Here is a 56,443-nt window from a genome sequence, read left to right as displayed (position 1 = left end):
CACGACCTTACGAAGGCGCTGGTCGGATGAGTGTCTGTTCCGCCAGATGATGTAGCGGCGGATCATGCTGCCCTGTTCCTTGTGGCTGGCGTGGCCGGTGCCGTTCAGGGCGAAGTAGCGCAGGGCGGTGAACTGGGCCTCGATGCGGTTGAGCCAGGAACTGTTGGTTGGGGTGTACGCGAGCTCGATGTTGTTCACCGCGGCCCATTCGCCGACCCGGTTGTCCTTCTTCGTGGTCAGGTGCGGGGAGAAGTTGTCGAGCACGATCGCGGTGCGCATCTCGGGCGGGTAGAGGCTGCGCGCAGGTAGCGGCAGAACTCCAAGAACCTCGGCCGGTTCTTCTTCGGCTTGACGTGGCCGTAGAGCTTGTCCTTGCCCAAGTCGTAGGCGGCGAACAGGTGCCGTACCCCGTGTGGGCGGGTGGAGGTCGCCCGGCGGCGGGGCCGGGGCTCCCCGTCCGGGTCTTTGTGCCGTCCGCTGCGTTCGGTGGTCGCCCGCCAGCAGCTCCCGGCCGATCGCCGCCATCAGCTGCTGCTGTTCGGCCTACTGCCGGCCGGGGCGGGGCTGGTTGAGTGAGCCGAACTCGTCCAGGCAGAAGACGACTTTGGGCTCACCGTCCTCGGGTATGACCTCGCCGTCGGCGAGCGCGTAGAGGTGCTCCACGCGGGCTTTCTCTGGCGCGTCGACGGCACCGCGGCAATTGTGCGGCTTTGGGACAACGCCTGGGCCGAGTTCGTGCCCTTCCTGCAGTTCGACGCCGAGATCCGCCGCGTCGTCTGCACCACCCACGTGGTCGAGTGGGTCAACGCCCGCATTCGAAAAGCCGTCAGGGCCCGCAGGTACCTCCCGAACGAGGCCGCAGCCCTGAAACGCGTTTACATGGCCGTCATGAGCCTTGACCCCGCGGGCCGCGGACGTATCCGCTGGACCATGCGTTGGAAGCCCGCCCCGCAGGCTTTCGACATCCCGTTCGACGGCGGACTCTCCATCGGCCGCCGCTAACTCACATCACCCGAGTTGCACCGTGGCCGGACAGACCCTCACTCCGCTCTGGACGACCGAGGCCGAAGTTCCGCCATTGGAGCCTGTCACGGGGTATCCGCAGAGCCTGCTGGTGGAGGACGATCCTGACCCTGAGTGCCACACGTACTGCCATCTCCTTGCCGCCCGCCAGCCCTGGCAGCGCGGCTGCATTGACGACTTGCTCCGAGATGCCGCTGACGACAAGGTGACGGCAATCCTCGTCACCGACACCCGCATGCAGCGCATCCACCACCCCTACGACGGTGGCGCCGACGTCTTTCTCGCCACGTCCGAGGAACGGGACCGGATGCGCGATCGGCATGGCGACTGGGTTTCCAGTCATCCCTCGAGTCTCTGACCGGCTTGGATCGCCGACCCGCCCAGGATGGTCTCCACTGCGAATACCGGGTTGAGAGGCTCCACGAGTTCGTTGGTGGCGATGGCCACGAGGCGCGCGGGCGTATCACCGTTCAGCAACGCGCTCATGTATTCGATGGCCTCCGCAGGCGAGAGCACAGGCAGCCTCTGGCGCAGTGTCCGCACCGCGTGCATGCGTCCGCGCGTAGCGGCGACTCCGCACAGCGCATCGTGTAGATCGTCTACCGCGGTGCGAGCCGGCAGCCCGCGTATCCGGGCTCGGTAGTCGTCCTCCCACTTTCCGGTTTTTGCGGAGACGACGCCGATCTGGTGGAGTCCTCCGTCGACGCGGTCGACCAGGTACGGTCCATTGCCGATCAGCATGCACTTCGAGTTCCGAGTGCGTACGAACTCCTCGGAATTCCAGGAGACGATCCACACCAGCTCGTGCTCCTGAACACGGACCACAGCCATCGTCACCGCGTCTGCGCTCACAGCCCGCCACTGCTGATAGTCGCGCTCCAACTGCTCTTCGACAGCCCGAACGGCGGCCTCTCGCTCGATCACACGTGAAGCATCCCGTACAGGCCCGGTTTCGACCAGCGAATTCCCGCGGCTCAGGGCCACGCAGAAGGGGCCAACGAACCTTCTCGACTAAGCGCTGTCCTGTAATCCCACGAGGCTGAGGGTCACGCCGTGTCCGGGTCGGCGCCGATGGCACCGGCCGAGCGAAGCGACCGCCCGAGGTCTCCGGTGAGGACGCGGGGGTGGCGCCGCCACCACCACAGGTCGTGGCCAGGCAGCCTGTGGTACTGATCGAGTGCTTGGCCGTCGTCGTCGATGGTCGCGGCCTTGTACCGCGCGTCCAAGGCTTTGATCTGCGGGGTCCAGAGCTGGCCGACGTGTTCGTCCAGCAGGAGCCACGCCTCGTGCAGCCAGTTTCGGCAGCAGAGGTCGTTGGTGAATTCGTAGATGTCGTCGCAGTAGCCGCGCTCGATGGCGCTCACCAGGGCAGCCCACGCGTTCACCCTTTCAGCGACCGTGAACGCCGTCCTCCAGCCGCGCTGTTGCAACAGCTCTCCCACCTCGGTTTCAGTAGCCACGGGCGTGAGGCTCTCATGCCGAATCCGTCCGGGCGACCGAGATGTGTCCCGTCAGAGGCTGGCGGCCCCGCACCATGATCAAGATGAGACGATCTCGCCGTGCTGGTGTGACCACGGCCTCGGAGCCGTCCCAATCCGGTGGCAGTGACAGCCCTGAGAGACGTACGCCCGGGCTGTTCGATCAGCGGGGGGATGGCCGCGATGGCAGTCACGTGAGTGTCGGGGTGACGCCTTAAGCCGTCCGGGGACTTGATCCTTATATCCAGAGCAATGGTGCCTGACGCTCTCGTGACCGCCACCACCGTTAATACTCTCCACTTGATCGTTCGTTGGCGTCTGTGGTACGAGCCCGCTGCATGGTGATCCCTCGCGACGCCCGGGCCGCTTCAGCTCCAACGCTGGCACGCCGCCGCCCAGAGGAACTTCCTCAACCGCATGATCGGACAGCTCTACCACTGCCTCCAGCACGGACAGCACCTCGACGAGGCCGTGGCCTTCCCCGAGGCTAACGTCGTCCCACAGGAGGCAGCAGCCTGATCTGTCGGACCCGCTATCGGACGACAGAGATGTCTGGCAGCGGCGAAGCTTTCACGCCTTCACGGGCGAGAACCTGCTGAGCCAGCACGCGGGCACGGATCCACCCCACATCGCTGGTCAGAGCCGCAGCTGTCCACCGATCCGTGGACTCGTCGCAGCTCATCCCCTCGAAGATCGAGTCGATCAGCCGGAGCTCGGGCAGGGCATCACGGCTGAGGAATCCTTCCTCCACCAGACCCTCAGCCATGCGGAATGCGTGATCGAAGTCGAGGGCGATCTCGTCCGTCACGACGCCATGCTTCTCAAGCCATGCTGTCTGGACCCGCGCAGGTGCCGCCACTACCATCAGCGCCTCGTTCAGCAGACGACGTTGGAACGAAGGATCAGGAGTTTCCACACTCAGATCATCCCACTCCCGGACCCGAGCACCTGCCCCATCTGTTCGCCCGCCCATGGCAACGGACTTGACGCGCTAACCGCCTGAGGTGTCTGGATAGCCCTGTCAGCAGGCTGAGCCCGAGGCAGTTCGGAAAGCGTGATCAGATACGACACGGCGTCAGCCTTCCAGGCCGTCGAGAAATTCCGCGAGTGCGGCCACGACAGCGGGGGCGTCCCCCGCGAAGTCGAGGTCCTCGCGCCCGGGAACGCGAAATGTGTAGCGTCCAGGCCGGTCCACGGTCACCGAGGCCAAGATGTCGTGGGTGAAGGCGTGCGGCAGCACGGTGAAGCCGTGGCCGAGCCCCGGAAAAAACTGGCGGATCGTCGGATGCCCGGCGGCCAGTTCGACGACCTCGCGATACGCCCGCATGTCACTGCGGCCGACGATCCGCCACTGCGTCTCCCGTTCGTCGCCGCGCTCGTAGGCCAGCTGCAGTTCCGAGAACTCCACGAAGGGATGCCGCTCCGCCATCTCCGCCAGCCCCGTCCCCTCCAGCCAGGCCCCCGCGGCCTGGGCGAGCATGCGCGTGTCCTGGGTGGCTCCGTGCGCCCACGCCCACTTGTCCCGGAGGAACGTGACGGCATAAGCGGTGTCACCGGTGAGGACGGTGATCCGCGACCGGTCACTGGCGAGAACGATGGGCCCCCGCGTGCGCGCCGTGGTGGGGGCGAACCGGTGGGGGAAGCCCAGGTCGAGTTCGGAATTGAGCGCATCAGCCAGTTCGGCGCCGGCCGCGGCGCCGGGGAAATCGGTCATGGTGTGTATTCCGTTGCAATGGCTAACATAACGGCGTGGGCCAGCCTGATGGTGTCCGCCGGGAGAACAATACTGATACGCTACCTGGGGCCATCGTGTCGGGGTACGGCCTGCCGTTCGCGGGCAATGCCGCATCCGGCTGATCTACACGTCTCTGCTTGTTGAATCCTCGGTACTTCAAGGAGCGGGATGCACAGTGGGGCAGCCTGGTGGCCTGGTCGATCTCAGGGGCGTATTTTTCGTTTGTCTGCGGACGTGCGGCCTGATCATCCAGGTGCAGAGCTTTTTGGGACTATCGCCGGGCCTTGCCGTGTTCCTCCTGGGCGGCGGAGGGACGCTGTTCGTCGCCGGGATCGTGATGATCTTCTTGGTGTGCGGCTGGTGAGAGCAGGGTGCCTCGGCGGGACCGCGGGCCGACAGGTGACCGGTATGTGCACCACTCGTCTCGGCCCGGTGAACTCCCCCTGAGCGCCTCCACTCTGGAACTGCAGCGTCAGTGAGCCGAGTTTCCGGTATGTGATCAGGCAGCAGGCGAGCGAGTTTGAGGAACGCTTCGTGCATGTCGGCCCGCCGTGCCCAGCGGATCCGGAGACGTCGAAAGCCGCGCAGCCACGGGAGACTCCGGCTCGTGCACCCAGGGATAGGTGCCCAGCCTGGTGCCGCGCCGGGTGCTCCGGCGGGCGGCTGCCGGCACGGTGCAAAGGTCGTAGACCTGGTCGCGGTAGATGTCGTGAATCGTCAAAGGCCACGGCTGACGTCGTGACGGATCTTCCACAAGGCCCAATGCTTCCCAACCATCATCAGTCCCCGCAGGCCATCCTCACCACGGAGCGGCAACGCTGAAAGCTCCGTGCCCGCCCAGCTCCGGAAGGCAGATGCCGTCGGCGGTGCAACCGAGGACCTCTGCATCAACCCGACCAGTACCAATCGAGCACCCATGCGAGGATCTCGACGTGAACGATCTGCGCTTCCGCCTCGCCGAGGAGACCGACCTTGCCACTCTCGTCCGAGTGCGCGACGACGCCGCCCGCTGGATGCTCGCCCAAGGCATAACCGGCCAGTGGCAGCCCGGTCAGCTCGACGAGGACCACTTCCGCAAGGCCATGGCCCGTGGTGAGGTCTGGCTCGCCGAGGCTGATGGTCGCGTGGCCGGGGCATGGGAGCTGTGGTGGGAGGATGAGGACGCCTGGGGACCACAGCCACCGGTGGCCGGCTACGTGCATCGGCTGATGGTCGACCGCAGCAACGCCCAGCCGGGGACGGGACGATTCCTGCTGCGTGCCGCAGAGCGCCGCACTGCCGCGACGGGGCGGGCGTTCGTGCGTCTGGACTGCTTGGCCGGCAATGCGCGCCTGACCTCCTACTACCTGGATGCCGGGTACCAGGTCGTCGGCCACAAGACAGGCAAACCGCAGCCTGGCGGTGCACCCAAGTCGTTCACCCTCCTGGAGAAGACCTGCAGACCGGCCGCAGGGGCCCAGCGACTGCAGTCGGGAGCCGAGGAGGAACGGAACAGCAAACCGATGTTGCTGTCAGAATTTTTGACAGACAGCGTATGAGCTCGGCCCCCGGGCAGTGAGGTCGTGCATCGGCGACGGCTGATGCACGCCTGCCCTGCCCGGGCCCCGCCGCGAATAACTTCTGCAGCGGGGCCTGTTGCGCGGCTCTGATCCCATGTCGACCTGCATCCGCACCACCAGCGAGGCCAAGAACATGCCCCTCGATGAGCTCGCCCAGTTCGTTGAGGGACGCTCGTAAGGTGGGTGTCTTCGGCGACTTGCACGTGCGCGCCGAGGTGTCGTACAGCAGGAAGACCGCCAGGCTGAGAGCAGCAGGCGTGAGGAGCCGGAAGGCTGCCCGCAACTTCCGCCGCCTCACCGCGCCTGCGAAACCATGGCTGAGTTGGCACTACTGGCATTGAACCTAAGACGCCTGGGCGCTGATGCGTCTTCAATTCATCGGTTCAACTTGCAGCCCTGTTTCGTTTCCCCCGCGGACGTCCCTGATGGGGAGTCCACACGATGCACACTGTGAACAGGCACGTGTGAGGGCGAACGATGACGGCGAGAGCATTGAGCCGGGCTCGAGGGCCCGTCGGTCGGGTTGCCCTCGGATGGCACAGATTCCGCTTGGCTCAGGCTGTTGGTGGCAGACAGGTCGCTTCCGGAACTGCCCGAGGCCGTCCGCACTTCGGGAGATTCCGCGGTTCTTGCCGAGCTGGCGTAGGAACTGCGAGGGCTGTGCGGGGGTTGGCGGTGTGGGTGGTGGGGGAGTAGTCAGCTCTTCCGGGGGGACGGGCTCGTGGCGGCTACGGAGGCCCCGGCTGATTCTATCGGCCGGGGCTTCCGTGCCTCAGGAGGCGGAGATTATCGCTCATGCCACGCACGAGACGCTGCGAGGAAGGCGCGCGTGCCCCTTCCGTGAGTTCGGCCTCCGTGACGTCGCCGGGGTCTCGGTCCGGCGCATGCGCCACGAAGTCCTCGACGACGTAGAAGAGCTCGTTCGCCACGGCGAACTCGGCATCGGAGATGTCGCGCAGTTCACGGAACTCGGCCCAAAACTTCGATTCGAACTCCAGGGCATCGATCTGCCCGGAGACGAAGCGCTCGCAGAGGGCCGCGTAGGGCGCGAGTGCCCCGCAAGTTCCCGGCTCGCGCCCCATCACACACTCCCTCGTGACGACGATGACTGCCCGCTTCCGGTTCAATCTGCTCATGAACTTCCCGCTGCGGTCCGTCATGACGTTCAGGCGATTGGTGGCGTTCGTAGTAGTGATAGGCGAGGTCGCCTCGCTATTTCCCCGTGCCCTTGAACGTATCAGGGTCATCGTTGTGCAGGCGCATCACGGTCTCCCATTCCTTGTCTCGCTTAAAGGAGTAGCCCCCGGCCTTGGCACCGAAGTCCTTGAGCTGCCCCCCGAGCCGTGCAGGACCAGGACAGCAAAGCCCCCGGTGTCGAATCGCTTTACATGCCGGTATCCGTCGGTGAGGCAGGCGAGTTCATCCTCGTCCAGGGCGATGCTGCGCTGCTGGGCCGGCGTGTGGTTCGCATGGGGTGTGATGACGATGAGGACTCCGCCGGTGCGCAGCCGTACGGTCAGCCGGCGCAGGACACGGGCGCGGTCGCGGATGAAGGCGATGGACAGCCGCATGGTGATCAGGTCGTAGCCGTCTGCGGCGAGGGGGGCCAGGTCGTCGTGTTCCACGTCCAGGCACAGCCAGCGCACTCCCTCCACGGCGGCGTGTTCTGCGCGGGCCCGGGTGAGGGCGCCTTCGGCGAAGTCGGTGCCGTCCACGGTGTAGCCGAGTGAGGCCAGGAAGGCGGCCAGTTCGCCGGTGCCGCAGCCGACGTCGAGCGCGCGACCGCCCTCGGGAGCCAGAGCGTGCTGGACAAGCAGGCGTTTCTCCTCGGCGGAGAGCCGGCTGAAGCTGTGGCCGTCGTTGTAGTGCTTCGACCAGTTGGCCCGGGTGTATGCCACAGACAACTCCTCCTGTGCAGTGAACGGGTGGCGAAGTGGGTCATACCTGGTCCGGGGCGGTGGGCGTGGCAGGGTTGGGGATGGCCGGGGTGGGGGCGTACTGGGCGGCTTGTGCGTCGAACATGGCGGCGTACCGGCCGTGGGCGGCGACGAGTTGACTGTGGGTACCGTGTTCGGTGAGGCGTCCTTGGCTGAGGAGGTAGATGTGGTCGGCGTGGCGGACGCCGGACATGCGGTGAGTGACCAGGACAACGGCCCGGTTCGGGGCCGCGAGGCGGCGGATGCGGTCGAAGGCTTCGATCTCGGCTTCAGGGTCGAGCGCGGAGGTGGGTTCGTCGACGATGAGGACGGTGTCTGCTTGTGATGTTGAGCTGCGCCAGTGGGTGCGGGCCAGTCCGATTTTCTGCCACTCGCCGCCGGAGAGTTCGATGGCTCCGCGGAACATGCGCCCGAGCATGCTGTCGAGGCCGTTGGGGAGTTTTGCGGTGGCGGGGCCGGCTCCGGCGTAGTCGACGGATGTCTGCAGGTCGCGAGTTGAGGCCTTGTGGCTGGGGCGTCCGATGCGGATGTTCATGGCGGCGGTGACGGGCCACCGCTGGAAGTCCTGGGTGAGGAGACAGACGCGGTCGAAGACGTGGCTGCGCTCCAGTTCGGAGATGTCGGATTCACCCCAAATCACGGATCCAGTGTGAGGCAGGATCAGACCGGAAAGGATCTTCATCAGGGTGGTTTTGCCGGAGCCGTTCTCGCCCACCACTGCGGTGACCGCGCCCATGGGGAAAGTGAGCGTCACGTCGTCCAGGGCCGGTGTTTCACGGTCGGGATATCGGTAGCTGACGTGTTCCAGGGAGACCTGCCTCACCTGGGCAGGGACGGGATCGCCGGTTTGGGGGATGGCGCGTTTAGCGGCCTCGATCAGGAACTGGCCGTGGTCGCGGACGTACAGGGACTCCTCGTGAAGCTGGTTGATGTTCATCACCAGAGCGCCCAGGCTTGCCGATCCGGTGCGTACCGCGATCACGGCGGTGCCGGCGACGGCAAGGCTCATGTGGCCGGCCAGGATTAGCCAGATCATGGCGCCGTAGGTGGCCGCCATCGCCAGGCCGGACAGTGCGGAGGCAGCCCATTCGGTGACGGCCTTGCTGGAGGCCAGCCGTTCTTGTTCCGTTTCGGCGCTTGCGGCCATGCGCCGGTAGCGGTCGAGGAGGAATGGGCCGACGGCGTGGATTCGTACTTCCTGGGCGGCGGTTCGCTCGGTGAGAAGGTTCCCGATGAGACGGCTGGCCCGCAGGTGTTCGATCCAGCTCATCACCGACACATAGCGTTCCTGCGCGACCCGCATGGCGCCCCAGCCGCGAGGGGCGGCGATGATCAGCAGCATGGGCAGCAGCGCCGGGTGTAGGACGGTGAGGACTCCGGCCGTGGCGATCAGTGAGATGGTGCTGTTCATTGCGGAGACGCATGCGCCGATCATGCGGCGTGCGGAGGCGGGTCCGTACTGTGCGATGTCGAGCAGGCGTCGGAAATCCGGATCGTCGATGGCTTCCAGTTCGACGGTGGTGGCAGCGGCCAGGTACTGCGTGGTTGCGATCCGTTCGACCTTCGGCTCCAGGCGGCCGGCCCGGGAGGTCGACCATCCGGCAAGGGCGGAGTTCACTACGGCGACGCCTGCGGCGGCGAGCAGCCCGGGCATCAGGGCGTGCAGCCGTTCGGCTGCGTCTCCTGTACCCAGGAGGGCGTGCATGACCGCGTTGATGGCCAGCAGGCCGATCGCGGCGGCGATGCCCTGGCCGAGTTCGCTGATCGCCACGGTCGCCAGCGCCCGGCGGTCTGCGCTCCATGCCATCCGCAGGGTGGCGCTGACGAGTCGCGGCATCTGGCGGAGCGCTGATCGCATGGTCAAGTCCAGTCGGGCGCGCTCGTGTTGGGACCAGCCCATGTTGTAGCGCAATGGTCCGCCGAAGAGTTCTCGCTCCGCTTCAGAGACCTTTGGTTCCGCAATGCGGACCTTGCCGAAGAATCGCTTCACTCGTTGTCTCCCTGCGTCGGCCAGTTCGGAACCCGGTAGGACGGGTCGTGGGTGAGCATGTGGAAGATGGTGGCGGTGCAAGGGTGGCCGTCCCGTGGGGTTTGTCCATCGGTACCCAGAACAGCCCCTCGTGCTTGTACGGTTCGGCGTTGTACGGCCCGCGTGTCCAAATCAGCGCGACGAACGCGGCGATCATCCGGTCCAGGCCGTCACCAGGCCTGTGGTGGTGGATGACGGCCGTTGAACTGCTGTTGCTCGGCACTGACCTCAACCTCCGCTTCATTCTTCGCTCGGAGCGGCGCGGCCGACGGTGAAGTGGAGGCGGGCGCTCTGGGAAACAGGGGTGTTTTCGAACAAAGGATGAATGAGCACAGGGCGGCGTACGGACTACACGGGGCCCCCGGGGCGAGGCGCTCCCCGACCTTCATCTGGATCTCTCCCAGCCGCCGGAGCCGGCATGCGGTGGTGAGCCAGACGTCGGAGGGCCCGTGCCGGATCCTGGCCGCCGCCGGTCCGGTCCGGTAGGGCTGCGACGGAGGAGGGGCTCCGCGTACGTGGTCAAGCTGCGCCAGCCCTTCCGCTCGGCTGGGTCCTGCTGCTCGTCGTCGTTCAGGAGAGCCGCGGGCTCGGTCCGCTCGACGGGCAGAAGCCGCGGGGAAAGTTCCGTCGGCTCCGTGCTCCGGGTGGTGACGGGGCCGGTGGCGAGGGGGCGTCGCATGGTGCTGACCGCAGGAGCCTCCCAGGCGGGGGAAGTTCGCTTGCCGCCACCAGTTCACCTACTGGCCGAGCACGCCGAGTATCTCGCCCGCCCGAAGTCGCGCACAGCAGCCGCGCCGGCGGAGACGGCGCTATGCTGGTGGCATTGCCTGGGATGTCGGGGGGACCATGAACAGGCTTCTGGCGTCCGCGTCGACGGGCGTCGCACTGCTCGCGGCGGCAGCTTGTACCAGCGGCGGCCAGGCGTCCCGGGAGAGGACATCTGGCCCGGCCGCGTCCACTGCTGTGGCCCGCACAGCTTCACCGCAGGGCACAACCGCTGCCCGGGACACGGTGATTGATAGGTCGAGGTCCGCCCTGCTGGCCACGATGTCCACCAAAGACCTTCCTGGCCCCGCGGGGACGGCCACCGCCAGTGTCGGTCCGCGCAGTGCGTTGTTCGTCTGGGCGACCGCCGACGGCCGTTTCTGCTCGGGCACAGCTGTGGCGAGCGGCGGGTCCGCCGTGTCGACCTGCACCTCGTCCCCCGGCGATATGGCGTTCTCTTCGCACCCCAAGGTTGTTCCCCTCGTCACCATGGGAGCGATCGGCACGAGTCAGAACCTCGTGATCGGCGCGGACCGGGAAACCGTCGGGTCGGTGACGTGCAATGGCACGCCCGTGACATTCCGGCGGCTCGACGGTGTGCTCGACCGCAGGCGTGCGCTCTACGCTTTCGACCTTCCCGGCCAGACCGGCGGATCCGTCACCGTGACCGTCATCCGCGCTCACACCACTGCCACGGAACACGTCAACCTGCTCTGGAAACGGCGCGGCGGTGACCCGGCCTGCCGCTGACGGAGAGTTGGGGCCTGCCGGGAGCCGCTCGGACCCGGTGGACGGAATGCATAGACAGGCTCGACGAGTTCGTGCAGGTTCGTCCTCGCCAGTTCGATCGTGCGGTGCTCGTCGCGGTGGTCGCGGGCTCGGCGGCGGCCTTCATGTGGTGGAGGTTGCCGACATCGCCCACTGGTGCAGAGGCGGTATTCGGAGCGTGCGCGATTCTGTGATGAACGCCGCCGTTGTCCGCCGCCCCACCGTAACGGAGCTCAGTGAGATGGCGGGTCAGGATCACTACGGGCCTGCTGCTTGAAGGCGGCCGGAGCTGACCCTCGTCGGCACAGTTCCGGGCTCTGCCCCGTGAGATTCTGAAGCCGCTATTGTGAAGTTTTTGCTTCACATCTACGGTTAGCGCATGCGACCGAAGCGCGAACCTGAGCAGATCACCGATCTGTCGCGGCTGAAAGTGTTCATGAACCCGCTGCGGATGCAGCTATGTCGACTGCTGCTGGCTGCGGGCTCTGCGACCGCCTCTCAGCTCGCGGAGTACGTCGACGAGACTCCGTCGCTGGTCAGTTATCACCTGCGCAAGCTGGCCGAGCACGGCTTCGTGGCGGAGGTGAGCGGCCAGGGTGCCGACGGGCGGGAGCGGTGGTGGCAGGCAGTATCCGAAGGCTGGGGCTTCCGCGAGTCGGACTTCGCGGGCACGCCCGAGGGAGCCGCCGCAGTCGGTGCGGTAACTCGTGGCATCTTCGATACCCGCATCACCCAATACCGGGCCTACCTCGATCAGAAGTCCGCTTGGGGTAATGAGTGGACTGACGCGTCCTTCAGCTCGGAATGGCTGCTCGACCTGACCCCGGCGGAACTCGCGGAAATGAGCGACGAACTTGAGGAGCTGACCCGGCGGTGGCGAGAGCGGGGCAAAGCAGCCAAGGCAGCTGGCGACACCGAGGGCCGTGAACACGTGTCCGTGCACCTCTACGGCTTCCCGTTCCGGCCCTGACACGACCGGAACCTGAGACTTCTTGGAGCTTTCCATGGCCAACGCAGAGAAAATTCTGTCCGCACGCGCCACTACCCCGGCGTACCGTGACGGCAATGTGCTGCGCTGGCTGGCCGCGTACACGGCATCCCTCGTCGGCGACAGCGTGTACTTCGTCGCCCTCGGCTGGTCTGCGCAGGAGGTCGCCGGTCCCACCGAAGTTGGTCTCGTCATGGCTGCCGGGGCGTTGCCGCGGGCGTTACTCATGCTCGGTGGGGGCGTGGTTGCCGACCGGTTCGACCCCCGCCGGGTGATTCTCGGCAGTGACGCGCTGCGCTGTTTCCTGATCTTGACGGTGTCCGCCGGCATCGCCCTGACGGCGCCGACACTGTGGATCCTTGCCATAGTGGCGGTCCTCTTCGGCATCGTAGACGCGCTATTCGTCCCCGCTGTCGGGGCCCTCCCGCCGCGAATCACCAGCCCCGACCAGCTGGCCCGGGTCACCGGCATGCGCACACTCTCGATGCGCCTCGGCCAGATCGCAGGCCCGCCGATTGGCGGCCTGGCCATGGGCCTTGGAGGCACGGCGGCATCGTTCACTGTCGCCGGCCTGCTTTTCGCGCTTTCCCTGCCACTCCTGTTGACGGTACGGATACGGTCTCTCGGGGAGCGCGATCCGGCGCTGCCGGAGCCGGGCACAGTAGGCACGGACTTGCTCGACGGGCTGCGCTACATCCGCGGGCACCGGCTCATCAGTCCGCTCGTCGCCGTCGGCGCCATCTGCGAACTCGGCCTCCTTGGCACCCTCAATGTCGGCATGGTGCTTCTCAACGCCGAGCGCGGCTGGGGCCCTTCCGGATACGGCTGGATCGTCAGCAGTTTCGGTGCGGGTGCAGCGGCCAGCGCCGCACTGCTTGCCATTGCTGGCTGGCTGCCTCGTGCCGGCCTGATGCTCGCCGGGACGCTGTTCGCGGCCTGCGCGGGAGCAGGCGCCATCGCGCTCGTGCCGACCCTTTGGATCGCCTCCGTGCTAGCCGCGGTGATCGGGCTGAACGCGGGTGTCCTCGGCAGCCTGGTCAACACACTCATACAGACTGCAGCGGACCCGGCCTATCTCGGCCGGGTCACCTCCGTCGTCATGCTCACCATGGTCGGTTTTGCACCCCTCAGCTATCCGATGGTCGGCGCTGCCATCGGATTCTGGGGCGCCGCCCCGGTATTCGTCGCCTGCGGCATGTTCGCCAGCTTGGGTGTGGTCATCGCCCTGGCTTCCAGCGCGGTACGGCGCGCGGAACTGCCCCGGCGCAGTTGCGGGTAGTGCGCGCTGCACACGACGGCGAACGTGGGGAGCGCGGTGGTCTACCGGTCGTTGTCGTCGGTGGCGGCACCGGGGGAGTTGCCGAGCAGGTCGTCCAAGGTGCGGGGGCCGAGCACCCCGTGCTCGGGCGGGCTCGCGTCGGTGTCACCGGTGAGCTCAGTGAGGTCCAGGTCGTCGAAGGATCCGGCGATGTTGGCGCGGGACAGCGCGTCCAGGTCGGTGTCGGCGTGTGGGGGCAGGCTGCCGAGGGTGGCGAGCATGGCGGTTACCGCGCTGGTGAGCCGGTCGGTGTGGGCTGTGGTGACGCCGATGCTGTGGCAGTTGCCGACGTCCAGGCCGCTGGCCAATCGGTCCGTTGTTGAGGCGCATGTCCGGCTGCTGGCCCGCGGTCGTGGTGTCGGGGAGGCGGGTGAGGGCGTCGGCCAGGGCGTTGATCGCCCGGTCCCGGTCGGCGTGATCGCCGGCCAGCTCCCCGGTGCAGAGCAGGCTGCAGCCCTGTCCGGGGGGCTGCGCATGGGAGCGTTCGGGCCCGCCACGGACGACGACGGCGACACCGTACCGGGGTCCGCTGCCGTCTCCCCGTGGGCCGACCCGCGCGCCTCGTCCAGGGCAGCGTGGATCTCGACCGCAGCGACCGGCCCTTCGCCTGGTTCGCGTACTTCCTCAAGGAGGCGGGGCACGTCGTCGTCGACGAATGTACGTGCGTGAACCTGCGGCCGGTCGGCGTACGCCACGATGACGCCCTATTCGGCGAGATCACCGGAACCTTCGGCCTCGACGGCTGAGCCCTGGCGAGGCTGAACGTCGACAAGCTCGGCGCGTTCGGCGAACCCAGATCCCTGACCTGGCTGCGCAAGCGGGTTGAGAAGATGCTCTCGAAGATCGACCTGGCGGCTGCTGTTCGAGGTGAACGCCTGGACCGGCTTTCTCTACGCCTTCGTGCACCTCGGCAACGGCACCACCCGGAGGAAGGACCTGTCCATCTCGGTAGTCGCGCTGCTGGTCTCCGAGGCGTGCAACATCGGCCTGGCCCCGGTGGTGAACCCCGCCCATGAGGCGCTGACCCGGGCCCGGCTCGTGCAGTCGACCAGTACTACCTGCGCCCCGACACCATCGCCGCGGCGAACGCGCGGCTGATCGCCGCCCAGGCCGAGGTGCCGATCGTGAAGTTCTGGGGCGAGGGCCTGCTCGCGTCGGTGGACGGGCAGCGGTTCGTCGTCCCCGTCCGCACCGTCAGCGCGGCGCCGTCGCCAAAGTACTTCGGGTTCAAGCGAGGCATCACCTGGCTCAACGCCGTCAACGACCAGGTCGCGGGCATCGGGCAGATGGTCGTCCCCGGTACCTCGCGTGACTCCCTGCACATCTTGGACGCGCTGCTGAACCTGGACGGCGGGGTGAAGCCGCAGATGGTGGCGACCGACAAAGCCTCGTTCTCCGACATGGTGTTCGGCCTGTTCAAGATCCTCGGCTACAACTTCAGCCCGCGGTTCCGCGACCTGGACGACCAGCGGTTCTGGCGGGGCCACGATGCCCGGCGTTGAGGCGCGCACATACGGCGCGCTGGAGGACCTGGCCCGCAACCGCGTGAACCTGAACAAGGTGATCAAACAGTGACCGGACATGCTGAAGGTCGCCGGTTCCCCGGTCACCAACCAGGTCCGCGCCTACGACCTGCTGCGCGTGTTCGGCCGGGAGGGGCGTCCGACGCCGCTGGGTGGGCGTTCGCGGAGTACGGGCGGATCGCCAAGTCAGGCCACCTGCTGCGCGTGGTCGACCCGGTGGACGACACCTACCGCCGTCAGATGAACCGGCAGCTCACCGTGCAGGAGTCCCGCCACAAGCTGGCCCGGGACTTGTGCCACGGCAAGCGCGGCACCATCCACCAGGCATACCGCGACGGAATGGAGGACCAGCTCGGCGCGCTCGGCCTGGTCCTCAACGCGCTCGTGCTCTGGACGACCCGGTACATCGACGCCGCCGTCGCCCAGCTGAAGGCCGAGGGCCACGAGATCCGGGAGGAGGATATCGCCCGGATCTCCCCGCTCAAGCACCGCAACCTGAACCTGCACGGCCGCTACAGCTTCACTGCCTCGACCCCGGCAGCCGGCGCCCTGCGCCCACTGCGCGACCCGGTCGCCCCCGAGTTGGACGAGGACGAGGACGTATCGGCGGCCGACTGAAGCGGGCTTGTCAGCCGGCGGGAACCAGCGCGGCGTCGTACTGCTCGATGGCCCAGGGCAGCACCGCGCAGGCCAGCAGGAACCAGTCGCTGTAGCGGTACACATCCACTCAGACGGACAACTAACAACCCGCAAGAACCGTCAGAGCCATCCTTGCGAAAACCATTGGTGCCCGGCTTGCTCCGCTGATGGACTGACGTCCTACCGTGAGTCTGCCGCGTGACGGAGGTAGTGGTTGTGACAGGCTATGACGTCCTTGCGGAGGTGTACGAATGGCTCATCTCGGATGCAAAGTTGCCTCCAGCCGAGTTTGCTGCGTCGTTCGACGACGTCCTCAATCTCCTGCCGTCGAACGCTCACGTCCTCGACTGTTCGTGCGGAACCGGACAGTTGGCGGTTGGCCTCGCCGGTCGTGGCATGCAGGTTGTCGCAACTGACGCCAGCGGGGCGATGGTTCGTCGGACTGCCGAGTTGTCTGAGGAGTTCGGGGCATCCGTCCGAGCCGTACGGGCGAACTGGGAAGAGTTGCCCGACCATTTCCAGGACAACGCGTTCGACACGGTGTTCTGCGTTGGCAACTCGCTTCACCATGCCGCGGGCGCGACAGGCAGGGGTGCTGCTCTGGAGTCGATGTCACGGCTTCTGCGCCCCGGCGGACGCTTGGTACTCACATCCCGCACTTGGGAACTCGTGAGGGCCAGAGGTTCCCGGCTGGAGATCAGTGACCGGCTCGTCCGCCGGAACGGTCGCGATGCCGTCGTGGTCTACCGCTGGGAGATTGCGCCGCATTGGGAGGAGGAGCACCACATCGAGATCGCGATCGCGCAAGTTGATGCGACCGGGTTGGTTCTTGTCCGCTCGGAACTGCTGTCCTGCTGGCCCTACCGGTACGAGGAACTCGAAGTCGAGTTGCACCGCGTCGGACTCCAGACGGAACTGAGCACGTTCGATCTTGAGGCCGAGAACTACATGGTGGTCGCGAGCAAGGTATAAACACCGGACCCTCAGTCCCTGGCCGGACCGCGCGGTTGCTCGCCGGACGCTTGCGCCCTCTCGTTGTCGTCGCAGCCGCCCGGCCCGGGATGGTTGACCAGCTTGAGCCCTTGCGTCTGCAGGATCTGCGGATCCTCACTGACGGCCGCGGACAGCCCGGCAAGCGCCTCGTTCACCTGCTTACGCAACGCGGCCGCCGGACCGCGAGATTTCGTTGCCAGATGGGAGGACCTCCTCGACTCCGAACAGGGCGGTCATCAAAAATGGGTTCGTCGCTCTGCGTGGACTGGTCGCCCCACACACTGCACCCGCAGCCCGGACACCGGCGGGCTGTGTCAACCAGACGGGGAACGGCGTTCACTCGATGGTGTCGGTACGGCGCAGCGCCATGAACTTTCCCCCGACACGCAGCGGACGGCGGGAGGTATCCGTGGCCCCGGGGCGACGGTGGCACGGTGGCTTGCATGTGCTTCCCGGGCAAGTCACCGTGTTGACCCCGGCGTGATCACGGAGCATTCGCCCCTGATGTAACAGGTCCGAGATGGGAGGGGAGGTGGTGCACGGCCACCGACACAAGGTCTTCTGCTTTCGCAGCTTCGCCGAGGATCGTGCCATCAAGGAGACTGTTGCTGAGGGTGTACCGACCGCCGCGATATGCGTCCAGGAAAAGCCCGAGGTCGGCCAGGCCCGGGCGCGTACAGGTGGAGAACCGCAACGTCCACATGCTGGTGAACGGGTAGAGCGCTCGCAACGCCGGCTCCCGGTAGGCCGCCTCGATGAGCGCCTGGAACTCCGGCGCGTCTGCCTCAGCAGCCCGAGTCCGGAGGTGCTGCCACTCGGATTCCGCCAGCTGCGCCGGATCGTGGTCGGGCACCTCGAAACGGCCCGACAGATGCACGAAAGGCGCGGTCCGGCGGATCTCGGTCAACTCGGTTCCTCCATGCCAGGCCTGCGCAGCCCTGACAATCTGCGCGACATCATCGGTGTCCCCGCCGATGAGCTCCATGCCCTGACACGACTCCTCGCCGCGGATCGACCACCTCCGCTTCCAGGTGTACGCGCGGACGGTCAGCCTGTTCCGGCACGGAAGGTTGCTCGCCACTGTGGCGCCGTACAGAGGGTTGGACTCTGACACCGCAACGGGAACTGAGAGGCCGTCCATATCCGCAGCGGCTTGGAGGACCGCCGCCAGGCTTCCCTCTGCCAGAACGTCGGGGTAGAACGCAGCTTGATCAGCAGGTGTGGTCATGACGGAGATACTGCCGCAGCCGCCGCCATACGGGCGCGCGGGTTACCTTCTCTGTCACCGTACCGGCGTGTGGCCGGCTCGCATCGGTATTGATCCGGTGTCGGGCGCCGTTGTCGTAGCGGGCTGGCAGACTGCCCGCCATGACGTCAATTGACCAAGGTGCGGTGCGGGAGCCGTGGGATCGGATCGGTCTCTGGCTGAGTACCCGTGTCCGGTGGGTTCCACTCAGGCCGGCGGCAGACCCTGGGCGTCTGGAGGCCGTTGAAGCCTCACTGGCTGTGCCACTCCCGGTGGACCTGCGGGAGTGGTGGGCCCTGACCGACGTCAGCGCCGACTACTGGATCCCTGGGTCCTTCGCCCCGGTCTCCTTGGACGAGGCCCTCGAAACCCGGGAGATCTGGCTGCTTGTCGCAGAGCAGGAGGGGCCTACATTCGACGCGAACGGGGCACCGAAGGCTCGGTTCCTGTCGGAATTCATGCCGATCGCGATGAGCCCGGGTGGTGACGGCCTAATCGTTGACCTTCGGCCTGGCGGGTATCACGGGGCTGTATTCCTCTGGGACCACGAGCGCTGGGGACTGGGGGTGCCCCTGTGGGACTCAGTCGGCTCGATGCTTCGGGATGTCGCTGCCGCACTCGAAACACAGACGCCGGTGCTGCTGCAGCATGCTGCTCTCGGCGGCGCCGAGGCGACTGGTGTGGGCGAGGTCGACGAGCAAGGCGACTTGAACTGGAAGCCTGCGGGTTGAGCAGGAACTGGCAGATCAAGAGAACATGACCTGCAACTTGGAAAAGGAACTGCCGGACGGATCATGGCCCCCTATCATCGGCACCGTGATGTCACCTAGGACGGATGCCGCGTAAGTCCCCGCGCCTGGTGCGCGCCAACCGCAGGGATCGCCAGGGGCACGACTCAGTCAGCACGCTACTGGTCACCGCCTGCCCGGGGCCACCCACGTGCGGCGCCGTACACACGTACCTCTTTGTCGACGGCCTCGACCTGATCACGCGCACCCACAATGGCGCAACCGGCGGCCATCCGGGTCAGCTCCTCAGGCCTGGAGGCCCGCTCTATCCGACCGATCAAGCCAGGAGCGTGGACGTTGCGACCTACAGGCAGGGCTCCGACCCTGTCTCGGTGGTCGGAATCCGGATCCGGCTTCGGAAGCAGACCGTGATCTGGGGCGATCTGATGTACCCAGGGATCGAGGACCGTGTCGTCGACGAAGAAGTCCGCTTTGACCTGGCCCAGTACCTGGCTGAGATCAAGCTGGGCTACTCGCGATGGGGCCGCAGTACGCAGGGCGTCGGGGCTGAATTGCCAGGTTTGGGCAAGAATTGCTGTCAGCGGGCCGGCCCGGACCGCAGTGGCGTGACGTTGGCGGCAGTTCCGCTGAGCACGTCGCGCAGTTCCTGGTTCTCGAGCGTGAGTCTGGTGTTCTCCGCGAGGAAGCCGTTGACGTCGTCTTTGAGCCGGGTGATTTCGGCGTTCTTATTCGTGATGGTCGTCTTGAGGGTGACGATTTTCATGCAGAGGCGGGTCTCGACCTCGCTGGTGCCGCCTTGGATCTTGACCCGTTCGTAGAACTCGTTTTTCAGGTCTGGGTGACGCTGGGTCAGCGCGTTTCTGGGGACATCGGCTTCGATGGTCAGGGCGCCATTGGAGCGTTCGGGGGCGCCGGCGAGGGTACGGTTCCGTGGCGGCGCTAATGCGGTTGCGTTCGTCGGCCGCGGGGCCCCGCAACACCGCCGCGGTGTGCCGCATGTCATCGCGTGTCAGGCGGAGATTCACCCGCACCGCATCGATCACCTTCCGGCCGCCAGCATGAACGAGCCAGTGCCGCACGCCGGCGCCGGAGAGTAGACGATCGGACACCTCTTCCACGTGCGCCCCGATCACGTACGGGATTTGACGGTCCAGGAAGATGGAGAACCTGCTCTGCAAGTCACCCCAGTCGTAATGCATCGCGTCGACCGCCGAGGTGATGACGTGGCTCGCCGACAACAGCAGATGAGGCACCGGTGCCCCGCCCTGGTCATCGCCCGTCCTGGCCGGAGCGGCGGCTTCCACCAGCGGCGCCGTCAGCGCGACGGCTGCCGCGCCGTCACCGAAGAGGCTGTTGACCACGGCGGTTCGCATCGTGGAGGCGAACACGTACGCCGCCGAACACGCCTACGCGCACGCGAGAACCGCCACCCGACGGGGGTTCGCAAGGCACCACGCCCGGGCCGCGGCCAGCGCGTTCATGGCAGCGTTGCACCCCATGCCGACCACGTGGGAGGTGCGAGACCTCGACACCAAGGGCGCCCCGATCGGCTACAAATGGGCCAGGGCGGGAGACACGGCGGACAAACTGACGGTCACATCGCGACGGGTCATCGTCCAGCTGAAGTACATCGGCAAGGGAAACTGTGCGCACCCTCATGGCCAGTGGGTCGTCTATACCTCCTATCTGAATGGGTAACCATGACACACGAGCCTGACAGCGACGTCGAGGTCGATTTCGTCGAGGTCGAATTCATCGAAGACATCTACGTGACGGACATCGGGCTGACCTGGCTCGCCTCGCGATGGCGCGTGCTGGAGGAGTTCTACAGGGAGCACTTCCCGTCCCCTGCCGACGATCCAGGCCCTGTCAGGGTGTGGCTCATGCTGGCGGAAACGTCGCTCGACCAGTTCGACCGCTCCAAGGCCGCCCAACTGGGCCAGGACATCCAGCGGCTCCTGCGCTCACCGCTGCCGGACGAGACGATCCGCACGGTGTGGCTTGCTGCCACGCACGGCATCCTCGACCCGGACGAGCACGGGATGACGGCCCGCACCTGGCTGCGGCGGATCGAGGAGGTGTGGCTGGCCCGCGTGCACCAGGACGATCCGGCGTTCGTCCCTCCGCCGCCACAGCCGGTGGTGGACGAGGAGTTGCGGCGGGCGGTGATCGAGGTGATCCACACGGTCGCGGAGCCGTTGCGCATCGCCTCGGAGCAGCCCCCGTACGGGGTTCCGGCGACCGGACTGGTCCCCGCGCTGGAGCGGGTCGTCACCGAGTCGTGCGCGGACCTCGGCTACCGGCTCTTCCTGCGCGCGGTGAAGACCTACTTCGTGCCCGTGCCGGCAGACGGGGAGACGTACGCCAGGTTCGTCGCTCTCGGCGAGCGGTTCAGTTACCCGTACTGGCTCGTGCGCGAAGGACTCAACGACCGCCGGACCGACTGACGCCGAGGTGTGGGGCGGGCGGACAGACTCCGTCCGCCCCACGCGGCACGTCGTGGCCATCGACGAGAACCATTGCGCAGCCTTCATCGTCCCCCGGGCACCGGCAACGGAAGCGGTGAACTGACCAGCCGACAGGCGAACATCGTCCGCCACATCACCGAGTCGGTCCGCCGGCAGGGCTACCCGCCTCCATGAGGGAAATCGGCGCCGCGGTACACCTCGCCGGAACCTCCCCAGTCGCCCACCAGTTGATGGCCCTCGAACGCAAGGGCGTCCTCTACCGCGACCCGCAATGGCCCCGCGCCGACTGCGTACGCCCCTCGTGGGCCCCCGAATTCGGCGACCGCAGCACCGACCCAGTCGACGTACCGCTCGTCGGACGCATCGCAGTCGGCGCACCCGTGTTCGCCGAGGAGATGATCGAGGACGTCTACGCCCTGCCCCGCCAGATGGTCGGCGACGGTGACCAGTTTGCCCTGACGGTCTCCGGCGACTCCGTGATCGGCGCGGCGATCTGCGACGGCGACCTCGTGACCGTCCGCCGCCAGGACAGCGCCGACCCCGGGGACATCGTGGCTAGTCCCCCATGAACCACAAGTAGCTGCCCGGCGTCGCCGCACACGCTTCCAGGAGTTCGGCGAGGTCCAGCAGAGCCGCCTTTTGGTGGTCGTCAGTGCACCTGTGCGACAGGGCGACGGCTTCCTGGCAGGCGAGTTGAGCTTCCTGTTCGTTGAACAACGTGTCACCGTACGGATCCACCCGGCCGAGCTTGCCCGGGCCATGCCGCTCGAGGGTGCTCAGTGCCCTCGCCAACGCTTCACCGTGCCCGTATGAACCACGCAGCAACGTGTCGTGAGAAGACTTCTTTTGCGTTGGTCGCCCAGAGTGCAGTTCCAGCTCAATCCCCACGACCCCTCCTTCGGCCTCGGACACCGAAGCATCGCAGAGGTCATTCACCCTTCAGGAGTGCCTGGGATCGTCTGGTCCGCCGAACCGGTGCAGGGCACGTTCCTTGGGATCGGAGAGCTCGCCCACCGGTTTGAGGGAGCGCCACAGGAGGGCGGAGGCGTAGCTGCGGTACGGCGACCATGCGGTGGCTCTGGTGAGGACCTCGCCGACGGTGGGGAGGTGGCCGAGGTGCCACTGGTCCTGGATGGCCTGCCGCAGGCCCATGTCCTCCGCAGGCAGGACGTCGGGCCGGTGGAGCTGTCGCATCAGGAAGGCTTGTGCCGTCCACCGGCCGATGCCGCGGACGGAGGTGAGCGTGTCGATCACCGCGCGGTCGTCCATGTCGGCGAGTGCGTCGAGGTCGAGGGTCCCGTGTGTCTGGGCGCTGGCGAGTGCGATCGCGCAGTGCGCCTTGGTGTCGGTCAGTCCCATGGAGCGCAGTCGGGGCACGCCGAGGCCTTCTACGGCGGCTGGGGTGGGGATGCCGTCCGTGGCGGCGGCGATCCGGTCGAACAGGGTGAATCCGGCCAGTGCCGAGATCCGCTGGCCGGTGATGTGCAGCAGCAGCGCGGCGAACAGGCTCGTGCCGGTCCGCCCTCCGTCGTGCCACACGAAGGGGTCCTGCGGGCCGTACGCCGCGATCAGGCGGGCGAAGGCTGGTTCGCGTGAGGCGAGGGCCTTGTGGGGGTCGGGCTTTCCCATGGCGTCGGGTCGTTTCGATCGGGGCTGGCCGGGCCCCGCCGCGAGACAGCGGGGCCCGCGGGGGCTGAGGCCTGGGGCGGCCGGGTGTGGTGGCGGCTACTCGACGTCGGGGTAGTACTGCGGCGCCTCGTCTCGGTCGCGCATGCTGTAGTCGCGGACGACCCGGACACGGCGGCTGCGGGCGTCGCCCGGCACCGGGGCCGTCAGCTGGTACGCCTCAGCCGCGGCGTGGTCGCGCCAGGTGGTGACGAGGATGACGTTGCCCGGCGTGAGCACGGCGTCGAATACGTCCCATGCCAGGAGCCCGGGGGCGTCGTGCACGAGGCCGAGCCGTTCCGCGAGGCCGCGGGGGCCGGCGTTGTCGGTCTCCCCGGAGGGGAGTTCGGCGCTGACCATGACCACTGTGGTGCCCTGGCCGGTCTCGGTCTCGTCGAGTCGCTGCTCCGGCAGCGCCTGCCCCGGGGGCAGGCCCGAGTCCGCGGTCAGCTGTCCGACGCGCAAGTGGTAGTCGGACAGGACGCCCGCGCGGCCCGCCTCCTGCACGCCGTGGTGGCGAGCCCGGGTCCGCCAGCGCACGAGAGCCTTCTCGTTGTCCCAGTTCGACAGGGACAGGATCCATCCGCCGCGGGTGAGGCTGCCGTAGCGGATGTTGTCGACGAAGCCGTCGATTGCCTCGAGTTCGGGCTTGAGCATCTTGGCGTAGCCGAGGTAGTCGTCCCACCGGCCGGAGCCGGGGTGGACCTCGAAGAGTACGGAGAACATGGTGTGCGGCTCCTTTCCGTCAGTGCCTGTGCGCCAGGCCGTTCCTTTGCGGGAGCGCGGGAGCGCGGGAGCGCGGGGGCGCCGCGTGGTCCCGGGCGGTCTTCAGCAGGCGGCGACGCAGTCGACCTCGACGTCGAAGGGGCCCGGCCAGGCGGGCACGGCGGTGAGGATGCGGGCCGGCGGCGGTCCGGTGAAGTAGCGGGCGTACACGGCGTTGACCGTGGCGAAGTCGTCGACCGAGGTGCAGTACACGTGGCACTTGAGCACGTTGTCCAGGGAGGATCCGGCGGTCTCCAGGCAGAGCTTCATCTGCTCCATCACGAGTTCCGTCTGCCGTTCCACCGTGGCTCCGGCGGCGATCTCGCCGGTCTGCGGGTCGAAGGGCGGGAACCCCGAGACGTACAGGGTGTCGCCGTGCCTGGTGACGGCGGAGGTAGGCGCCTTCCACCGTTCGAGGTACGACGAGAGGGGCTCGACGCGGATGACTTCCCTGGTCATGGCGGTACTACCTTTCCGGGTCGGGAGTGTCCTGGCTCCGGCGGCTCGGCCGTTGCTTCGGCCAGTCCTACAGTGCGGCGCCTCGGGCGGCGGGCACGCTAGTCGGCGGGCGTGTCGGCATACTCCTCCAGCCAGCGCTTGTCCAGGGACGGGACGATCCGCTCAAGGGCCGACTGCCTGAAGTGGTCGCTGGCCTGGTGGTCGGCGAAGGCGTCCTGGGACGCGTAGCGCTCGAGGATCACGACGCTGCGCTCGTCGTCGATCTGCCGGTAGACGTCGAAGGAGATGTTCCCGTACTCCTGGCGGGTCGCCTCTGCGAGCTTCGGGTTGACCCCCACGGCCAGGCGCCGCACGCCCGCGGCCGACCGGCAGACCCACACGAAAGCAGCGTCCGAATCCCGCCAGACATGGCCGCAGTACCGCCGCAGACTAGAGGGCGGAACACCGAAGTGCAACGCTTCGAAAGGACACCGGACCGATGACCGCCTTCACGACGATCGACAGTCCCCTGGGCGAACTGCTGCTGGTGGGGGAGGAGTCCACAACGGTGAGGGGCGGCACCGCCCTCGTCTCGTTGTCCGTGCGCGGACAGAGGGGGGCAGCCACGGTCAAGGAGGGCTGGACCCACGATCCGGAGGCGTTCGCCGACATCGTCGCCCAGCTGCGCTTCTACTTCGACGGAGACCTGACGCGCTTCGACATCGACTATGTGGCGAGTGGCTCGGACTTCCAACAGCGAGTGTGGAGCGCCGTGGACGCCGTCCCCTACGGGGCCACGACCACCTACGGCCGCATCGCCGAAGAGGTAGGCGCCCCCAGGAAGGCCGTGCGGGCCGTGGGAGCCGCCATCGGCGCGAACCCGCTGCTGGTCGTGCGGCCCTGCCACCGCGTAGTCGGCGCCGACGGCGCGCTGACCGGCTACGCCGGGGGACTGGAGCGCAAGCGGCAGCTCCTGGACGCCGAGAGCGCACACCGGGCCGCCTGAGACGCCGCCCCGGCCGGCGCAGTTCCGCGCCGGGACAGCACCACCACCGATCCAAGGACCGCACCATGACCGAGACCACCCTGCTCGCGGCGCCGGTCGCGCACCGTGTCGCACAGACCGACTGGATCTCCCTGGCCGACGAGCTCAACGAGCACGGGAACGCCCTGACCGGGCAGATTCTCACCGCCGCCGAATGCCGGCAGATCGCCGGCCTGTATGACGAGGCCGCCCGGTTCCGGACGACCGTCGACATGGCCCGCCACCGTTTCGGCTCCGGCGAGTACCGCTACTTCACCCACGACCTGCCCGACGTCGTAGCAGAGCTCCGCCATGCGTTCTACCCCCGTCTGCTGCCGGTCGCCAGGGAATGGGCGGCAAAGCTCGGCAAGCCGGCGCCCTGGCCCGACAGCCTGGAGGAGTGGCTCGCGATGTGCCACGAGGCCGGCCAGGCGAAGTCCGCTCAGATCCTCCTGCGCTACGGCCCCGGCGACTGGAACGCCCTGCACCGCGACGTGTTCGGGGAGATGGTCTTCCCACTCCAGGTCGTCGTCGGCCTCGACGCGCCCGGCACCGACTTCACCGGCGGCGAGTTCCTGATGACCGAGCAGCGGCCCCGCGCCCAGTCCCGCGGCTCGGCGACGACCCTCCCGCAGGGGCACGGCCTCGTCTTCACCACATGCGACCGCCCCGTGGCCACCAAGCGGGGCTGGTCCAACGGGCCGATGCGGCACGGCGTGAGCACCGTCCGCTCCGGCAGCCGGCACACCCTCGGCCTCGTCTTCCACGACGCGGCATGACCACCAGCCGCCACGCCGAAAGCACGGCAGCGCGGACGTACACCCTGCTCGGCCCCGACGCGCGTCCCTACCGGAGCCCGACGCCGGGAACGCTCGGCGGGAACCGGCGCAGCCGCCTGTACGGACGGCTCGACTGCCGGGCCGCACTCGGAGCCGTCGCCCGCGGGCCCTACACCGAGCACCGGGTGTTCTTCGCCGACAAGGACACCGCGTCGAAGGCCGGGTACCGGCCGTGCGCCGTGTGCCTGCCCGCGGAGTACGCCCGCTGGAAAGCAGACAGAGAAGGACCCGCCCCATGAGCACACCCGCCGGACGGGCCGCCGCCCGCTACCGGTACAGCGTCTCGCGCAAGAAGTCGGACCCCGGCGACGCTCTGGTCCTAGCCAACATCCTCCGCACGGACCTGCACGCCCACCGGCAGCTGCCCGAAGACAGCGACCTCGGCCGCGCCATCGCTGTTCTGGCCCGAGCCCAGCAGGACTCTCTGCGGAACCGGCAGCAGCTCGCCAACCAGCTCGGATCCTTGTTGCGCGAGTACTACCCTTCCGCCCTGGCCGCCTTCGCCGTCTGGACCAACGGTCTGTGTCGTCCCGAGGCCCGGGAACTTCTCAAGGTCGCTCCGACCCCGGCTCGGGTCGCACGACTGACCCGCCCTCAGATCCAGGCCGCGCTCAAGCGAGCCGGCCGTCGGCGCGGCATCGATGCCGAGGCCGACCGCCTCCGCGGTGTCTTTCAGCGCGAAGGGCCCCGCCAGCCACCGCTGGTCGAGGATGCTCTCGGCAAGCAGATGATCGCACTGCTCATCCGGTTGGAGGCGGCCTGCCCCGCTGCTAACAACCTCGCCAAAGCGGTGGAAGAGGCATTCTCCCAGCACCCGGACGCTGAGATCCTGCTGAGTTTCCCCGGACTAGGCATCCAGCTCGCCGCCCGCGTCCTGGCCGAGATCGGCGACGACAGAACCCGGTTCGCCGATGCCCGCGGCCTCAAGGCATACGCCGGCTCGTCTCCCATCACCCGTGCCTCGGGCAAGAAGTCAGCCATCACAAGACAGTTGGGTGAAGAATGACCGGCTCGACCACGCTGGCTACCTGTGGGCCTTGTCCGCGTTCCGCCACTCGCCAGGAGCCGGAGCCCACTACCGGCGCCGACACGAACCAGGCGACTGGCACGCAGCCGCCCAGCGCAACCTTTTCAACCGCATGATCGGACAGCTCTACCACTGTCTTCAGAAGCGCGAGCTCTTCGACGAGGAGTCCGTGTTCCCGACACCCTCGCTTGCCGAGGGGGCCGCGGCCTGACCAGCCAAGATGCCTTGCCCGCAGTGACGAAGGCAGCCGATCATTCGCCCATGAGACCCGTGGCAGGGGGAGCCCTGGCACGAGGAGACGCCACGCGAGCGTGACCCGGACGAGCTCGCCGCCCTCCACGCGTGCCGGGCCATACGCCCCGCCCTTTACGAGGCCGTCGAGCCGTTTCTCTCCTCTCCTGACCTCCATGTCCGCGAGGCCGCGCTCGGCGCCGCAACACCGCTCCTTTCCGCACCTGGGCTCATCGATCGGCGGCCACGGGCCGCCGCACTGCTGCAGGCCCGGCTGGGAGCCGTCACGGCCCGACGGGAGCGAGCGAGCGTGGCGCGCACGCTCACCATGTGGGGCATGGACACCTCCGACCTGCTCGCCGACCCCGACCCGGCCGTGCGGGTCTGCGCCGCGCTCGGGCCCACCCATGCCGATCGGCCACGCGCCCTCGCCGTCCTCCTCCACGCACTGGGGGACCCGCGAACGACAGACGGCTGGTTCCCCGAGCCGCTGCCCGGGCTGGACGGGTGGTTCCGTTTCACCGTGCTGCGTTCCGCCCTGGCCCTTGCCGAATCGTTCGAAGAGGTGGTAGCGGTTGCCATCGCCATCGTGACTACCGGTGGCACGTCCATGGTCGACCACGAACGCGGACCGATCCTGCACAGAGCCTTCCCCGGTGGCTACGACCCGACCCGCCCGCTCACCTCCGCGCAACGCGACCTGCTCCAGGCCTTCGTGGACTCCGACGGGTCGACGTCCGGCATCGCCGGGAACTGGTTGTGGTTCCGCACGGCAGGCCTGCCCGAGGACCGGGACGGCATCGCTGCGTTGCTCTGACGCGAGCGAACCGCGCGCACGGGCTTCCCAATGCAGAAGTCAAGCCGCAGAGACCGGGCTGATGCCCGGTAGCGTGACTGCCTGACAGCCACACCTTCCTTTGGAAAAGAAGTTCAGGATGCACATCCTGGAAGATCCATCCGAGCTCTCGGCGCGTGCACAAGATCTCCTGCGTCGCACAGCCCGGCGTGAGTTGCCCGCTCGGCTCGGGCTGCCGATAGAGCTCTGGCAAGTGCGCGACCACACGGGCAAACACATCCCCGCCCCCATGGATCTCATCATCCGGTGCGAGGGATTCGAGCAGAGGTTCGGCGGCCTGCGCTACGAGGTACGCCGCAGCTGGGTCGTGAACGGGGACCGGTACGAGACCGCCCGCGGTTGGGAGTACGACCACTTCGGTCTCCGGACGGCAGCGTGGCAGGACCCGGTAAGAGGAGGCTGGTACTTCGAATGGACCGGCGAGCGTGTCTCGAAGCCGTGCCGGGACTTGATCCACACCGACGGCACTGTGGGCACCGACATCGACGGTGGCAGCCCTTACCTCCCTATCGCCCCGTCGCTCCCGCATCTGATCGAATCACATGCCCTTACCGACAGCGTCGCGACGTGGAAGCCATGGCCCGTGGACACCCTTGACGCCCGGGCCATCGAACTCCTCGACGGCCTGGGGGAGGTGGCTGAAGCCTCATGGGGTTCCTCGCGGTGGCGGCTGTCGGACACCGTCGCCGTCATGGACTACGACAGCTGGGACCACAAGAATCCACGCCGTCGGACGCATGTCTGGTCTCGCGAGCAAGCCGGTCACCGCCAAGTGCAGGCAGTCCTGGACGGATGGCAGCACCAAGATCCGAGCGACGCCGTGACTCCCGGCGGCACGAATGCGTAGTGGCGCCGGTCCTGGATCAGGGCCCACAAGACGTTCACCCGGCGGCGGGCGAGAGCGGCCGAGGCGCCGAACGGGCGGCTGATGGGGGCATGGCACTCCTCCGGGAAGTCAGCAGATGTCGGGTGGCCGGACACAGACCGCGCTGCGGGCGGTGCACAGCACGGTCAGGGACAGCGGATGGCGGCCAGCGCCTGGCGCAGTGCCGCTACGACGTATCGGGAGTCGTCGGTCGTCATGGCGGGGTGGAAGGGCAGGCTGAGGATTTCCCGCGCGGCGGCTTCCGTCTCCGGCAGCGGCCTGCGCCAGGCGGCGAAGGCAAGCTGCAGGTGGTTGGGCGGGTAGTGGACGCCGACGCCGATGCCGTACTCGCGCAGCACGCCGTGCACCCGGTCCCGCTCCGGTACACGCACGACGCAGTTGCACGGCACGGGGTCCTCGGTGCCGACGTCGACCAGCCGCGCGCCCGCACTCGGCGTAGGCCTGCCACAGCGCTACGCGCCGGGGCGCGACGATCTCGTCGAAGTGCTGCAGTTGGATTCGGCCGACCGCGGCGTTGACCTCCGAGATCGTGCCGCGCAGTCCCGGCCCGGCCACGGTGTACGTCGTGGTGGCGATGCGTTCGCGCTGCGAACTGGTGATCCCGAGCGTGCGCAGTTCGCGCAGCCGTGCGGCCTCGCCAAGCGGTGCGCGGAACTATGGCGCCGCCGACGAGTGCCGTGACCTGTTTGATCGGGCCGAAGGAGAAGACCGTCATGATGCGCTGGTCGGCACCGACCGGGACATCGCCGAGCCGGGATCCGAAGGCTTGGGCTGCGTCCTCGATGACGGTGATGCCGCGCTCGTGCAGGCGGTCCAGAATGCTGCTGAGGTCGACCGGCCGGCCGCCGTAGAGCACCGCCAGCACCGCGCGGGTGCCGGAGGTGAGCGCGGCCAGCACGGCATACGGCTTGACGCACAGAGTGCCGGGATCGTGGTCGATGAAGCGGGGCCTGGCCCCCAGCGCGGTGATGGGCTGGATTGTCGCGGCGAACGTCTGAGAGGGCACGATGATGTCGTCGCCCGGCCCGGTCCCGCACGCGAGCAGGGTCAGGTGGATGCCCGTCGTGGCGGAGGACACGGCGACGACGTCCGGCACCGAAAGGTACGCGGCCAGCTCCCGTTCGAACAGGTCCGCGCGCGGGCCGTGACCGTACTGCCCGTCGAGAATGGCCTGCGCCGCAGCGTCTGTCTGCGGCCCATGCAGGTAGGGCCGGGCGTTGTACCGGACGGACGGCGGCGGGACGGTGTCGCTGAACATCATGGAAGCTCCGAGGACGCGGTAAGGGAGCTGCCGGCGAAGGACCGGTCACTGGTCGCGGACACCTGCCGCCGCGGTGTCCTGCCAGGCCTGGGAAACGACGACGCGGGGCCGGGGGAGGAGGAGTTGCGCAGCAGCGGCGCCCACCGGTCCGGATGGTCCCGGTACCACTGAACGGTGGCGGCCGGCCCGTCGTGGAAGTCGTGCTGCGGGAGGTAGCCGAGTGCGACCGCAACACCGACCCGGTTGACCACTCAACAACCAAGATAAGCCGTTAAATTTGACATACCCGAGCCCGCAGACCGCGGCCACACTCGGAGGCGAGATGCGCGGGTGTCGGGCGTGCGCCCGTGCCGACCGGCCGAATCCATCGACGGCGTCGTGCCTCAGCTCTGCCGGCTGCAGTCGTAAAGGCGGAAGCTGCCCTTGGTGCGCCATCCGTAGGCCCCGGAGCGGATGCGCGTGCAGTGGGACTTCACCCAGGTTGTGGCCGGGGTGGTGGGCCGCAGCGGGGTGAGCAGCACGTAGCGGAGTTGGTGAGTGGCGACCAGGCTGCCGATTTGATCAGCGGTAGGAAAGGGGGTCTTGCCGGTGAATCCGCCCATGACGAGCATTGGCTGGGACTGGGCGCGCAGCAGGCGCTCCGCGGGGTAGGCGGCCTGGGTGGCGAGCAGGTACTTCTCGCCGTGGTGGTGTGCGGTTAGGTAGTCGAGCAGGGAGGTGTCGCGGTCGCTGGGCTGGTCGAGCCCGACCCGGCGGAGTGCGGATCGGTCGTGGAGGGCGTTGTGGTAGACCTTGCCGACCGGGCCCGCTGTGGGCGAGGTGGAGGCGCCCGCGTAGAGCGGGTCGAGAGAGGAGGCGGCCCAGCCTGCGGGCAGGAGCAGAGTGGCCGTGATCCCGGCGGCCAGGGAGCCTTGGACCATCCCTCGGGAGGTGTGTGACCCGCTGGTCCACAGGCCGAGTGTGCCGCACATCGCAAGGCCCACGGCGAGCAACAGCAGCCAGGAGGCGAACAGGGTCGGCACGTCGAGTACCAGCGCCCAGACCACCGTCAGCAGGATGACCGACGGCAGCCACACGCGCCGCCGACCGCCTGCCTCGTACACGGACCGGAAGAGGGCGAGCCCGCCCCCGGTAAGCGCGGCGATCGCCGGTGCGAGCACGGCCGTGTAGTACGGGTGGTTGCCGTTGGAGACGCTGAACACCACGGCGTGCACGGCCAGCCAGCCGCCCCACAGGAGGAATCCGGCACGCAGCAGGTCGGTTCGCGGTTCGCGGGCGCGCCAAACCAGGGCCACCACGGCGGCGAGCGCGGCGAGCGGCAGGAACCAGGCGATCTGTGGGCCGACGGTGTGGTTGACCAGCATTCCCCAGCCGGTGTTTCCGGAGGTCCGGCTGGCGGCGGTCCCTGAAATGGCACCGAACGCGGTGTCATCGTCGCTGAAGCGACTCAGGCCGTTGTAGCCGAAGACCAGGCTGAAGGGGTTGTTGTTGGAGGTGCCGTCGACGTACGGGCGGTCCGCGGCGGGCGTCGCCCATGCGAGCAGCGCCCACGAGCAGGAGACGGCCAGGGCGACCGAACCGCTCAGCAGCAGGCGCAGGGCACGTCGAAACGGTAGGCCGCTCGCGGCGACTTGGTAGACGACGGCGAAGACCGGCAGCACCAGCCATGCCTGCAGCATCTTCGTCTGGAAGGCCAGTCCGCACCAGACGCCACAGGTGATCAGCGGCAGCAGCCGCCCGGTCCGTACAGCCTTCTGCAGGGCTCCGGCGGCTGCCACCAGCAGCAGAGTGAGTGCGGTGTCCGGGATGGTGGCCCTGTTGAGGACCACGGTGATCGGGGTGAAGGTGAGCGTCAGGGCGGCGATCAGCGCGGCGAACGGCCCGGCCCAGGCCCGTACGATCCGGTGGAGCAGCCACACGGTGAGCACGCCCTCGACGACCTGCGGCAGCGCGGCCGCCCACGTGCTGGGACCGAAGATCCAGACGCTGACGGCCTCGGGCCAGAAGGCGCCGGGCACCTTGTCGAGAGTGATCGAACCGCTGGGGTCCAGACCGCCGAAGAAGAAGGCCCGCCAACTGGCGGCCATCGACCGTATCGCCGAACTGTAGTAGGGGTGAATCGCGGCGTGCCCGATGCCCCAGCCGTACAGCAGCGCAGCGACGACCAGCACCGCGGCCAGCGCCGGGCGTTCCCAGGTTGCCGGAGCTTCCGGCCGGCTGCCGCGCCGGTGCGATGTCCGGTGGCCGCTGTGGGAGCCGGTGGTCTGGTCGGTGGGGATGGTGGCCATGGCGGAGGTCCTTGGATCAGTGGTCAGGCGGGGCGACGGGTTACAGGCGGCGGGTCGGCCGGGAGCCGCAGGCGTTGCTGGTGCGTGCCGTCCAGCAATACGCCGTCCGACAGACTGTCAGTGGTCGTGCCGCTGGCGGCAGACCGGTTGGGGTGGAAGCTGCCCGTGCACACGCCGCAGTGGTCGACGCCAGCGGTCTACGGCGGCGGTCTACGGCGCGAGCGACGCCGGGAGCCGGTGCGCCGGTCGCTGTGGATGTGCCGGCGGTGCGGCCCTGCGCCGTCGTACCGGCGCCGATGGCGACGCGCACCGACAGCGGGATGTCCACGACGACCGGCTCCGCACCGGTCGACACGGCTTCTCGTCCCCTCGGATCGGATGCCGCTCGGCCCGGCCGCGGTGCGGGCGGCCACCACCGGCAGCGGCACGACGAGCGACGCGCCCGGCCGGCACACCTCGCCGGGCAGCCGCATCGCGGTCGGCGACAGGGGCCCTGTGACGCGGAGCCCGGGACGCGGTAGGCAGGGCAGGGGTCCTTTCTCAACCGAGCGACGAGCGCTCGAAGGTTCGATGAACGCACACGGGCGTCCCTGCGTCGTCCTGCCACGGAACCCCCGGGGTGGGCCCCCACGCGGGGGCCCGATTCTCGGAGTCCGTCAGCGGACGAAGGCGATCTCCGGGTAACTCCCGGAGGGCCCGTCCAACAGGGTGGTGTGCTTGCCGCGCAGCTGCTTGTCGAAGAAGGCGGCGAGGTACACGCGCTGGATCTTGATCGCCCGGTCGGGGTCGATCGAGCCGTACTGCTGCTGCACCTGCTCCGGTGAGAGCCCGAGCAGGGGCGCCACCTGCGGCACCAGCCACTCGTTGTCGCTGAACGACAGGTGCCTTGAGCCGTGGAGCTGGATGTCGACCCGGTACCCCTTCAGGTGGGGCCACAGCTTCCGCCACGACGAGTCGTTGTTGCGGTTGTGCGTGCCGGAACTGAGCAGCATAAACGGGCGGCTCAGGTCCTTGCTCGGCGCCGTGCCGAAGAACTGGCCGTCCAGGTTGGCGCCGGCGTCGATGCGGTGGTCGAGCTGCATGGCGGTGTCGACCGCGGCGCCGCCCAGCGACCAGCCGAACATCCCGATGTGGGACGTGTCCACGGACTTCGACAGACCGGAGGGGAGCTTGGCGTGGTCGACGTCCGGGTTGCCGCCCTTGGCGATGGTGCCGAGCTGGTTGATGACGAAACGAATGTCGGCGGCGCGCACGTTGAGCGTGTCCGACGAGTGCGAGCCGGCCGGCATGGTGTTGACCTCGAGCCGGTTGCCCGGGAACTGCACCTCACTGGCGTCGTGCGTGTGATCGACGGCAATGACGATGTAGCCGCGGCTGGCGAGGTCCTCGGCCAGGGCCGTGCCCATCGCGCGGTCCGAGTGCAGCCCGGTTGAGTACAGCAGCACGGGGAGCTTGCCGTGCTCGGTGTCGACCGGGGCCAGGACGTGGCTGGAAGTCTGCGGCAGCGTCACCTGCTGCGGCGACAGGCCGCGCGAGTACAGGAAGTGAGCACCCGAGATCGACGGCATCCACGGCGCCACCGGGTGCCCGGAGGTGGAGGAGGCCGGGTACCAGTACGTCACCATCAACTCGCGCGCCCGGTTGCCGGATACGTACGGGTCCGTCCGGGACTTGTCGACGAGGTGCTGGCTGAAGGTGCCGACCTTGTAGGGCCCGCTCGGCGCGGGCAGCTTGAGGTGGACGGCGGAGGCGCGGCCACGGCTGAGCGTGGCTGCCGGGTGGGCGTCCTTGGGTAGGGCCGCGCTGTCGTTCTCGGGCGCCCAGTTCGTGGAGTCCTCGTCGGGCGAGGATCCGGTGGCCGGCTGCCTGTCGGACGCCTTCCCTGCGGCGATCGAAGGCGTCACCCCGGCGCCCAGGGCGACAGCGAGCACACCTGCGGTACCGACCGCTCGGGCTATGAGTCTGCGGCGGTAGCGCGGTCTGCGGTGTTGCATATAACTCCCCCAGTGGTCACGGGCCCAGTGGCCCGCTGATGGTCAGGGCACACCGTACCGCTGCCCAGACCTACGGATCGCGCGACCACCGCGTTCACCGCGGTTGCGCGCACGGACCACCTCTCCCAGGCACGGTCCGGCGGGTCACGGGCGGCGTACCGCCCCGTTCTGCGAGCCGATCGCGTTGATCATTGCGTGTGGCTCTGCAACCGGCCGCAAGCCCCTCCTTACTCTCCCGCTCCCCTCACCTGCCACCGCGCCGGACCGTCCCGACATCCCGGACCACCCCGTCTACCAGCAGATCCTCACCGCCCTGGCCGACGCGGGCCGACCGATACGCGCCCGCGACCTCCGCCAGGTCCTCAATCTGCCGATCCTCCCGAAGAACACCGAAGGCATCCGCTTCAAACTGAAAGGCCTGGTCAGCCGGGGCATCCTCATCGAACCCGAACCCGGCTTGTTCGCCCGCCCCAACGCTTGAGGACCATCCCCCACCCGCGACCAGGGATCCTTCCCCAACCTCAACTGCGAAACGGACAAGAACTCACGTTCCGCACACATTCGCTAAAGATCTTGTCTGACGGAGGTGCCCGCGATGGAGAACACCGCGCCCGCACGCCGGGGACGTCCCCCGAGCACCCGCAACAGGGGCAGTGAGCTGACCAGCCGCCAGGCGAACATCGTCGACTACATCACCGAATCAGTGCGCCGCAGGGGTATCCGCCCTCCATGCGGGAGATCGGCGCCGCCGTACAGCTCGCCAGCACCTCCTCCGTCGCCCACCAGCTGATGGCCCTGGAACGCAAGAACGTCCTCTACCGAGACCCGCAGCGCTCCCGCGCCTACCGTGTACGCCCGTCGTAGGCACCCCAGCTCGGCAACCGCAGCACCGAACCGGTCGACGTACCGCTCGTCGGGCGCATCGCGGCCGGCGCGCCGCTGCTCGCCGAGGAGATGGTCGCGGACGTCTACACCCTGCCCCGCCAGGTCGTGGGTGACGGAGACCTGTTCGCCCTGACGGTCTCCGGCGACTCCATGATCGACGCGGCGATCTGCGATGGCGACATCGTGGCTGTCCGCCGCCAGGACAGCGCCGGCCCAGGGGACATCGTCGCCGCGCTCCTGGAGGACGAGGCCACTGTCAAAGTCCTACGTCGCGAGGCCGATTCCTGGCGATGACGCGCAGATCCTCGGCAAGGTCGTCGGCGTGCTGCGCCTGCTCTGACAGGCCCCGCTCTTTCCCACGCTCGGTCGGGTTGGCTCGACGACCTGTCCTTGCCCCGAGCGTTCACGTTCCGGCGCGCTGTCCCGTCCCGTGCCACCGGCATCCGTATTGTCGTATGTGCCCGGCTCGAGGACAGGACGGCCGGTCATGCGGTCCCGCGCTCCGTTCGCACGCCGCGCGGGACCGCCCATACCGGCGGCCGAACCAGCAGATAGGCAAAGCCTGAGCACCGAATCCGTTGCGTCTTGCAGGCCATCCGGACATCTACGACCTGAGTGCGCTTCTCGCGCATGAAGAACACCTTCGGGGATGACCGTTCAGTGACGATCGGCGTTCCGGTTGAGGACTCGCAGCCCGTCCACGCTTTGCACCAGGAGGCCACACCCCAGGAGCGCGCACGCTGCTTCGAGCGTGATCTGAACCCCCGAAGGGTCATCGGAAAGGACTGCGACGGCCTGCACGAGGAGAAGCAGTCCCGCGAGGATGCCGAGCGCGCCAGCCCAGCGGTTCCGCGGCACGAAACGCCACCATGGCCCGCCTTCCGTTCGACCCCAGGCCCGGTCATTGTTAGGCACAGCAACCTCCACATGAGTTCTCGACCAAGGAACAGGTTGCCGAGGATCGGTCGATCATGCGGCTGGTGCCTGCACCTCCCGCCTGAGGTGTGCGCCGGTCGCGAGAGCGGCGGGGTAGATGACAGGCCTCCCATACCGGGTGCGGGCCCGGTCGGCCACGGCTTCGATCGCCAGCGGCTTCTCGTCGCCACTGTCCAGGCTGAGTTGCCGGATCGCCCGGCTGTCAGGACGCAGAGCATCCGCGCGTAGCGCGATACTGCGGACCCGGGCCCGCTGCAGACCGAGGGATTCGTAGACCGCGTATGCCGTGCGGGCCAGGAGCACGGTGTGCTGGGTGGCCTCGGGCAGAGTGCGGCTGCGGCGGGTGCTGGTGAAATCGGCGTATCGGATGGTGCAGGTCAGTCCTGCCGCAATCTGGTCCGAGGAACGGAGCTGTGTGCCGAGGTCGTCGGCGAGCGCGAGCAGGGCGCGCCGGTGGGCGGCCGGGTCGAGTTCGTCACGGGTGAAGCGGTGCTCGGCGCTGACGCTCGCCGGTGCGGGGGAGGGGTCGCCGGTGGTGGTGTCGTGGCCGAGGGCGCGTTCGTGGAGGGCGCGGCCGACGCGGGCCCCGAGCAGGCGCTGCAATGTGGCAGGCGGCAGGTCGGCAACGTCCCCGACTCTGTGCAGACCGTACGAGGCCACCGTCGTGGCCGTCTTGCTGCCCACGCCGGGCAGTTCACGTACCGGGCGCGGCCGCAGGAACGCGGCGACGGCGTCGGGGGAGTGGTCGATGACGGTGCGCCGGCCGGGCGGCGTGAGATTGCAGGCCATCGCCGCGAGCATCCGGTTGGGACCGGCGCCCGCAGCACTGTGCAGGCCCAGGAGCGCGAGAGCGCGCATCTGGATGAGTTCGGTCAGGCCGCGTGCGTCGCGCTTCCAGTACGGGAGAGCGCCGGTGAGATCGAGGACAGCCGTGTCCGGCTCGATGATCTGCACGCGCGGCGTGATGTTCTCCAGCAGCGCGCGCACACCGTCAAGAAGCCCAGTGTCGCCATCCGTCGGAAGGACGAAGCGCAGTTGCAGGACCGCGCGGTGGCCATGGCCGCCCACGACGATCACCCTGCGCTTCCGGGGCTGCGGTGGCCGAGGCGGCGCAGGTCGGCTGAGCGGGTCCCGGCGGGCTGGAGGTCCGCGTACGGATGCAGGCGGGCTCCCGCGGTCCCGTCCTGAAGGGTGCGCTGCGGCGAGGCCTGCCCTGCGGGGGTGGGGGAGGGGGTGGTGCGGCCGAGGAGGTCGAGGGCGGCCTGGGGGCCGTGGTCGCGGCGGGCCGCGGCGACTTCTTCGAGGTCCCAGGCCATCTCGCCGACCACGGTGCGGCGCGGGCCTCGGGCCTCGACGGTGCCGCGCACCAGTAGCAGCCCGGAGTAGAAGACGGTGTGCGCGACCTGTTCGTGGGAGTCCTCGAAGAACGCCAGGTCGATCAGGCCCGCACCGTCCTCGAGCGTCACGAAGATGACCCGCTTCCCGGACGGGATCGGCGGAGTCTGCGTGGAGGCCCGCACCCCGGCAACCAGCACCTTCTGACCAGGAGCCATCGCCCGCAGCTGACGTGCGTCGGTCGCGCCGACCTCGTTCAGCAGCCGGTGGTGGTGGTCCATGAGGTGGTGGGTGACGTCGATCTGCAGCGTCTCGAGCTCTGCGTCGAGCCGGTCGCGGCTGGTCATCTCCGGCAGCCCGCTCGGCTCGGCGGACACCAGCTCACCGCCGAGGGGCAGTTGGCCGTCGGTGGCCCGGGCCCGGGACTGCCGGTGGAGCTCGACGGACTGCAGCAGCAGATCCCGCCGAGTTAGGCCGCCCGCGAGTGCGTCGAGGGCGCCGACACGGATCAGGTGCTGCGCGGTGGGCAGGGACGGCCGGCCGCGCTGCCACAGGTCCTGCAGACCGGCATACGGCTGACCGTCGACGAGCCGGCCGACTTCCGCTTCGCTGATGCCCTTCACCGTGGTGAACGCGAGGCGCACCCCGAACCCGTTCTCGGTCTGTTCGGCGCTGTGCTGGGCGCGGGAGTGGTTGACGTTGACGGGCAGGATCGGCACGCCGTGGCGGCGCGCGTCGGAGACGATGACGCGGCGCGGCCACATTCCCGGGTCGTGCTCGAGCAGCCCGGCGTACAGGAACGCCGGATAGCGGGCCTTGAGGAAGGCGCTCTGGAGTGCGGGAACGGCGAAGGCGACGGCGTGGGCGCGGCAGAAGCCGTACGCGCCAAACTGGGAGACGGTCTCCCACACCTCGTCCAGCACGGTGCTGCTGTAGCTGCGCTCGCCCGCGGTGCGCCGGAACCAGGCTTCGACCTTCGGCAGCCTGTCGGGGTTGGCCAGGGCACGGCGGGCGACGTCGCCGGCGGCCCGGTCGCAGCCGGTCATCTTCGACAGGATCGCGATGATCTGTTCGTGCCAGATCACCACGCCGTAGGTGTCGGAGAGGATCGGCTCCAGGTCCGGATGCGCGTAATGGGGCTCGGCGCCGTGCCGGGCCGCGATGAACAGAGCGGGCATGCCCCCGGACACAGGCCCGGGCCTGAACAGGGAGATGTCCGCGATCACGTCCTGCATGTGGCGCGGCTGTAGTCTTCCCACCAGGTCTTGCTGGCCAGGGGACTCCAGTTGGAACAGGCCCACGGTGTCGGAGGCCTGGATGAGTTCGAAGGACAGCCGGTCGTTGAGGTCGACGTGGTCGGGGTTGTCGAGGTCGAGGGCCCGCCCGGTGGTGCGGTGGATCTCGGTGACGGCGTGTGCCATGGCCGACTGCATGCGCACCCCGAGCACATCGAGCTTGAGCAGTCCGAGATCTTCAACGTCCTCTTTGTCGGCGAGCAAGGCGGGATAGCCGGCAGGGGTCGGCTGCACCGGCAGCCGGTCCAGCAGCGACGCGTTGGAGATGATCACTCCGCACGGATGCATGGCGAAGCCGCGCGGCAGTGCGTCCAGGCCCTCGGCGAGCTCCCACAGCGGACCGAACTTCTCTGCCTGAGCGGCGAGTTGACGGAGCTCGGGCAGTTCGGCCAGCGCGGAGCGGATGTCGCGGGCCCGGATGTGCGGAAAGCTCTTCGCGACCTCACCCACGACCTGGGGCGGCAGGCCGAGGGCGAGCCCGGTGTCTCTGAGGGCGTGCCGGGCCCGATAGGTCTCGGGCATGCCGGTGACCGCGGTCCGCTCGCGGCCGAACCGGTCGATGATCGCGTCATACACCTCCAGGCGCCGCGCGGACTCCACATCGAGGTCGATGTCCGGCAGCGACGTCCGCCGCTCACTGAGGAACCGCTCGAACAACAAGCGGTGCTCAAGAGGGTTGGCCGTGGCTACAAAAAGCGCGTGATTGACCATCGAGCCGGCACCCGAACCACGCGCGGCAACGCGGATCCCCAGCGCTCGCGTATCGGCCACCACCTGCGCCACGGCCAGGAAATACGGCTCGAAACGCAGGCGGCCGATGACGTCGAGTTCGTAGTCGAGCTGCCGTACCGCGGGTGCGTCTCTGTCGAGGCCGCGGGCGGCCATCCCGGCCTCACAGCGCTGCCGCAGCAGCCGCATCGCCGACCCGGGCTTGGGCCCCGCGCCCACGACGGACGGCTCGGGGAAGTGCGGTCGGCCCAGGCCCAGATCAGCCGGGGTCAGGGCGCAGGACTGGCCGGCCGCTTCCGTTTCGGCGAGCAGTCGGGCGGCCTCTGTCCGGCCGCCACCGGCGGCTTCCGCGACGCGCTCCGCGGCTGCGGCCATGGTGGCCGGGTCCTTCAGCCACCGTTCGCCGCCGTCCAGGTGCCGGCGGTCGATCGGCCGCAGCAGTCGCGCTGCATCGAGCACGTCCGCGAGCCGGTGCTGCGTGGAGTCGGCGTACCGGACCGCGTTCGTCAGCACCGCGCGCACACCGAGCTCGCCGGCCAGGCCCACCGTGCGCGCGGCCAGCCTCAGCGACCCGGGACCCGTCCCCTGCTGCCCCAAATACACCGTCTCCAGCCGCAGCCTCTCGTCAGCTAGCTCCCTCCACGGTGCGAGCAACTGCTCGGCCACGTCGGGACGGCCCGCGGACAGAGCCCGCAACGGTTCGGAGGAAGGACCGAGCAGCACCACCAGGTCGCGGTCGGCGTACTCACGCAGCACCGGCCAGGACACGACCGGCGATCCGCCGTCGGCCTCGGCGGACGCGGCGGACACCAGACGGCACAGCCGCGCCCACCCCGCCAGATTCTGCGCGAGCAGCGTGACCCGCAGCGGCGGCTCCACGACGTGCGCGCCTCCACGTACCGGTGTGCGTGCACGGGCGGTCTGCGGGGCGGGCGTACGGAGTGGGGCGACGGCGACGTCGACACCGAAGACGGGCCGGATACCGGCGGCCGCGGCGGCCTTGGCGAAGCGCACAGTCCCGGTGACGGTGTCGCGGTCGGTCAGCGCGAGCGTCGTCATCCCGCGCTCGACCGCGCGCTGGACGAGGACGTGGGGGAGGGCGCCGCCGTAGCGGGCGGAGTAGCCGGACGCGACGTGCAGATGAGTAAATCCACAGCTCACGCACCTCCTACCTCTCGCCAGCCCCCTCCCTTCCAGGTTCGCACCATAACTCGAAATCGCACAAGCGTGCGAATGAGTGAATCGGCCGTCGCCCGCCACCGCCGGGTACCTTCGAACCGCGGCAGCCCTGAATTCAGCCTCGGACCGCAGGCCTATGACACGCATCACAGGCTGGTGCTATTCGTTCGGCCAGAGGTCCTCGAAGCTGTGCCGGCCGCTGGACACCGGGCCGGGGGCTGGGTCAGGCGCCACGGCGCCGGGCTGGCTTCGTCGCGGCCGCGGTCTTCTTCGCAGCCTTCTTGACGGGGGCCTTCTTCGCGGTCTTCGCAGCCGCGGTCTTCTTCTTCGGCTTCGACTCGGTCATCTCGCGGATCTCGGCGTCCCCGCTGTCCTCGCCGCGCGCGGACTGCGCCTTACGGACGCTCTCCTGCAGTGCCGCCATCAGGTCCAGGACCTGCCCGCCCCGCTCCTCGTCTCCCGTGCGGGGCTCAGGCGGCCGTCGGCCCTCGGCCTTCGCCTCGATGACCGCTTCGAGGGCCTCGCGGTGGGTGTCCCGGTAGCCGGAGATGTCGTCCGTCGTCATCGAGTCGACAAGGTGCACGGCCTCATCGATTTCGGAATCCGTGACCTTGACGACCTTGGGGGCGAGCTCGGCGGGGTCGCGGATCTCGTCGTCCCACTTCAGTACGTGCGCGACCAAGACCCCGTCCCTCACCCGCAGCAGCACCAGGCGCTCCCGCCCGTGCCACGCCAGCTTCGCGACGGCCACCTTCGTGTTGCGGGCCAGCGCCCTCGCGATCAGGGCGTACGGTTTCGCCGCGACCTGGCCGTCGCCTTGCAGGAAGTAGCTGTCCCCGCTCAGCCGGACCGGGTCGATCGAGGCGGCCGGCACGAACGAGACGATCTCGATCGCCTTCGCGGTCGGAAGCGGCATCGCCTCCAGCTCGGCGTCCGTGACCGCGACCAGCGTGTCCTTGCCGACCTCGAAGCCCTTGCCGATCTCGCCCGCGGACACCTCCCGGTCCTCCGCCTCGCAGTACTTGCGCACCCGCACCCGGCCCATGTCCTCGGTATGGACCTGGTGGAAGTGGACCGAACGGTCCTCGGTAGCACTGACCAGCTTCACGGGGATAGTGACCAGCCCGAAGCTGATGGCACCGCTCCACAAGGGTCGGGGCATGACGGACCTCCATGAGGGCCCCGAGCCCCACCAGCGTAGGAGCCGGGCCCCGAGTCTGCTTCCCGAAGCGCCCCACAAGCAGCACGGCTGAGGCGGTCGCAGGCTGGACGGATGGACTTCAGGCAGCCGATTGAGATCCAGGGTCAAAGTGGTACAGGTATAGACCGAAATCCCCGGCTGTTGCCAAGCTGCCGCTGGTAGGCGTCCAATCCAGAGCTCGCAGACCTCCTTCGGTTCGCATCGTTGTGGCCAGATCCCCTGACAGGGGGTTCCAGATTCGCACTGTGCGGTCAACGCTACTGGTGGCAAGCCAGGCGCCGTCCGGGGAAATCGCCACCGCACTCACCCAGCCGCTGTGGCCGACGATGGTGGTGGGGGTGTGGGTGTGGTCGGCGGCTGCATCCCAGATCCTCATTGTCCCGTTGTTGTCGCCGGTGGCGATCCAGGTGCCGTCCGGGGAAATCGCCACCGCAGTCACCCGGCCGGCGTGCCCAGTCAGGGTGGCGGTGATCTGTTCGGTAGCCGAATCCCAGATGCGCACTGCGCGGTCATCGCCGCCGGCGGCGATCCAGGTACCGTCCGGGGAAATCGCCACTGCATTCACCCCGTTGCCGCGGTCAGTCAGGGTGGCGGTGATCTGTCCCGTGAACGCATCCCAGATTTGTACCGCGCCGAATTGGTCGCCTGTGGCGAGCCAAGTGCCGTCGGGAGAGATCGCCACCGCATAGACCCGGCCACGGTGGCCGCTGGTCAGGTCTGCGGTGATCTGTCCCGTGGCCGCATCCCAGATCCTCACCGCCCCTCTGTCGTTGCCGGTGGCGAGCCAGGTGCCGTCGGGAGAAATCGCCACCGCGAACACCACGCTGTCATGGCCGGTCAGGGTGGCCGTGATCTGCCCCGTGGTCGCATCCCAGATCTTCACCGCGCCGCTGTTGTCGCCGGTGGCGAGCCAAGTGCCGTCGGCGGAGATCGCCACCGCGTGGACGGCAAGCGTGGTGGTTCTTCGCCCGGTGGCAGCATCCCGGAATCGCACTGTGCGACCTCGGCTGCTGGTGGCGGGAATCGCCGCCGCGTCCACCCGGCTTGTGTGGCCGGTCAACGCCCCGACTGTTCCGCGAGTGGTCGTGTCCCAGATCCGTACCGTGCCGTCGGCGACGCTGGCGAGCCACGTGCCGTCGGGGGAGATCGCCACCGCATACACGGGGTCGGTGTGGCCGGTCAGGGTGGTGGTGGTTCGCCCGGTGGCCGCATCCCAGAGTCTTACCGCGCCGATGTTATCGCCTGTGGCGAGCCAAGTGCCGTCGGGAGAGATCGCCAGCGCAATCACACGACCGGTTTGGCTGGTCAGGGTGGCAGTGGTTCGCCCGGTGGCCGCATCCCAGATGCGCACTGTGCGGTCGCGACTGCTGGTGGCGAGCCAGGTACCGTCCGGGGAGATCGCCACCGCGTACACCCGGCCGGCATGGCCGGTCAAGGTGGCGGTACTCTGCCCGGTGGCCGCATCCCAGATTCGTACCGTGCCGTCGGCACGCGTGGCAAGCCAGGTACCGTCCGGCGAAATCGCCACCGCACTCAACGGGCCATCGCGGCCCGCCAGGGTGGCCGTGATCTGCCCGGTGGCCACATCCCAGATCCTCACCGCGCCGCTGTTGTCGCCGGTGGCGATCCAGGTGCCGTCCGGGGAAATCGCCACCGCAGTCACCCGGCTGGCATGGTCGGTCAGGGTGGCGGTGATCCGTCCGGTGGCGACATCCCAGATGCGCACTGCGCGGTCATCGCCGCCGGTGGCGAGCCAGGTCCCGTCTGGGGAGATCGCCACCGCACTCACCGTGCCAGCGTGGCCGGTCAGTACGCGGATCTGCGCGGAGTCAGGCATGTCGGGCAGCGGCCACCGGTTATAAAGCACGGGGCTGGTGGACCGCCAAGCGCTGGTCTGGGGCAACCAGGTGTCATATCCGGCTAGTCGGCTACGCAGGACGGCGCCCAGGGCATGGTCGGGAGCGATCGGTGCAAGGAGATGGGCGGTCCGGGCCAAGTCGATGGCGGCCTGCTGGGCCAAGGCGGTGGGGATCTGATCCAGGTCTGCCAGGGGCGCAGTCGCTCCGCCCTGCGTCAGGCGCCGTTCGATCCATCGCAGGTCGAGCGCCAGCGATTCCGCCTCGCTGCCGCGTCCGGCATTCAGGATGTGGGTGATCAGATGGTGGAGCAGGTAGTCGTCGGGGTGCTGCCACCACGCGTGCACTGGCCCAGCGCCGCCACCCGGCTGCGGCTCGGCCAGGGGCAGGCCCGCGGCTACGGCGTCGACCAACGCGCCGTTCACTCGTTCCAGGTCCGCGTCGCCCAAGCGCGAGCGGATGAGGTCGCGGATAACGTCGTGGATTCGGATGCGGCCACCACGGGCCGGGTCCAGCTCCAGCAGGGACAGTCCGCCAAGCGCCGCGCACAGGTCCCTGGACTGCCCGGGGCGCAGCGCACCCGTGCCCTGCCACAGGACCGTGACGAGGCCGACAGGGATGGACTCGTCCTCCGCGAAGACACCCAGCTTCGTGAAGCGCTCGAACCCTCCAGACGGCAGCAGCACAGCGCCAGCCTCGACCGCTGCGGCCACTGCGGTCTGCCGGGAGCGCGGATGGTTCAGATCCACCGCCACGCCCGGATCCAGCGCCGCCGGCCCCTCCCGGCGCAACTGCCCGAGTATCTCAGCCGCCGCGTCATCGGCCGGCAAGCCGGTGTCCATGCGGCGGTGCACATACTGGTTACAGATCCGCAGCAGCAGCGGCCACCGCCCTGTCGCTCGCAGCAGACCGAGCACGGTGTCCTCCGACAGCCCACCGGGCAGCCCGAATCCTAAGACCTGCCGCGCCTGGACGGCGGACATCTCGTCGACCTTCACCCGGTACGCGCCGCCGGGCAGCAACTCCGGCAGCCGCGTGGTGATCAGCCGCCGGCACTTAGCACCGCCGAGCAGGAACGGCGCCAGCTGCTCTGCGTTCCACACATCGTCCAAGAGCAGCAGCATAGGCGGACGTGCATCGAGCAGCCGTCCCAAGTGAGCACCTGCCAGGTCCGGGTCGTCAAAGACCGCGGTATCTCCGGTGATAAACCGGGTTGCCTCGGCCACCTTCGCGGTGATCTCAGCCCGACTGCGCACGTCCAGACCCAAGGTTATGCGGAAAATCCGGCCCCGGAACCGGCGCTGAATCCGACGGTCGGCCCACACAACCTCCGCCAGCGTGGTCTTCCCGAAACCACCCGCACCGTGCAGCCCCGCCGTGGCCGTAATCCCCACCGATCCTTGCCCACGGCGGCGCAGTAGTTCACCCACCACGACCCTGACTTGCGCGCGGTCGACCACCCAGCGAGGAATCTCCGGCGGCGCTGGTGCGGGCGGGTCCTCAGCCGCTGCGGAGGACCCGGAGTCATGGAGCAGCGCGTACAGAGCCAGCAGCAGAGCCAGCGTCAGGCCCACGCCGAGGACGGCCCACGCGTGCCGCCGGATCGCATCAAGCGGACCCGGCCAGCGCGCTTGACCAGTCGCCGCGTTCTCCGCCATCGACGTCACCGCACTGACCACCGCTGTGACCACAGCCGACGCAGCTAACCCCGGCCACCGACTCCCCTCCACAAGCCCCCCAGTACCTCACGCACCGTCACAAGAGATGTTTTCCGCCACGCCTCCCTCTGGCACCGACGAACCCTTGGATCCAAACCACCCGTCAAGCGGCCCTACCGCACAGAGGAATACCTACCCTTTACCAGAGTCCGTACTGACCTGACAGCTGCGGATCTCGCGCAATTCGGCGCCGACACGTAGATTTCAGCGTGACCCCAGAACCTCCGGCACGCTCGCCACCTCTACGCCATGGCTTCACGTTCCTGGCCGTGCTGGTTTGCTGCGTGTGCGGCGAGGTAGCGCTCGCCTGGAGCCGGTGGCGGCGGTGATGGCCTGGCGGTAGGCGTGGTCGACGACGTCCCCGGCGGTGAAGACTCCGGGCAGGTTCGTACGCGTGGAGGGGGCGTTGACCTTGAGGTAGCCGGCGCCGTCCAGGTCCACTTGGTCTTTGAAGAGTTCGGTGCGTGGGTCGTGGCCGATCTCGATGAACAGGCCGGTGACGTCGAGGTCGCTGGTCTGGCCGGTGAAGACGTCGCGCAGGACGAGGCCGGCGAGTTTTCCGTCCGGCTTCTTGATCTCCGCGATCTCGCTGTCGAAGGCGAAGGAGATCTTGTCGTCGGAGAAGGCGCGGTTCTGCATGACCTGGGAGGCCCGCAGGGTGGAGCGCCGGTGGACGACGGTGACGGAGCGGGCGAAGCGGGTGAGGAAGGTGGCTTTCTCCAGGGCGGTGTCGCCGCCGCCAACAACGACGATGTCGCGGCCGCGGAAGAAGAATCCGTCGCAGGTCGCGTACCAGGACACGCCGCGGACGGACAGCTCGTCTTCTTTGGCCAGGCCGAGCTTGCGGTAGCCGGAGCCGGTGGCGACGATCACTGTCTTCGCGCGGTGCACGGTGCCGGCGGTGTCGGTGACGATCTTGATGTCGCCGGTGAGGTCGACCTCGACGAGGTCGTCGTCGACCATCTCGGCGCCGAACTTCTCGGCCTGGGCCCAGATGTTCGCCATGAGGTCGGGGCCGTCGATGCCGTTCGGGGAAGCCGGGGAAGTTCTCGACCTCGGTGGTCGTGGCCAGTGCCGCCCTCAGCGCAGTCACTGCGACGCCGCCGGACAGAGTGGCGAAACCATAGGCGAGCAACGAACCCGTACGGCTAGCCCCGTAGGCTCGATCGACAGCGATCAGGTTCCGGATTCGAGCGGTCCGGGAATTCTCGCACCCGTGCGCTTTCGTCTGGGACGCTCTGCAGCTGCCCCTGCCCTTCGGAGACCTTCGTGCGCGTCCGTACGGTGAACGGCGCGCCGCCCTCCTCGATGTCCTGTCCGGACTGCCGGCGAACTCGCCGATCCAGGCCGTGTCCGCCGCCCGCGACCGGCACACGGCGCTCACCTGGTACAACACCCTCCAGGACCGGGGTGTCGAGGGGCTTGTCGCGAAACGTGCCGCCTCCCCGTATCGCGTTGGCCGCAGCGGAGCGTGGCAGAAGATCCGGCACGCGGAAACCGTCGACGCCGATGTCGTCGCCTACACCGGACCAGACGCACGACCCCGCACCCTGGCCGTACAACTCCCCGACGGACGTACCGCGCTGACCCAGAAACTCGCCGCGCGGATCGGCCCGCTCCTGGCGGCCGCCGGGCCAGGCCTCTGACCGCCGGAGCGGACGACGAGGGAGGCTGCTGCGCTCCGGCCCCCAAGCTCGTGCAGATCGGCAATCTCGTGGATCTTGGCAGGGCGGTGGTGGTTGGGCTCGCGATCTGGGATTCGCACTGGAGCTCAACTCCAGATGCATTCGGTCGTGTCGTCGCGTCCGTCGTCCGGAACGCCCACGTACGCGCGCAGGGCCGCCCGTGTGTCGGGCAGCTGCCGGCTCCGGAGGCTCTCTTCGAACTTCTTCCCGTACGCGCCCCAGGGCCCGACCTTCACCAATGCTCGGAGGAGCCGTTGTTGCCCGTCGGTGAGTTCGGCGAACGAGTGGAGGTCGCCGCGGGAGGACTCGGAGAAGGCCACGGCCAGTGCGTTCTTCGTTGTCGACTCCGTGTGGCTGCGCGGCATCACTGCCAGGCAATCAGCCACCCCGCAGAGCACAGCTTCCCGGTCGTGGCCGGCGAGCAACAGGAGAGAGCGACATGTGTAGCCCGGGATGTCGCCTTCGTTGTAGTCGATGCCCGGCTTCGGAGTGTAAGCCGCCGTGATCCGTCCGCCACGTGCGGCTGGTACACCTCGATGGCACCCGTGACGTCCCCACGTTCCTCCAGGAGCTCGGCGAGACAACGGATGGCGTCCTCGTGGAACCCGGTTGCCGCATACTCCCTCAGTTCGTCGATCCGGTCGTGCCGGGCCAGCAGATCGGCCAGTTCGTCGCGGCCGTTGACTGACGTCACCTCACGGGTATGCAGCAGGGTGATCGCTTCGTCGATTCGCCCCTGCCGCTCGCGCACGGCGGCCAGCAGGTCGAGGGCGTTCCAGGGTTCGGAAGTTCGTCCACCATAGGACGGTCTGTTGCACTTGCAGTGCCCTGACTCGATGCCGGCGGCCAGCAGCGCGGCGATCTCCTCGTCCCGGCCCAGGCCGACGGTCACCTCGACCAGGGTCTCAGCAAGCAGCCAGTCCGAGATGTGTGGCAGGAGCAGGGTGTATGCCTCGCCGGCCCGGCCGTGCCGAGCGAGCAGCCGCCCGAAGTAGTCCAGTGCCGGCCGCTCCCCGGACTCAGCGTGCGGACGGAGGCACGCGATCGCTTCGTCCGCCCGTCCCCACGCTTCGAGCAGCTCGGAGACGACACGGGCAGCCTGCAACCAGCCCGTTTCGATGTACGGCGTGAGCACTTCCCGGGCCTCGACCTGCCGGCCCTGATCGGCGAGGAGCCGCGCCCATGCCCGCGCACAGAACCAGTCGCCGTCGCGCGCCTGGAGCTGCACCTCGTCGTGGTAGCCGTGGTCAAGGAGCCAGGAGACCAGATCGGGAGGAATCCAGCCGTCGAAGGTACGGGCGCGGCGGTCGAGTTCGGCAGCATCCATGAGAACGCACCCTAGGCGGCGGGAATAACGATTTGGAAGGCCCGCAGGTTCCGGAGGTTGCGTGTTCCCTGCGAAGAGCGCGCCTGGAACTCCTCGCCGAGTGCTGGCGACGCCGCCCAGGTCGGGCAGCAGGTCCGGAGCGCGTTCGACGGCAGCTACTGACGGCAACAAGGACGTACGACGGGATACGAGGGCAGCAGTCAGCGGACCGAGATCGGCCAGGGTACGAACCTTGTTGCTGGACTTACACCTGCGGGGACGAACTCCTAAAGCGGGTGTCGCAGGTTCGAACCCTGCCGGGGGCACAGGAAAAGGGGCCAGCTCAGAAGGGAAACTGCTGACCAAGACGATCGCTCGTTACGGACGGGTCGATCTTCTCTGTATTGACGAGCTGGGCTACATGGAGCTGGACCGGCGCGGAGCCGAGCTGCTGTTCCAGGTTCTGACGGAGCGTGCGGAAAAGAACAGCGTGGCGATCGCCTCCAACGAGTCGTTCTCCTCGTGGACCAAGACGTTCACCGACCCCCGGCTCTGCGCGGCATCGTGGACCGCCTTACCTTTGGCGGCAACATCATCGAGACCGGCAGCGACTCCTACCGCCTCGCCCACACCAGAGCCCGCCAACAGACCACCGCGGGCTCCTGACCGCCGGTGTCACCGTTCCCGAATGCGCCACCACCACCAGCGCCCCGCCGTCCACTCGCTCACCCAACCCGGGTTCGGAAGAGTACGCCGTTCGTACTCGACGTCGATCCGCTCCACCAAGCGGCCCAGATCAGCTCGGGCCCCTCTCGGGAGGCGCTGCAGGGCCACTTCCAGGTCATCTCGGCCGTCTTCGATCTCGATGCCGGGACTCTCATAGGGGCCCGTCAGATGTCGTCCCGGCTGTCTGAAAGCCCACTCGAACCGACTGAGCGCATCAGCAACGGCGTCCGGCCACAGGTACTCGGCCTCAACACGTCGCACCGCTGCCCGGGTCCGAGCGGATACGCCCAGAATCCGACGGACCGGCACGTGCTTGCGTGGCCGCCACCGTTCAGCGCGGACGGCCTTCGGGCGCCTACGCGGCATCGCCCTTTCGGATCAGAACCATGTCGGCATTCTGCCACGGTCCGCGCCTTCGGAGGTGGGGCCAAAAGACTCGGTCACGTTTCCCGTCGAAGATCCTCAACTAGGGCCATCAGTGGCGTTCCCTTGGGGCCAACAAACGTGTTCGAGGCCATATGGACGTGCCGAAGAGCGATGACTACGCGAGAACCAGCATCCGACTGACCATATGGGCTGCCTTGCCGGGCTGGTCGTGGCCATAGCTATCCCGGTGTACATAGTGGTGGCCGTGCTCCTGGGCGGGATGCCGACCCCTTGAAGCTCGGCCGCTCAGCGGAAGCCAACGTTCTTCCGCGAGTACGGCGCCGCCTACCTGCCGTCCCCGGCTGAGCAGGATGACCTGCCGATGCGGCCGGCGCCGCGGCGTCGACGCTCGGCCCGGCCGTCGAGTCCAGGCGGGGGATCATCCACGGGCAAGACCCGCGCCTTGTGGGAGGCGATCAGAGCGCATGTTCCGGCTACGAGGTCCGCTCATGGCCGCCTGCTGGCGAACACAGGACGCCCACAGGAGGGCGCTGGCCTCCTGGACGCGGACCGCCTCGACCACCGACGCATACTCGGCCCGCTGCTCGTGGAACTAGGGCCTGTCCGATGAGTCAGGAACAGGGACGTCCACCCCGGCTGCCACGGGGCGCTTTAATGCCCAGGTGGTGAACTGGACGCAGATGCACGACTGCTACGGGGATGTCGATCGCGTCCCCGCGCTTCTGGAACGGGTGGAGCTCGAGGACAACGCCGAAGCATGGGAGGAATTGGGATATCGGCTGGTCCTCGAACACGACCTCGTCTTCCCCGCCAGCTTTGCCGCCCTGCAGGGCCTGGTGCGTCTCGCCTCGAGGAGCGCACGGGCGCGTGGACTGGCCGGGGCGATCCTGCGAGGTGCGGCAGGACACCACGGCTGCGACGATCTGCTGGCGGACTGCGCCGACGCGATCGCGGAGTTCCGCAAGCTGCTGGACCGGCACCTGCAATCGCGGCCGGTCGACTACTTCGCGGCCTTTCTCAATCTGCTTGCAGCCAAGGGGGAGTACCACTGGAGTGCCGTCCTGGGGGACTTCAAGGACGACTTCTACCACTTGGCCTGCCCCCACTGCACCGTGGAAGTCACGATCGCCATCGGGGACTACGGGCGCTATTCAGCGATCCGGGACTGGAACCTGGGCGACGTGGACCGTCGCGGCCTGCGGCCGGCGTCCTTTGAGGAGCTCTCCGGCACCGGCCGTTGGATGTACGAGACTGCCGTCCGCGACGGACACGAGGCACTCGCCGACGGAATCACCCACCTCTTCGGCAAGGGCGAATGCCCACACTGTGCCAGCGTGTTCAACATCGCGGACGAGTACACGTCCGCCAACCGCCCTGTCCTGCGGTAGACCAGGATGAATCGGAAGTAGGCGGGGGGGGGCTCAGGACCCGAACCACAGCCGGATCGCAGTGACGGTCACCGTGCCGTGAAAGACGTAAGCCCGTTTGTCGAACCGAGTGGCCACGGCGCGGAAGCCTTTGAGGGCGTTGATCGTTCGCTCGACCTCGTTTCTGCGGGCATACCGGGCTCGGTCGAAGCCGGCGGGCCGACCGCCCTTGCTGCCGCGCTTTTGCCGATGGGCCCGCTGGTCTCGGCGTTCGGGAATAGTGTGCTTGATCTGCCGGCGTCGCAGATAACGGCGGTCGCGGCGTGAGCTGTACGCCTTGTCGCCGCTGAGGTGGTCAGGCCGAGTGCGAGGACGCCCACCGGCCGGGCGCGGCACATGGACGCGCTCCAGCACCGGGATCATCCGTGGCCCGTCGCCTGCCTGCCCCGGTGTGATCAGCACAGCCAGCGGACGCCGGCTGCCTTCACCCACCAGCTGAATCTTCGTGGTCAGCCCTCCCCGGGAGCGGCCCAGCCCTCCGTCGTCCCGATGATGAACAGGCCTACTCCGCCGACCGGGGAGGCGCGGAGGCTGCTTCCGTGCACCGGCCGCATGCTGGTGCGCCCGGCAGACCGTCGAGTCCACACCCGCCATCGTCCAGTCCAGACGGCCCTCGATATCGGCGTCGGCCTGGACGGCCCGCAAGATCCTGTCCCACGTGCCGTCCGCCGACCACCTGCGATGCCTGTCATGCACCGTCTTCCACTTGCCGAACCGCGTCGGCAGGTCCCGCCGCGGGATGCCGGTCCCTTGCCGGAAGAGAATGCCATTGAGCACCACACGGTGGCTCTTCCACCGCCCGCCCCGGCCTGCGTTCCTCGGCAAGTGCGGCTCCAGCCGGGCCCACTCCGCATCTGTCAGATCACCCCGCCCCACACCGGACGGAACGATTCACCAGCCAGCCTGTCACGCGACCCCTCGGACAGGGCCTAGTCGCGCGGTTGAGTGCGCTGGGGTGCAGGATGGCTGTACCGGCTGGGGTGGAGCAGGCGGGGTCATGCGTCGAGTTGTCCTGCGTGGACGCGGTGCACGGACTCCCTCGGCGTCCGCTGCGGGACTGCGTGCCGGGCCCGTTCGAGGAAGTCGCTTCGGTACGTACGTTCCGCTAGTCGCGCGGTGAGCATCACTTCCCGGGCTCGCACTGGGCGACGACGGGTTCCCGTAGCCTCGCGGCTTGTGAGATCGATACGTACGGGGTGGGACCACGTGTTGTATGGGTGGGCCAGGGGGAGGATGGCCCCGTCGCAGAGGGCGGCCCTGGACCGGCTCCAGGACATGAGCGCAGCGGGTGAGTTCGAGGAGGCCGAGGCCCGAGCTAGGGCACTTGCGGTCGCGCCGCGCGTCTGGGGCGGCGACCCCCTGATTGTGTCGTGGCTGGCGAGGTCCTCTGCCGCGACGGCGGCCATCAGGCACGGGCGGGGGGCGGAGGTACTTCCCGAGCTAGAGACCTTGATCACGGAGGTGGAGCGGACGGCCGCGGGCAGTCCGGATCTGCGGGCAATGCTGCTGGTGCTCCGGTCGAACCGGATAGCGGTCCTCATCCAGCAGGATCGGTGTGCGGAAGCAGAAGCCGAGGCGAAGGACATCCTGCGCGCCATCACCCGCCTCGCGCACCTGACCGACGTGCGGGCGACCGAACTTGACGCAGTGGCCAAACTGGCTGATGCACTGAACGGGCAGGGCCGCTATGAAGAGGCGGAAGCCAGCGCCCGCGGGAACCTGCCGCGAGCGGACGAGCTCACGGCTGACGACCTGCGCCATATCCTGGTCCGCAGCCTGAACGGGCAGGGCCGGTACGAGGAGGCGTTGACCGAGGTACGCCGACTCGCTCCGGTAGCCCGTGCCGACAGCGGAAAGGTGGACCTTGCAAAGGCTCAAGCCCTACACGGCCTGGGGAATCGCGCCGAGGCGGAAGCCACCGCCCGCCGGGCACTGATCGCCTGTGAGCAGTTGCTCCATCCGGCCCACCCTCGCACCCAGGAAGCCCGGACCCTGCTGGCCCTCATCACCGTCGAGGACTCGGCTCCTGAATGAGAGCCCGCACGATGGCGAAGGGTTACACGCGTGGCCGCATCAGTCGTCTGCACAGCCTCCGCCACTCGCCGCTCAGCTCGGAAAGATTGACCAACCTTCAAGTGAGACGGGCCAGGCTGTGACCTGTCTCAACGAACCGAGCCGCCACGGTTCGTCTCAGCGAATCCAATCGCCGCAGGTTGACGGATCATTGTCGCGGGCCCGCTCCAAGGAGGCTTGTCTTAACGAAGTTAGTCGTCCCTGGTCAGTGGATCGGGGTCGACTGGTTTCGTTGAGACAGGACAATGCCGCGCGAAGGCGGCGGCAGCCGGCGAGCTCATCCACTTCCAGGAAGCTTCCACCGCCACCAGCCAGGAGGCCTACAACGGCGACGCCTTCCCCTGCGGCCACGCCATCTACCTCGCCCGGCTCGCTGAAGCCCACCTCGCAATGAGGGACGTCGACGCCGCTGTCGCCACCGCCCACGACGCCGTCGACCGGATGGGCGGCGTCACCTCCGCCCGCGGCACCCACACTCTCGTAGACCTCCACAACAAAATCGCCCGCCGCCGCGGTATCCCCGCCGTCGGTGCCTTCCTGCAGCCCGGGCTGCGAGACGCTTCAGCCGCTGCAGCGAAAAGACGGCGCTGAGCGCCGGCTACGAACTCGGCACCCCGTTTCAGCGGGTGGGGCCTGGGGCTCCGTCGAGGCCTCAGGTCCGGCGACGTCTGACCAGGCGACCTGCTCGGCTACGATCGCGACGCGCTGATCACCTGAGCCGCTATCACGCTTATGACCAGGCGTCTCGTCCGCACGAAGCAGCAGGAGTGCGGGCCAGCCGATCCGTCAGCCCGTCTCCCGACGAGGGAAGAAGCGTTTCGCCGCAGACGGTCACCGACTTCGCCTACGACGATCACCAGCGCAGCTCTCGCTGCACAGCCCGCGAGGCGCCGTCCTCTCCCTCCGCCATGCCCGTGGCCTGTTCACCGCCGCCATACTCGCCCGGCTCTGCTACGGCTTGCTGGGCCTCCCCTTGCTGCTGACCCTGCGCGACGCCACCGGCTCCTACGCCGTGGCCGGGTCGGCGGCCGGACTGTTCGGCCTGATCTCCGCTCTGCTCGGTCCGCCTCGGGCCCGGCTGGTCGAACGCCGGCCCCGGGCGCTGATGTTGCTGGCAGTCGGCTACGCCGGGATGCTCGCGGTCATCGCCCTGACCGGCGAACTCGGCACCGCACCCTGGATCGCCTTCGCGCTTGCCGCGGTGGCCGGTCTGTTCCCGCCTCCGGTCGGACCGCTGATGCGATCCCTCTGGAGCGACCTTGCCGCCGAACCGCAGCAGCAGCAATGCGCGCTCAGCCTGGACACCGTCGCTGAGTCCACAGTCTTCGCGGTCGGACCCGCCCTGGGCGCGATGCTGATCGGCGTCTGGTCCGCCCCGATGGCACTCACCGTATGCGCAGGCCTCGTGCTCGTCGGCTTCCGCGCGCTGACGCGAGCGCTGTACCGCACGTCCTCCCGACCGCACTCTCGACCGCAGTCAGCCACCGACCCCGACCGGAGCAACGGCGCAACGGGACAACGCCCGTTACGCAGGACCGGCTTCCTCGGTCTGCTGCTGCTGGTTCTGGGCTCGGCCTGCGCCCTGGCCATCGAGGAGATCGCCGCGGTGCCGCGCTGGGGTGCCGGAACGACCGGAGCGCTGCTGACGCTGTGCTCGGTCGGCGGGGTCGTCGGCGGACTCCTGTACGGGCGCCGGATCTGGCGGGCCGCCCCGTCCCGCCGGCTCCTGGTCCTGGGCGGGACCGGGACCGCCGCCCTCGCACTGCTCGCCGCGGCGCCGCTGCTCCCGGTCGCCGCAACGGCCCTGTTCGCACTCGGGGCCTGCCTGGACATGCTACTGATCACCGCGTACCTGCTGGTGGACCAGCTCTTCCCGGCCAGCACCCGGATGGAAGCGGGGGCCTGGGTGAACACCGCCTACAACCTGGGCTCCTCCCTGGGCTCAGCACTCGCCGGTGCCCTGCTGGACCGCCACGGCTCCGGGACGGCCTTCACCGCCGCAACTGCGGCGGCCGGGCTCGGCGTACTCGCGGCAGCGGCGACCGGACACTGCTCGCGCCGCCCGCCACGCCGCTCGCCGGCCCTGGTCGGGACTGCACCACGGTGACCTCGCCGGGCCCAGGGTCCGCGAGCTGATCGACAAATGATGCCGCGTCATCGGCGAGCACGCTGAACCAGCCGGTCCGCCGGACGGCGGCGGGAGGAGGTGCGCGGCATACCGCAGAGCGCGGGCCACCCGGGTGCGACGCACCCGCACGCACTGGGGTCAGCGGGGCGCATGCCAGATGCGGGTGACGCCTGGTGCGGACGTCAGGGTCATGATGGGAAGCGGGGACCATCACCAAACGCAACACCGTCGAACGGGCCATCAACCCTCTGAAAGGCTTCCGCGCCGTCGCCACACGCTACGAAAAGCGGGCCTATATCTATCTCGGCACCGTCACTCCCGCAGCACTCATCATCTGGCTCCGCACGTGTCCGAGAAACAGCGCCTGGGGGTCAACTGAGTTGTCTCATGGGATTGTTGTACCTTGTGTTGCGAGTGGGATTTCCGTACCATGATCAAGCAATCCCTCAAACGCCGGGCCGAACGAACGGCCCCGCTCAGGGGGGAACGATCGCCCCTCGTGCCCGCCCCGCGGCGTGCGGGCGGCTGTCGCACGCACTGTGCTCGGGGAGGAATTACGTGATCCGCATCCGCACCACCGTGACCGCTGGTGCCGCCTTCTTCGGCGCGCTCGCGCTTGCGCTGTCCGCCGCCAGTCCGGCCGCCGCCGCCGACGACTCCTGGCAGCAGGGGATCAGAACAAGCAACCCGGGCAGCGCTGCCCTCTGCGTGGGTTCGCCCGACAAGGCCAGGGTCTGCTTCAATCCGACCGGCGACAAGATCTACGTCTACGACGGTGACGCCGACAGCGCCTCCGCGGTCGCCGACTGGGAGAACTACAAGCACTGGAACGACACCAGCATCTACCGGACCGGCCAGTGCGTGAACTCGGAGGGCGCCGGCACCTGGGTCGTGTGCAACAAGGACTTCTACGAGGACGGCCTGATCCTCATGAGGGCGCGCACCTACGACCGCAGCGCCGGCCAGTGGACCGGCTCCTACGGCTACGAGTCCTTCAGCACCAGCTGATCTGATCCGTCTCCCGCAAAAAGCGGGGGGGGGGGGGGGGCGGGGAGGGGGCGGGGGGGGGGGGGGTGTGGGGGGGG

48 protein-coding genes and 12 pseudogenes (1 of these 60 cut by a window edge) are annotated in these 56,443 nt (G+C 68.3%); 28 read left to right on the top strand and 32 right to left on the bottom strand.

All coding sequences use genetic code 11. The features are described 5' to 3' along the window. A pseudogene (locus ACFV2J_RS28525) lies at positions 1-681 on the bottom strand (transposase); its annotated part reaches 21 nt to the left of the window's first position; the annotation flags it as partial. A gap of 15 nt (positions 682-696) precedes the next feature. Between ACFV2J_RS28525 and ACFV2J_RS28520 the strand changes: the two are divergent. Together ACFV2J_RS28520 and ACFV2J_RS28515 are read left to right on the top strand one after the other, a co-directional pair. Further along, positions 697-1,002 (top strand): annotated as a pseudogene (locus ACFV2J_RS28520) (transposase); the annotation flags it as partial. Positions 1,003-1,024: 22 nt separating this feature from the next. Then, positions 1,025-1,381: a hypothetical protein gene (locus ACFV2J_RS28515; protein ID WP_385081795.1), complete on the top strand. Its 357-nt coding sequence runs from the start codon at positions 1,025-1,027 to the stop codon at positions 1,379-1,381. Here the strand turns inward: ACFV2J_RS28515 and ACFV2J_RS28510 are convergent. From ACFV2J_RS28510 to ACFV2J_RS28495, 4 genes are all read right to left on the bottom strand, one after another. Continuing rightward, positions 1,363-1,947 (bottom strand): YrhB domain-containing protein, encoded by a 585-nt coding sequence (locus tag ACFV2J_RS28510; protein WP_385081796.1) that lies wholly within the window; start codon positions 1,945-1,947, stop codon positions 1,363-1,365. The two genes, ACFV2J_RS28515 and ACFV2J_RS28510, sit on opposite strands and share 19 nt — an antisense overlap. Before the next feature lie 122 nt (positions 1,948-2,069). Beyond that, on the bottom strand, positions 2,070-2,483 hold the full coding sequence (locus tag ACFV2J_RS28505) for a hypothetical protein (protein ID WP_385081797.1): 414 nt from the start codon (positions 2,481-2,483) through the stop codon (positions 2,070-2,072). Between the two features lie 550 nt (positions 2,484-3,033). After that, on the bottom strand, positions 3,034-3,417 hold the full coding sequence (locus ACFV2J_RS28500; protein ID WP_385081798.1) for a hypothetical protein: 384 nt from the start codon (positions 3,415-3,417) through the stop codon (positions 3,034-3,036). 159 nt (positions 3,418-3,576) lie between these two features. Then, entirely contained in the window at positions 3,577-4,215 is a 639-nt protein-coding gene (locus tag ACFV2J_RS28495; RefSeq protein WP_385081799.1) for a hypothetical protein, read from the bottom strand. Between the two features lie 196 nt (positions 4,216-4,411). On the opposite strand from ACFV2J_RS28495, the gene ACFV2J_RS28490 reads away from it, so the two are divergent. After that, positions 4,412-4,600 carry a hypothetical protein gene (locus tag ACFV2J_RS28490; RefSeq protein ID WP_385081854.1) on the top strand — a complete coding sequence of 63 codons (189 nt, stop codon included), beginning with the start codon at positions 4,412-4,414 and terminating at the stop codon, positions 4,598-4,600. A gap of 109 nt (positions 4,601-4,709) precedes the next feature. Here the strand turns inward: ACFV2J_RS28490 and ACFV2J_RS28485 are convergent. Further along, a pseudogene (locus ACFV2J_RS28485) lies at positions 4,710-4,948 on the bottom strand (IS5/IS1182 family transposase); the annotation flags it as partial. Between the two features lie 220 nt (positions 4,949-5,168). Between ACFV2J_RS28485 and ACFV2J_RS28480 the strand changes: the two are divergent. Next, on the top strand, positions 5,169-5,774 hold the full coding sequence (locus ACFV2J_RS28480; RefSeq protein ID WP_385081800.1) for a GNAT family N-acetyltransferase: 606 nt from the start codon (positions 5,169-5,171) through the stop codon (positions 5,772-5,774). Positions 5,775-6,544: 770 nt separating this feature from the next. On the opposite strand, the gene ACFV2J_RS28475 is transcribed toward ACFV2J_RS28480, so the two are convergent. The 3 genes from ACFV2J_RS28475 to ACFV2J_RS28465 form a co-directional block, all read right to left on the bottom strand. After that, on the bottom strand, positions 6,545-6,955 hold the full coding sequence (locus ACFV2J_RS28475) for a colicin immunity domain-containing protein (RefSeq protein WP_385081801.1): 411 nt from the start codon (positions 6,953-6,955) through the stop codon (positions 6,545-6,547). 102 nt (positions 6,956-7,057) lie between these two features. Beyond that, complete coding sequence (locus tag ACFV2J_RS28470) at positions 7,058-7,693, bottom strand: class I SAM-dependent methyltransferase (RefSeq protein ID WP_385081803.1); 636 nt, start codon at positions 7,691-7,693, stop codon at positions 7,058-7,060. A 40-nt stretch (positions 7,694-7,733) separates the two neighbouring features. Then, a complete protein-coding gene (locus ACFV2J_RS28465; protein ID WP_385081804.1) occupies positions 7,734-9,722 on the bottom strand; it encodes an ABC transporter ATP-binding protein in 1,989 nt (662 codons plus the stop codon). 1,086 nt (positions 9,723-10,808) lie between these two features. Here ACFV2J_RS28465 and ACFV2J_RS28460 point away from each other — a divergent pair. The 3 genes from ACFV2J_RS28460 to ACFV2J_RS28450 all read left to right on the top strand — a co-directional run bounded on the left by ACFV2J_RS28460 (position 10,809) and on the right by ACFV2J_RS28450 (position 13,561). Next, positions 10,809-11,276 (top strand): hypothetical protein, encoded by a 468-nt coding sequence (locus ACFV2J_RS28460; protein WP_385081805.1) that lies wholly within the window; start codon positions 10,809-10,811, stop codon positions 11,274-11,276. Between the two features lie 397 nt (positions 11,277-11,673). Then, positions 11,674-12,264 carry an ArsR/SmtB family transcription factor gene (locus ACFV2J_RS28455; protein ID WP_385081806.1) on the top strand — a complete coding sequence of 197 codons (591 nt, stop codon included), beginning with the start codon at positions 11,674-11,676 and terminating at the stop codon, positions 12,262-12,264. 34 nt (positions 12,265-12,298) lie between these two features. Then, the gene (locus ACFV2J_RS28450; RefSeq protein ID WP_385441290.1) at positions 12,299-13,561 is read left to right on the top strand and encodes an MFS transporter; all 1,263 of its coding nucleotides are present in this window, start codon (positions 12,299-12,301) and stop codon (positions 13,559-13,561) included. Positions 13,562-13,602: 41 nt separating this feature from the next. Here ACFV2J_RS28450 and ACFV2J_RS28445 read toward each other — a convergent pair whose 3' ends face one another. Beyond that, positions 13,603-13,908: a hypothetical protein gene (locus ACFV2J_RS28445; protein WP_385081809.1), complete on the bottom strand. Its 306-nt coding sequence runs from the start codon at positions 13,906-13,908 to the stop codon at positions 13,603-13,605. A gap of 234 nt (positions 13,909-14,142) precedes the next feature. Between ACFV2J_RS28445 and ACFV2J_RS28440 the strand changes: the two genes are divergently transcribed. The 3 genes and pseudogenes from ACFV2J_RS28440 (at position 14,143) to ACFV2J_RS28430 (ending at position 16,734) form a co-directional block, all read left to right on the top strand. Beyond that, positions 14,143-14,346, top strand: coding sequence for a hypothetical protein (locus tag ACFV2J_RS28440; protein WP_385081810.1), 204 nt, complete (start codon positions 14,143-14,145; stop codon positions 14,344-14,346). Positions 14,347-14,355: 9 nt separating this feature from the next. Beyond that, positions 14,356-15,741, top strand: a pseudogene (locus ACFV2J_RS28435) (transposase); the annotation flags it as partial. 237 nt (positions 15,742-15,978) lie between these two features. After that, a complete protein-coding gene (locus ACFV2J_RS28430; RefSeq protein WP_385081851.1) occupies positions 15,979-16,734 on the top strand; it encodes a class I SAM-dependent methyltransferase in 756 nt (251 codons plus the stop codon). A gap of 11 nt (positions 16,735-16,745) precedes the next feature. Here the strand turns inward: ACFV2J_RS28430 and ACFV2J_RS28425 are convergent, their stop codons facing one another. Beyond that, positions 16,746-16,910, bottom strand: a complete 165-nt coding sequence (locus ACFV2J_RS28425; RefSeq protein ID WP_385081811.1) for a hypothetical protein — start codon at positions 16,908-16,910, stop codon at positions 16,746-16,748. A gap of 329 nt (positions 16,911-17,239) precedes the next feature. Then, a complete protein-coding gene (locus ACFV2J_RS28420; protein WP_385081812.1) occupies positions 17,240-17,983 on the bottom strand; it encodes a DUF6193 family natural product biosynthesis protein in 744 nt (247 codons plus the stop codon). 140 nt (positions 17,984-18,123) lie between these two features. Between ACFV2J_RS28420 and ACFV2J_RS28415 the strand changes: the two genes are divergently transcribed. Continuing rightward, on the top strand, positions 18,124-18,732 hold the full coding sequence (locus ACFV2J_RS28415) for an SMI1/KNR4 family protein (protein ID WP_385081814.1): 609 nt from the start codon (positions 18,124-18,126) through the stop codon (positions 18,730-18,732). 595 nt (positions 18,733-19,327) lie between these two features. On the opposite strand, the gene ACFV2J_RS28410 is transcribed toward ACFV2J_RS28415, so the two are convergent. Beyond that, positions 19,328-19,753, bottom strand: a complete 426-nt coding sequence (locus ACFV2J_RS28410; RefSeq protein WP_385081856.1) for a hypothetical protein — start codon at positions 19,751-19,753, stop codon at positions 19,328-19,330. After that, positions 19,722-20,258, bottom strand: a pseudogene (locus ACFV2J_RS28405) (type III polyketide synthase); the annotation flags it as partial. The gene ACFV2J_RS28410 and the pseudogene ACFV2J_RS28405, both read right to left, overlap by 32 nt. Positions 20,259-20,450: 192 nt before the next feature. On the opposite strand from ACFV2J_RS28405, the gene ACFV2J_RS28400 reads away from it, so the two are divergent. Next, positions 20,451-21,197, top strand: a complete 747-nt coding sequence (locus tag ACFV2J_RS28400) for a hypothetical protein (protein ID WP_385081815.1) — start codon at positions 20,451-20,453, stop codon at positions 21,195-21,197. Between the two features lie 191 nt (positions 21,198-21,388). After that, positions 21,389-21,787 carry a transcriptional repressor LexA gene (lexA, locus tag ACFV2J_RS28395; RefSeq protein WP_385081817.1) on the top strand — a complete coding sequence of 133 codons (399 nt, stop codon included), beginning with the start codon at positions 21,389-21,391 and terminating at the stop codon, positions 21,785-21,787. On the opposite strand, the gene ACFV2J_RS28390 is transcribed toward lexA (ACFV2J_RS28395), so the two are convergent. The 5 genes from ACFV2J_RS28390 to ACFV2J_RS28370 all read right to left on the bottom strand — a co-directional run bounded on the left by ACFV2J_RS28390 (position 21,774) and on the right by ACFV2J_RS28370 (position 24,487). Beyond that, positions 21,774-22,010 (bottom strand): hypothetical protein, encoded by a 237-nt coding sequence (locus ACFV2J_RS28390; protein WP_385081818.1) that lies wholly within the window; start codon positions 22,008-22,010, stop codon positions 21,774-21,776. The two genes, lexA (ACFV2J_RS28395) and ACFV2J_RS28390, sit on opposite strands and share 14 nt — an antisense overlap. Positions 22,011-22,157: 147 nt before the next feature. Continuing rightward, positions 22,158-22,847, bottom strand: coding sequence for a DNA-3-methyladenine glycosylase family protein (locus ACFV2J_RS28385; RefSeq protein WP_385081819.1), 690 nt, complete (start codon positions 22,845-22,847; stop codon positions 22,158-22,160). 96 nt (positions 22,848-22,943) lie between these two features. After that, positions 22,944-23,609, bottom strand: a complete 666-nt coding sequence (locus tag ACFV2J_RS28380; RefSeq protein ID WP_385081820.1) for an antibiotic biosynthesis monooxygenase — start codon at positions 23,607-23,609, stop codon at positions 22,944-22,946. 102 nt (positions 23,610-23,711) lie between these two features. Further along, positions 23,712-24,107 (bottom strand): RidA family protein, encoded by a 396-nt coding sequence (locus tag ACFV2J_RS28375; protein WP_385081821.1) that lies wholly within the window; start codon positions 24,105-24,107, stop codon positions 23,712-23,714. 98 nt (positions 24,108-24,205) lie between these two features. Next, positions 24,206-24,487: a putative quinol monooxygenase gene (locus tag ACFV2J_RS28370; RefSeq protein ID WP_385081822.1), complete on the bottom strand. Its 282-nt coding sequence runs from the start codon at positions 24,485-24,487 to the stop codon at positions 24,206-24,208. Between the two features lie 98 nt (positions 24,488-24,585). On the opposite strand from ACFV2J_RS28370, the gene ACFV2J_RS28365 reads away from it, so the two are divergent. The 6 genes and pseudogenes from ACFV2J_RS28365 to ACFV2J_RS28340 all read left to right on the top strand — a co-directional run bounded on the left by ACFV2J_RS28365 (position 24,586) and on the right by ACFV2J_RS28340 (position 28,910). Continuing rightward, positions 24,586-25,092: a methylated-DNA--[protein]-cysteine S-methyltransferase gene (locus tag ACFV2J_RS28365; protein ID WP_385081824.1), complete on the top strand. Its 507-nt coding sequence runs from the start codon at positions 24,586-24,588 to the stop codon at positions 25,090-25,092. Positions 25,093-25,157: 65 nt separating this feature from the next. After that, positions 25,158-25,889, top strand: coding sequence for a 2OG-Fe(II) oxygenase (locus ACFV2J_RS28360; protein WP_385081826.1), 732 nt, complete (start codon positions 25,158-25,160; stop codon positions 25,887-25,889). Continuing rightward, positions 25,886-26,188 (top strand): Ada metal-binding domain-containing protein, encoded by a 303-nt coding sequence (locus tag ACFV2J_RS28355; protein WP_385081827.1) that lies wholly within the window; start codon positions 25,886-25,888, stop codon positions 26,186-26,188. The genes ACFV2J_RS28360 and ACFV2J_RS28355 overlap by 4 nt, the downstream gene beginning before the upstream one ends. A 17-nt stretch (positions 26,189-26,205) precedes the next feature. Further along, positions 26,206-27,187, top strand: a pseudogene (locus ACFV2J_RS28350) (transposase); the annotation flags it as partial. Between the two features lie 357 nt (positions 27,188-27,544). Further along, positions 27,545-28,024 (top strand): hypothetical protein, encoded by a 480-nt coding sequence (locus ACFV2J_RS28345; RefSeq protein ID WP_385081828.1) that lies wholly within the window; start codon positions 27,545-27,547, stop codon positions 28,022-28,024. A gap of 268 nt (positions 28,025-28,292) precedes the next feature. Beyond that, positions 28,293-28,910: a hypothetical protein gene (locus tag ACFV2J_RS28340; RefSeq protein ID WP_385081830.1), complete on the top strand. Its 618-nt coding sequence runs from the start codon at positions 28,293-28,295 to the stop codon at positions 28,908-28,910. 164 nt (positions 28,911-29,074) lie between these two features. On the opposite strand, the gene ACFV2J_RS28335 is transcribed toward ACFV2J_RS28340, so the two are convergent. The 5 genes and pseudogenes from ACFV2J_RS28335 to ACFV2J_RS28315 all read right to left on the bottom strand — a co-directional run bounded on the left by ACFV2J_RS28335 (position 29,075) and on the right by ACFV2J_RS28315 (position 34,492). After that, positions 29,075-29,320, bottom strand: a complete 246-nt coding sequence (locus ACFV2J_RS28335; protein WP_385081831.1) for a DegT/DnrJ/EryC1/StrS family aminotransferase — start codon at positions 29,318-29,320, stop codon at positions 29,075-29,077. A 121-nt stretch (positions 29,321-29,441) separates the two neighbouring features. Further along, positions 29,442-29,525: pseudogene (locus ACFV2J_RS28330) on the bottom strand (hypothetical protein); the annotation flags it as partial. Positions 29,526-29,658: 133 nt separating this feature from the next. Beyond that, positions 29,659-30,207: pseudogene (locus ACFV2J_RS28325) on the bottom strand (aminotransferase class I/II-fold pyridoxal phosphate-dependent enzyme); the annotation flags it as partial. Between the two features lie 386 nt (positions 30,208-30,593). Next, positions 30,594-32,498: an ArnT family glycosyltransferase gene (locus ACFV2J_RS28320; protein ID WP_385081832.1), complete on the bottom strand. Its 1,905-nt coding sequence runs from the start codon at positions 32,496-32,498 to the stop codon at positions 30,594-30,596. 656 nt (positions 32,499-33,154) lie between these two features. Beyond that, positions 33,155-34,492 (bottom strand): alpha/beta hydrolase family protein, encoded by a 1,338-nt coding sequence (locus tag ACFV2J_RS28315; protein ID WP_385081833.1) that lies wholly within the window; start codon positions 34,490-34,492, stop codon positions 33,155-33,157. Positions 34,493-34,676: 184 nt separating this feature from the next. Between ACFV2J_RS28315 and ACFV2J_RS28310 the strand changes: the two genes are divergently transcribed. Beyond that, positions 34,677-34,973, top strand: coding sequence for a hypothetical protein (locus ACFV2J_RS28310; protein ID WP_385081835.1), 297 nt, complete (start codon positions 34,677-34,679; stop codon positions 34,971-34,973). Positions 34,974-35,087: 114 nt separating this feature from the next. Then, positions 35,088-35,717 (top strand): annotated as a pseudogene (gene lexA, locus ACFV2J_RS28305) (transcriptional repressor LexA). 629 nt (positions 35,718-36,346) lie between these two features. Here the strand turns inward: lexA (ACFV2J_RS28305) and ACFV2J_RS28300 are convergent. From ACFV2J_RS28300 to ACFV2J_RS28280, 5 genes and pseudogenes are all read right to left on the bottom strand, one after another. Then, positions 36,347-37,381, bottom strand: a complete 1,035-nt coding sequence (locus tag ACFV2J_RS28300) for a hypothetical protein (protein ID WP_385081836.1) — start codon at positions 37,379-37,381, stop codon at positions 36,347-36,349. 5 nt (positions 37,382-37,386) lie between these two features. Next, on the bottom strand, positions 37,387-40,833 hold the full coding sequence (locus ACFV2J_RS28295; RefSeq protein ID WP_385081838.1) for a DNA polymerase III subunit alpha: 3,447 nt from the start codon (positions 40,831-40,833) through the stop codon (positions 37,387-37,389). 241 nt (positions 40,834-41,074) lie between these two features. After that, positions 41,075-42,013, bottom strand: a complete 939-nt coding sequence (locus tag ACFV2J_RS28290) for a Ku protein (RefSeq protein ID WP_385081840.1) — start codon at positions 42,011-42,013, stop codon at positions 41,075-41,077. 118 nt (positions 42,014-42,131) lie between these two features. Beyond that, entirely contained in the window at positions 42,132-45,566 is a 3,435-nt protein-coding gene (locus ACFV2J_RS28285) for an NB-ARC domain-containing protein (protein ID WP_385441275.1), read from the bottom strand. Positions 45,567-45,881: 315 nt separating this feature from the next. Beyond that, positions 45,882-46,815: pseudogene (locus ACFV2J_RS28280) on the bottom strand (NAD(P)/FAD-dependent oxidoreductase). Here ACFV2J_RS28280 and ACFV2J_RS28275 point away from each other — a divergent pair. After that, the gene (locus ACFV2J_RS28275; RefSeq protein WP_385441319.1) at positions 46,802-47,272 is read left to right on the top strand and encodes a hypothetical protein; all 471 of its coding nucleotides are present in this window, start codon (positions 46,802-46,804) and stop codon (positions 47,270-47,272) included. The pseudogene ACFV2J_RS28280 and the gene ACFV2J_RS28275 overlap by 14 nt on opposite strands. A gap of 125 nt (positions 47,273-47,397) precedes the next feature. Here the strand turns inward: ACFV2J_RS28275 and ACFV2J_RS28270 are convergent, their stop codons facing one another. Both ACFV2J_RS28270 and ACFV2J_RS28265 read right to left on the bottom strand, forming a co-directional pair. Next, on the bottom strand, positions 47,398-47,676 hold the full coding sequence (locus ACFV2J_RS28270) for a hypothetical protein (RefSeq protein ID WP_385081843.1): 279 nt from the start codon (positions 47,674-47,676) through the stop codon (positions 47,398-47,400). After that, positions 47,676-48,638 (bottom strand): hypothetical protein, encoded by a 963-nt coding sequence (locus ACFV2J_RS28265; protein WP_385081844.1) that lies wholly within the window; start codon positions 48,636-48,638, stop codon positions 47,676-47,678. The genes ACFV2J_RS28270 and ACFV2J_RS28265 overlap by 1 nt, the downstream gene beginning before the upstream one ends. A gap of 337 nt (positions 48,639-48,975) precedes the next feature. Here ACFV2J_RS28265 and ACFV2J_RS28260 point away from each other — a divergent pair. Beyond that, a pseudogene (locus tag ACFV2J_RS28260) lies at positions 48,976-49,283 on the top strand (ATP-binding protein); the annotation flags it as partial. Between the two features lie 1,109 nt (positions 49,284-50,392). Beyond that, on the top strand, positions 50,393-51,118 hold the full coding sequence (locus tag ACFV2J_RS28255; RefSeq protein WP_385081846.1) for a hypothetical protein: 726 nt from the start codon (positions 50,393-50,395) through the stop codon (positions 51,116-51,118). A gap of 33 nt (positions 51,119-51,151) precedes the next feature. Here the strand turns inward: ACFV2J_RS28255 and ACFV2J_RS28250 are convergent, their stop codons facing one another. Then, entirely contained in the window at positions 51,152-52,033 is an 882-nt protein-coding gene (locus tag ACFV2J_RS28250) for an IS5 family transposase (protein WP_385081847.1), read from the bottom strand. A gap of 399 nt (positions 52,034-52,432) precedes the next feature. Between ACFV2J_RS28250 and ACFV2J_RS28245 the strand changes: the two genes are divergently transcribed. The 4 genes and pseudogenes from ACFV2J_RS28245 to ACFV2J_RS28230 all read left to right on the top strand — a co-directional run bounded on the left by ACFV2J_RS28245 (position 52,433) and on the right by ACFV2J_RS28230 (position 56,366). Continuing rightward, a complete protein-coding gene (locus ACFV2J_RS28245) occupies positions 52,433-53,191 on the top strand; it encodes a hypothetical protein (protein WP_385081848.1) in 759 nt (252 codons plus the stop codon). Positions 53,192-54,011: 820 nt separating this feature from the next. Then, positions 54,012-55,337, top strand: coding sequence for an MFS transporter (locus ACFV2J_RS28240; protein WP_385441317.1), 1,326 nt, complete (start codon positions 54,012-54,014; stop codon positions 55,335-55,337). A 236-nt stretch (positions 55,338-55,573) separates the two neighbouring features. Continuing rightward, a pseudogene (locus ACFV2J_RS28235) lies at positions 55,574-55,702 on the top strand (IS5/IS1182 family transposase); the annotation flags it as partial. Positions 55,703-55,916: 214 nt separating this feature from the next. Beyond that, on the top strand, positions 55,917-56,366 hold the full coding sequence (locus tag ACFV2J_RS28230) for a hypothetical protein (protein WP_385081850.1): 450 nt from the start codon (positions 55,917-55,919) through the stop codon (positions 56,364-56,366). Positions 56,367-56,443: the final 77 nt, after the last annotated feature.

The sequence above is a fragment of the Streptomyces sp. NPDC059668 genome, from assembly GCF_042734135.1.
In the GTDB taxonomy this organism is placed as follows: domain Bacteria; phylum Actinomycetota; class Actinomycetes; order Streptomycetales; family Streptomycetaceae; genus Streptomyces.
This window is presented reverse-complemented; position numbering and strand designations above follow the sequence as displayed.

Bases quoted from the DNA above. Each gene is read 5' to 3' on its own strand.
- ACFV2J_RS28495 (WP_385081799.1), bottom strand. From the start codon at position 4,215: ATGACCGATTTCCCCGGCGCCGCGGCCGGCGCCGAACTGGCTGATGCG.
- ACFV2J_RS28475 (WP_385081801.1), bottom strand. From the start codon at position 6,955: ATGACGGACCGCAGCGGGAAGTTCATGAGCAGATTGAACCGGAAGCGG.
- ACFV2J_RS28460 (WP_385081805.1), top strand. From the start codon at position 10,809: ATGTCCACCAAAGACCTTCCTGGCCCCGCGGGGACGGCCACCGCCAGT.
- ACFV2J_RS28455 (WP_385081806.1), top strand. From the start codon at position 11,674: ATGCGACCGAAGCGCGAACCTGAGCAGATCACCGATCTGTCGCGGCTG.
- ACFV2J_RS28450 (WP_385441290.1), top strand. From the start codon at position 12,299: ATGGCCAACGCAGAGAAAATTCTGTCCGCACGCGCCACTACCCCGGCG.
- ACFV2J_RS28420 (WP_385081812.1), bottom strand. From the start codon at position 17,983: ATGACCACACCTGCTGATCAAGCTGCGTTCTACCCCGACGTTCTGGCA.
- ACFV2J_RS28415 (WP_385081814.1), top strand. From the start codon at position 18,124: ATGACGTCAATTGACCAAGGTGCGGTGCGGGAGCCGTGGGATCGGATC.
- ACFV2J_RS28410 (WP_385081856.1), bottom strand. From the start codon at position 19,753: ATGACATGCGGCACACCGCGGCGGTGTTGCGGGGCCCCGCGGCCGACG.
- ACFV2J_RS28400 (WP_385081815.1), top strand. From the start codon at position 20,451: ATGACACACGAGCCTGACAGCGACGTCGAGGTCGATTTCGTCGAGGTC.
- lexA (WP_385081817.1), top strand. From the start codon at position 21,389: ATGAGGGAAATCGGCGCCGCGGTACACCTCGCCGGAACCTCCCCAGTC.
- ACFV2J_RS28385 (WP_385081819.1), bottom strand. From the start codon at position 22,847: ATGGGAAAGCCCGACCCCCACAAGGCCCTCGCCTCACGCGAACCAGCC.
- ACFV2J_RS28380 (WP_385081820.1), bottom strand. From the start codon at position 23,609: ATGTTCTCCGTACTCTTCGAGGTCCACCCCGGCTCCGGCCGGTGGGAC.
- ACFV2J_RS28375 (WP_385081821.1), bottom strand. From the start codon at position 24,107: ATGACCAGGGAAGTCATCCGCGTCGAGCCCCTCTCGTCGTACCTCGAA.
- ACFV2J_RS28365 (WP_385081824.1), top strand. From the start codon at position 24,586: ATGACCGCCTTCACGACGATCGACAGTCCCCTGGGCGAACTGCTGCTG.
- ACFV2J_RS28360 (WP_385081826.1), top strand. From the start codon at position 25,158: ATGACCGAGACCACCCTGCTCGCGGCGCCGGTCGCGCACCGTGTCGCA.
- ACFV2J_RS28355 (WP_385081827.1), top strand. From the start codon at position 25,886: ATGACCACCAGCCGCCACGCCGAAAGCACGGCAGCGCGGACGTACACC.
- ACFV2J_RS28345 (WP_385081828.1), top strand. From the start codon at position 27,545: ATGGACACCTCCGACCTGCTCGCCGACCCCGACCCGGCCGTGCGGGTC.
- ACFV2J_RS28340 (WP_385081830.1), top strand. From the start codon at position 28,293: ATGGATCTCATCATCCGGTGCGAGGGATTCGAGCAGAGGTTCGGCGGC.
- ACFV2J_RS28320 (WP_385081832.1), bottom strand. From the start codon at position 32,498: ATGGCCACCATCCCCACCGACCAGACCACCGGCTCCCACAGCGGCCAC.
- ACFV2J_RS28315 (WP_385081833.1), bottom strand. From the start codon at position 34,492: ATGCAACACCGCAGACCGCGCTACCGCCGCAGACTCATAGCCCGAGCG.
- ACFV2J_RS28290 (WP_385081840.1), bottom strand. From the start codon at position 42,013: ATGCCCCGACCCTTGTGGAGCGGTGCCATCAGCTTCGGGCTGGTCACT.
- ACFV2J_RS28285 (WP_385441275.1), bottom strand. From the start codon at position 45,566: ATGGCGGAGAACGCGGCGACTGGTCAAGCGCGCTGGCCGGGTCCGCTT.
- ACFV2J_RS28270 (WP_385081843.1), bottom strand. From the start codon at position 47,676: ATGCCGCGCAGCCACACGGAGTCGACAACGAAGAACGCACTGGCCGTG.
- ACFV2J_RS28265 (WP_385081844.1), bottom strand. From the start codon at position 48,638: ATGGATGCTGCCGAACTCGACCGCCGCGCCCGTACCTTCGACGGCTGG.
- ACFV2J_RS28245 (WP_385081848.1), top strand. From the start codon at position 52,433: ATGAGCGCAGCGGGTGAGTTCGAGGAGGCCGAGGCCCGAGCTAGGGCA.